General features: G+C 72.0%; 58 protein-coding genes (1 of these 58 running past the window's edge). 31 read left to right on the top strand and 27 right to left on the bottom strand.

The features are described 5' to 3' along the window. Both FB454_RS18825 and FB454_RS18820 read right to left on the bottom strand, forming a co-directional pair. Positions 1-346: the 5' portion of a MarR family winged helix-turn-helix transcriptional regulator gene (locus tag FB454_RS18825; RefSeq protein ID WP_030270693.1), read on the bottom strand. Its footprint begins 176 nt before the window's first position; only the first 346 of its 522 coding nucleotides appear in the window; the start codon lies at positions 344-346; its stop codon lies beyond the left edge, outside the window. A 61-nt stretch (positions 347-407) separates the two neighbouring features. Then, entirely contained in the window at positions 408-923 is a 516-nt protein-coding gene (locus tag FB454_RS18820; RefSeq protein WP_013284028.1) for a MarR family winged helix-turn-helix transcriptional regulator, read from the bottom strand. A gap of 54 nt (positions 924-977) precedes the next feature. On the opposite strand from FB454_RS18820, the gene FB454_RS18815 reads away from it, so the two are divergent. Beyond that, complete coding sequence (locus FB454_RS18815; RefSeq protein WP_145823251.1) at positions 978-2,600, top strand: DHA2 family efflux MFS transporter permease subunit; 1,623 nt, start codon at positions 978-980, stop codon at positions 2,598-2,600. Between the two features lie 44 nt (positions 2,601-2,644). On the opposite strand, the gene FB454_RS18810 is transcribed toward FB454_RS18815, so the two are convergent. Further along, positions 2,645-3,088 (bottom strand): DoxX family membrane protein, encoded by a 444-nt coding sequence (locus FB454_RS18810; RefSeq protein WP_145823250.1) that lies wholly within the window; start codon positions 3,086-3,088, stop codon positions 2,645-2,647. A gap of 85 nt (positions 3,089-3,173) precedes the next feature. Between FB454_RS18810 and FB454_RS18805 the strand changes: the two genes are divergently transcribed. Then, a complete protein-coding gene (locus FB454_RS18805; RefSeq protein ID WP_013284031.1) occupies positions 3,174-3,713 on the top strand; it encodes a TetR/AcrR family transcriptional regulator in 540 nt (179 codons plus the stop codon). Positions 3,714-3,734: 21 nt separating this feature from the next. On the opposite strand, the gene FB454_RS18800 is transcribed toward FB454_RS18805, so the two are convergent. Both FB454_RS18800 and FB454_RS18795 read right to left on the bottom strand, forming a co-directional pair. Beyond that, positions 3,735-5,174: a GuaB1 family IMP dehydrogenase-related protein gene (locus tag FB454_RS18800; protein ID WP_013284032.1), complete on the bottom strand. Its 1,440-nt coding sequence runs from the start codon at positions 5,172-5,174 to the stop codon at positions 3,735-3,737. 125 nt (positions 5,175-5,299) lie between these two features. Continuing rightward, positions 5,300-7,051: an acetyl/propionyl/methylcrotonyl-CoA carboxylase subunit alpha gene (locus FB454_RS18795; RefSeq protein WP_013473998.1), complete on the bottom strand. Its 1,752-nt coding sequence runs from the start codon at positions 7,049-7,051 to the stop codon at positions 5,300-5,302. Between the two features lie 132 nt (positions 7,052-7,183). On the opposite strand from FB454_RS18795, the gene FB454_RS18790 reads away from it, so the two are divergent. The 4 genes from FB454_RS18790 (at position 7,184) to FB454_RS18775 (ending at position 11,173) form a co-directional block, all read left to right on the top strand. Beyond that, positions 7,184-7,774, top strand: coding sequence for a PadR family transcriptional regulator (locus FB454_RS18790; protein ID WP_145823282.1), 591 nt, complete (start codon positions 7,184-7,186; stop codon positions 7,772-7,774). Positions 7,775-7,901: 127 nt separating this feature from the next. After that, positions 7,902-8,861, top strand: a complete 960-nt coding sequence (locus tag FB454_RS18785; protein WP_145823249.1) for an ATP-binding cassette domain-containing protein — start codon at positions 7,902-7,904, stop codon at positions 8,859-8,861. Positions 8,862-8,878: 17 nt separating this feature from the next. Then, positions 8,879-9,634: an ABC transporter permease gene (locus FB454_RS18780; RefSeq protein ID WP_013284036.1), complete on the top strand. Its 756-nt coding sequence runs from the start codon at positions 8,879-8,881 to the stop codon at positions 9,632-9,634. Between the two features lie 63 nt (positions 9,635-9,697). Continuing rightward, positions 9,698-11,173: an MFS transporter gene (locus FB454_RS18775; protein ID WP_145823248.1), complete on the top strand. Its 1,476-nt coding sequence runs from the start codon at positions 9,698-9,700 to the stop codon at positions 11,171-11,173. Positions 11,174-11,250: 77 nt separating this feature from the next. Here the strand turns inward: FB454_RS18775 and FB454_RS35440 are convergent, their stop codons facing one another. The 5 genes from FB454_RS35440 to FB454_RS18760 are packed head-to-tail and all read right to left on the bottom strand — an operon-like array spanning position 11,251 to position 14,010. Beyond that, complete coding sequence (locus FB454_RS35440; protein ID WP_486481553.1) at positions 11,251-11,385, bottom strand: hypothetical protein; 135 nt, start codon at positions 11,383-11,385, stop codon at positions 11,251-11,253. A gap of 25 nt (positions 11,386-11,410) precedes the next feature. Then, positions 11,411-11,545, bottom strand: a complete 135-nt coding sequence (locus tag FB454_RS35435; protein WP_486481552.1) for a hypothetical protein — start codon at positions 11,543-11,545, stop codon at positions 11,411-11,413. 25 nt (positions 11,546-11,570) lie between these two features. Beyond that, positions 11,571-12,224, bottom strand: a complete 654-nt coding sequence (locus FB454_RS18770; RefSeq protein ID WP_013474001.1) for an O-methyltransferase — start codon at positions 12,222-12,224, stop codon at positions 11,571-11,573. Between the two features lie 9 nt (positions 12,225-12,233). After that, positions 12,234-12,890 (bottom strand): Maf family protein, encoded by a 657-nt coding sequence (locus tag FB454_RS18765; protein WP_013284039.1) that lies wholly within the window; start codon positions 12,888-12,890, stop codon positions 12,234-12,236. A gap of 10 nt (positions 12,891-12,900) precedes the next feature. Beyond that, positions 12,901-14,010: a S8 family serine peptidase gene (locus FB454_RS18760; RefSeq protein ID WP_145754372.1), complete on the bottom strand. Its 1,110-nt coding sequence runs from the start codon at positions 14,008-14,010 to the stop codon at positions 12,901-12,903. Positions 14,011-14,805: 795 nt separating this feature from the next. Between FB454_RS18760 and FB454_RS18755 the strand changes: the two genes are divergently transcribed. Then, positions 14,806-15,060, top strand: coding sequence for a hypothetical protein (locus FB454_RS18755; RefSeq protein WP_145754369.1), 255 nt, complete (start codon positions 14,806-14,808; stop codon positions 15,058-15,060). A 292-nt stretch (positions 15,061-15,352) separates the two neighbouring features. On the opposite strand, the gene FB454_RS18750 is transcribed toward FB454_RS18755, so the two are convergent. Beyond that, on the bottom strand, positions 15,353-15,805 hold the full coding sequence (locus FB454_RS18750; RefSeq protein WP_013284042.1) for a hypothetical protein: 453 nt from the start codon (positions 15,803-15,805) through the stop codon (positions 15,353-15,355). 102 nt (positions 15,806-15,907) lie between these two features. Continuing rightward, on the bottom strand, positions 15,908-16,120 hold the full coding sequence (locus tag FB454_RS18745) for an acyl-CoA carboxylase subunit epsilon (RefSeq protein WP_145823247.1): 213 nt from the start codon (positions 16,118-16,120) through the stop codon (positions 15,908-15,910). Between the two features lie 91 nt (positions 16,121-16,211). On the opposite strand from FB454_RS18745, the gene FB454_RS18740 reads away from it, so the two are divergent. Together FB454_RS18740 and FB454_RS18735 are read left to right on the top strand one after the other, a co-directional pair. Next, positions 16,212-18,197: a serine/threonine-protein kinase gene (locus FB454_RS18740; protein WP_145823246.1), complete on the top strand. Its 1,986-nt coding sequence runs from the start codon at positions 16,212-16,214 to the stop codon at positions 18,195-18,197. An 87-nt stretch (positions 18,198-18,284) separates the two neighbouring features. Further along, a complete protein-coding gene (locus FB454_RS18735; RefSeq protein WP_013284045.1) occupies positions 18,285-18,497 on the top strand; it encodes a hypothetical protein in 213 nt (70 codons plus the stop codon). Between the two features lie 64 nt (positions 18,498-18,561). On the opposite strand, the gene FB454_RS18730 is transcribed toward FB454_RS18735, so the two are convergent. Together FB454_RS18730 and FB454_RS18725 are read right to left on the bottom strand one after the other, a co-directional pair. After that, on the bottom strand, positions 18,562-19,314 hold the full coding sequence (locus FB454_RS18730) for a GH25 family lysozyme (protein ID WP_013284046.1): 753 nt from the start codon (positions 19,312-19,314) through the stop codon (positions 18,562-18,564). 128 nt (positions 19,315-19,442) lie between these two features. Beyond that, positions 19,443-19,991 (bottom strand): Uma2 family endonuclease, encoded by a 549-nt coding sequence (locus FB454_RS18725; protein ID WP_013474008.1) that lies wholly within the window; start codon positions 19,989-19,991, stop codon positions 19,443-19,445. Positions 19,992-20,091: 100 nt separating this feature from the next. On the opposite strand from FB454_RS18725, the gene FB454_RS18720 reads away from it, so the two are divergent. Genes FB454_RS18720 through FB454_RS18705 form a run of 4 tightly spaced genes read left to right on the top strand, consistent with a single transcriptional unit; the run spans position 20,092 to position 23,319 of the window. Then, positions 20,092-20,835 carry a M50 family metallopeptidase gene (locus FB454_RS18720; RefSeq protein ID WP_145754366.1) on the top strand — a complete coding sequence of 248 codons (744 nt, stop codon included), beginning with the start codon at positions 20,092-20,094 and terminating at the stop codon, positions 20,833-20,835. Between the two features lie 60 nt (positions 20,836-20,895). Next, entirely contained in the window at positions 20,896-21,879 is a 984-nt protein-coding gene (locus tag FB454_RS18715; RefSeq protein ID WP_145823245.1) for a 2-dehydropantoate 2-reductase N-terminal domain-containing protein, read from the top strand. A 59-nt stretch (positions 21,880-21,938) separates the two neighbouring features. Further along, positions 21,939-22,442 (top strand): SigE family RNA polymerase sigma factor, encoded by a 504-nt coding sequence (locus FB454_RS18710; protein WP_013284050.1) that lies wholly within the window; start codon positions 21,939-21,941, stop codon positions 22,440-22,442. After that, positions 22,435-23,319: a hypothetical protein gene (locus tag FB454_RS18705; RefSeq protein WP_114919454.1), complete on the top strand. Its 885-nt coding sequence runs from the start codon at positions 22,435-22,437 to the stop codon at positions 23,317-23,319. Before FB454_RS18710 ends, FB454_RS18705 begins: the two co-directional genes overlap by 8 nt. Before the next feature lie 41 nt (positions 23,320-23,360). Here FB454_RS18705 and FB454_RS18700 read toward each other — a convergent pair whose 3' ends face one another. Beyond that, positions 23,361-24,944, bottom strand: coding sequence for an acyl-CoA carboxylase subunit beta (locus FB454_RS18700; protein WP_013284052.1), 1,584 nt, complete (start codon positions 24,942-24,944; stop codon positions 23,361-23,363). Between the two features lie 96 nt (positions 24,945-25,040). Between FB454_RS18700 and FB454_RS18695 the strand changes: the two genes are divergently transcribed. Together FB454_RS18695 and FB454_RS18690 are read left to right on the top strand one after the other, a co-directional pair. Beyond that, a complete protein-coding gene (locus FB454_RS18695) occupies positions 25,041-25,913 on the top strand; it encodes a biotin--[acetyl-CoA-carboxylase] ligase (protein ID WP_145823244.1) in 873 nt (290 codons plus the stop codon). Between the two features lie 142 nt (positions 25,914-26,055). Next, positions 26,056-26,625, top strand: coding sequence for a PH domain-containing protein (locus tag FB454_RS18690; protein WP_013284054.1), 570 nt, complete (start codon positions 26,056-26,058; stop codon positions 26,623-26,625). Positions 26,626-26,681: 56 nt separating this feature from the next. On the opposite strand, the gene FB454_RS18685 is transcribed toward FB454_RS18690, so the two are convergent. Beyond that, positions 26,682-27,377 (bottom strand): GtrA family protein, encoded by a 696-nt coding sequence (locus tag FB454_RS18685; protein WP_145823243.1) that lies wholly within the window; start codon positions 27,375-27,377, stop codon positions 26,682-26,684. 62 nt (positions 27,378-27,439) lie between these two features. Continuing rightward, positions 27,440-27,976 (bottom strand): GtrA family protein, encoded by a 537-nt coding sequence (locus FB454_RS18680; protein WP_013284056.1) that lies wholly within the window; start codon positions 27,974-27,976, stop codon positions 27,440-27,442. A gap of 490 nt (positions 27,977-28,466) precedes the next feature. Here FB454_RS18680 and FB454_RS18670 point away from each other — a divergent pair, with 490 nt between their 5' ends. From FB454_RS18670 to FB454_RS18655, 4 genes are all read left to right on the top strand, one after another. Further along, positions 28,467-30,308: a phosphoenolpyruvate carboxykinase (GTP) gene (locus tag FB454_RS18670; protein WP_145823242.1), complete on the top strand. Its 1,842-nt coding sequence runs from the start codon at positions 28,467-28,469 to the stop codon at positions 30,306-30,308. Positions 30,309-30,348: 40 nt separating this feature from the next. Next, the gene (locus FB454_RS18665; protein WP_013284058.1) at positions 30,349-31,206 is read left to right on the top strand and encodes a hypothetical protein; all 858 of its coding nucleotides are present in this window, start codon (positions 30,349-30,351) and stop codon (positions 31,204-31,206) included. Between the two features lie 91 nt (positions 31,207-31,297). Continuing rightward, the gene (locus FB454_RS18660; protein ID WP_013284059.1) at positions 31,298-32,458 is read left to right on the top strand and encodes a geranylgeranyl reductase family protein; all 1,161 of its coding nucleotides are present in this window, start codon (positions 31,298-31,300) and stop codon (positions 32,456-32,458) included. Positions 32,459-32,489: 31 nt separating this feature from the next. Beyond that, entirely contained in the window at positions 32,490-33,260 is a 771-nt protein-coding gene (locus FB454_RS18655) for an isoprenyl transferase (RefSeq protein ID WP_013284060.1), read from the top strand. A gap of 151 nt (positions 33,261-33,411) precedes the next feature. Here FB454_RS18655 and otsB read toward each other — a convergent pair whose 3' ends face one another. The 3 genes from otsB to FB454_RS18640 all read right to left on the bottom strand — a co-directional run bounded on the left by otsB (position 33,412) and on the right by FB454_RS18640 (position 35,263). Then, entirely contained in the window at positions 33,412-34,236 is an 825-nt protein-coding gene (gene otsB / locus FB454_RS18650; protein ID WP_013284061.1) for a trehalose-phosphatase, read from the bottom strand. Between the two features lie 69 nt (positions 34,237-34,305). Next, entirely contained in the window at positions 34,306-34,659 is a 354-nt protein-coding gene (locus tag FB454_RS18645; protein ID WP_013284062.1) for a hypothetical protein, read from the bottom strand. A 163-nt stretch (positions 34,660-34,822) separates the two neighbouring features. Then, a complete protein-coding gene (locus FB454_RS18640; protein WP_013284063.1) occupies positions 34,823-35,263 on the bottom strand; it encodes an XRE family transcriptional regulator in 441 nt (146 codons plus the stop codon). A 264-nt stretch (positions 35,264-35,527) separates the two neighbouring features. Here FB454_RS18640 and FB454_RS18635 point away from each other — a divergent pair, with 264 nt between their 5' ends. From FB454_RS18635 to FB454_RS18610, 6 genes are all read left to right on the top strand, one after another. After that, entirely contained in the window at positions 35,528-35,869 is a 342-nt protein-coding gene (locus FB454_RS18635; RefSeq protein ID WP_013284064.1) for a hypothetical protein, read from the top strand. Then, entirely contained in the window at positions 35,866-36,291 is a 426-nt protein-coding gene (locus tag FB454_RS18630) for a hypothetical protein (protein WP_145823241.1), read from the top strand. Before FB454_RS18635 ends, FB454_RS18630 begins: the two co-directional genes overlap by 4 nt. 317 nt (positions 36,292-36,608) lie before the next feature. Then, positions 36,609-38,018 carry an RNA 5'-3' helicase PhoH2 gene (phoH2, locus tag FB454_RS18625; RefSeq protein ID WP_013284066.1) on the top strand — a complete coding sequence of 470 codons (1,410 nt, stop codon included), beginning with the start codon at positions 36,609-36,611 and terminating at the stop codon, positions 38,016-38,018. Between the two features lie 233 nt (positions 38,019-38,251). Next, entirely contained in the window at positions 38,252-38,941 is a 690-nt protein-coding gene (locus FB454_RS18620) for an aggregation-promoting factor C-terminal-like domain-containing protein (RefSeq protein ID WP_186461618.1), read from the top strand. A gap of 103 nt (positions 38,942-39,044) precedes the next feature. Next, positions 39,045-39,701 carry a rhomboid family intramembrane serine protease gene (locus tag FB454_RS18615; protein ID WP_013284068.1) on the top strand — a complete coding sequence of 219 codons (657 nt, stop codon included), beginning with the start codon at positions 39,045-39,047 and terminating at the stop codon, positions 39,699-39,701. 106 nt (positions 39,702-39,807) lie between these two features. Then, a complete protein-coding gene (locus tag FB454_RS18610; protein WP_013284069.1) occupies positions 39,808-40,776 on the top strand; it encodes an NAD(P)/FAD-dependent oxidoreductase in 969 nt (322 codons plus the stop codon). Positions 40,777-40,788: 12 nt separating this feature from the next. On the opposite strand, the gene FB454_RS18605 is transcribed toward FB454_RS18610, so the two are convergent. Continuing rightward, entirely contained in the window at positions 40,789-41,475 is a 687-nt protein-coding gene (locus tag FB454_RS18605) for a WHG domain-containing protein (RefSeq protein WP_145823239.1), read from the bottom strand. 139 nt (positions 41,476-41,614) lie between these two features. Between FB454_RS18605 and FB454_RS18600 the strand changes: the two genes are divergently transcribed. After that, positions 41,615-42,553, top strand: coding sequence for an NAD-dependent epimerase/dehydratase family protein (locus tag FB454_RS18600; protein ID WP_145823238.1), 939 nt, complete (start codon positions 41,615-41,617; stop codon positions 42,551-42,553). On the opposite strand, the gene FB454_RS18595 is transcribed toward FB454_RS18600, so the two are convergent. Then, entirely contained in the window at positions 42,550-43,530 is a 981-nt protein-coding gene (locus FB454_RS18595; RefSeq protein ID WP_091330198.1) for a DMT family transporter, read from the bottom strand. The two genes, FB454_RS18600 and FB454_RS18595, sit on opposite strands and share 4 nt — an antisense overlap. Further along, on the bottom strand, positions 43,527-44,558 hold the full coding sequence (gene glpX / locus FB454_RS18590) for a class II fructose-bisphosphatase (protein ID WP_013284073.1): 1,032 nt from the start codon (positions 44,556-44,558) through the stop codon (positions 43,527-43,529). The genes FB454_RS18595 and glpX overlap by 4 nt, the downstream gene beginning before the upstream one ends. A 147-nt stretch (positions 44,559-44,705) precedes the next feature. Here glpX and FB454_RS18585 point away from each other — a divergent pair, with 147 nt between their 5' ends. Both FB454_RS18585 and FB454_RS18580 read left to right on the top strand, forming a co-directional pair. Then, on the top strand, positions 44,706-45,395 hold the full coding sequence (locus FB454_RS18585) for a DUF4245 domain-containing protein (protein WP_030270737.1): 690 nt from the start codon (positions 44,706-44,708) through the stop codon (positions 45,393-45,395). A 92-nt stretch (positions 45,396-45,487) separates the two neighbouring features. After that, positions 45,488-46,327, top strand: a complete 840-nt coding sequence (locus tag FB454_RS18580; RefSeq protein ID WP_145823237.1) for a hypothetical protein — start codon at positions 45,488-45,490, stop codon at positions 46,325-46,327. A gap of 40 nt (positions 46,328-46,367) precedes the next feature. Here FB454_RS18580 and FB454_RS18575 read toward each other — a convergent pair whose 3' ends face one another. Next, positions 46,368-46,580: an exodeoxyribonuclease VII small subunit gene (locus tag FB454_RS18575; protein WP_013284076.1), complete on the bottom strand. Its 213-nt coding sequence runs from the start codon at positions 46,578-46,580 to the stop codon at positions 46,368-46,370. Positions 46,581-46,593: 13 nt separating this feature from the next. Further along, positions 46,594-47,760 (bottom strand): exodeoxyribonuclease VII large subunit, encoded by a 1,167-nt coding sequence (gene xseA, locus FB454_RS18570; RefSeq protein WP_030270740.1) that lies wholly within the window; start codon positions 47,758-47,760, stop codon positions 46,594-46,596. 195 nt (positions 47,761-47,955) lie between these two features. Between xseA and FB454_RS18565 the strand changes: the two genes are divergently transcribed. Together FB454_RS18565 and FB454_RS18560 are read left to right on the top strand one after the other, a co-directional pair. Beyond that, positions 47,956-48,945 (top strand): 4-hydroxy-3-methylbut-2-enyl diphosphate reductase, encoded by a 990-nt coding sequence (locus tag FB454_RS18565; protein ID WP_030270742.1) that lies wholly within the window; start codon positions 47,956-47,958, stop codon positions 48,943-48,945. Positions 48,946-48,983: 38 nt separating this feature from the next. Next, on the top strand, positions 48,984-49,394 hold the full coding sequence (locus FB454_RS18560; RefSeq protein ID WP_145823235.1) for a hypothetical protein: 411 nt from the start codon (positions 48,984-48,986) through the stop codon (positions 49,392-49,394). A gap of 58 nt (positions 49,395-49,452) precedes the next feature. On the opposite strand, the gene FB454_RS18555 is transcribed toward FB454_RS18560, so the two are convergent. After that, entirely contained in the window at positions 49,453-52,743 is a 3,291-nt protein-coding gene (locus FB454_RS18555) for a S8 family serine peptidase (RefSeq protein ID WP_145823234.1), read from the bottom strand. 148 nt (positions 52,744-52,891) lie between these two features. After that, a complete protein-coding gene (locus FB454_RS18550; RefSeq protein ID WP_145823233.1) occupies positions 52,892-54,070 on the bottom strand; it encodes a DNA recombination protein RmuC in 1,179 nt (392 codons plus the stop codon). 54 nt (positions 54,071-54,124) lie between these two features. Here FB454_RS18550 and FB454_RS18545 point away from each other — a divergent pair, with 54 nt between their 5' ends. Further along, positions 54,125-54,922, top strand: a complete 798-nt coding sequence (locus tag FB454_RS18545; RefSeq protein ID WP_145823232.1) for a hypothetical protein — start codon at positions 54,125-54,127, stop codon at positions 54,920-54,922. The last annotated feature ends 271 nt before the right edge of the window (positions 54,923-55,193 follow it).

Genomic DNA, 55,193 nt, shown 5'->3' with positions numbered 1-55,193 from the left:
CGATGATGGCGCGGGCGTGCTCGCCGCCCTTGTCGGTCAGCGTGAGCCGGACCGTGCGGCGGTCCTCCGGGTCGCGACGGCGGCTGACGAAGCCGTCGCGTTCGAGGGTGTCCACGATGCCGGTGAGCGTGGCGGGCCGGACGAAGCACAGCTCGGCCATTTCCCGGTGGCTCACGTCGCCGGAACGGAGGAGGATCATCAGGACCCGCATGCCGGCGGACGTGAGCCCGTGGTGTTCGGCCAGGTAACGCCCCCAGTGCTGCTCGACGACGTGACCGGCGATCGAGATCAGCCGGCCGAGTGGCGCGTGGTGCAACGCGTCGGGGAAGCGGACGAGCGGGCCCATGTTCACGAGCGTCAGATTAGCTCCCGAACCATCAGGCCCCAAACTATTTCTGAGAATCTCCTCAGCCGCGGTCGGCGCGTGCCCGGGACGGCTCGTCGGGGGCGGTGGCGACGTACTCCCGCATCACCTCGGTGACCTCGCGCAGGAACGCGGTGGTGGCCTCGGCCTGCTCGGGCGTGAGCCGGGCGACCGCCCGGTCGACGCCGACGAGCATCGGGCGCAGCGCCTCCAGCACCTCGCTCACAGCGCTCTCGGTCACCTGGAGGCTGAGTCGCCGCCTGTCGTGCGGGTGGGGGGTCCGGGCGACGTGACCGGCCTGCACGAGCCGGTCGACGAGCGTGGTCGCCGAGGCGGACCGGATGCCGAGCCGGTTGCCCAGTTCCACCGGGCCCAGTGGCTCCGGGCTGGAGACCAGGTGGTCGATCGCCGCCGCGTCGGTGGCGTTGAGGCCCAGGCGGCGGGCCAGCGCGGCCCGGGTGTCACCCGCGATCCGCAGCACGTCGCGCAGCGCGCGGGAGGCCTCGCTGCTCGGCGGCGGACCCGGCGCGGGCTCTCCGGTTGACGGCACCCCTTCCATGGGATAAAGCTAGCATCTCGGGTAGCTAGAGAATCTAGCTAAAAGGAGGGCGAGATGCGCGGCGACGGGCGCGGACGCTGGTTCGGGCTGCTGGCCATCAGCCTCGGCGTAGCGATGATCATCGTGGACGCCACGATCGTGAACGTCGCGGTGCCGCAGATCATCCGGGACCTCGACATCACCTCCACCGACGCGCAGTGGGTGCAGGAGGCGTACACCCTGGTCTTCGCGGCGCTGCTGCTGGTCGCCGGTCGCTTCGCCGACCGGTCCGGGCGGCGGCGGATGTTCCTCGTCGGCGTCACCGTGTTCGTGGTCGCGAGCGTGCTCGCGGCGCTCGCCGGCTCCGGCGAGACACTCATCGCCTCCCGGGTGCTCCAGGGCGTCGGCGGGGCGATGATGCTGCCCACCTCGCTCTCCCTGCTCAACGCCAACTTCACCGGCCGGGAGAAGGGCATCGCGTTCGCCGTCTGGGGCTCCACGATCGGTGGCGCGGCGGCGCTCGGGCCGCTGCTCGGCGGCTGGCTCACCACCACGTACTCCTGGCGGTGGGCCTTCGGCATCAACGTGCCGGTCGGCCTGGCCGTGATCGTCGCGACGCTCGTGCTCGTGGCCGAGTCCCGCGACGAGCGGGCCGAGCGCGGGGTGGACCTGCTCGGCGCGCTGCTCTCGGTGGTCGGCATGACCGGCGTGGTCTTCGCGCTGATCGAGGGCCGCACCTACGGCTGGTGGGAGCGGGAGCGGCCGTTGCGCCTGTTCGGGCTGGACTGGACCGCGTCGATCTCGCCGGTGCCGGTGGCCGCGCTGGTGGGTCTCGTTGCGCTCGGCATCTTCCTGGCCCAGCAGGTACGCCGCAACCGGGCCGGCCGCCCGGCGCTGCTCGACCTGTCGTTGTTCGGCATCGGTTCGTTCCGCAACGGCATCCTGGCCGCCGCGATCGTCAGCCTGGGCGAGTTCGGCCTGCTGTTCGCGCTGCCGCTGTGGTTCCAGAACGTGCTCGGCTACAGCGCCTTCCGGACCGGCCTGGCGCTGCTGCCGCTCGCCGTCGGCAGCTTCCTGGCCAGCGGCATCGGCGCGCCGCTGACCCAGCGCTGGGGCGCGGCCCGGGTGGTCCAGCTCGGCGTGGCCGCCGAACTGGTCGGCGTGGCCGGGCTCGGGTTCGTGGTCGCGCCGGACACCAGTTGGTGGGCGCCGCTGGGCTTCCTGTTCGTGTACGGCGTCGGCGTCGGCCTGGCCACCGCCCAGCTCACCGGCGTCTCGCTGTCGCAGGTGCCGGTACGCCTCAGCGGCCAGGGCTCGGGCCTGCAGAGCACCGCCCGGCAGGTCGGCTCCGCGCTCGGCATCGCGGTGCTCGGCACCGTGCTCTTCGCCGGTCTCGGCGGGATCCTCGGCGACCGCCTGGCCGACCAGCCCGGACTCACCCCGGTCCAGCGGGACCAGGTGGTGAGCGCGGTCAAGGAGAGCGCCGGTGCGGCGATCACCGGGTTGGAGGCGGACCCGCGTACCGCCCCGATCGCGGAGGAGGCGAAGCGGGCGTTCTCCGACGCCACCAGGTACGCGGCCTTCGCGGGCGCCGGGTTCCTGCTGATCGGCCTGGTCGCCTGCATGCGCCTGCCGACGGTGCGCCATGAGGAGACCGGGGAGTCCCCGCCCGCCGAGGCGGAGCCGGCCCGGGCCTGAGCCGCGTCCCCGCCGGGGCCGTCCCGGCCGGGCATGCCGTCGGCTCATCCGCCGAGGGCGACCGTCAGCGCCGCGGCCACGAAGACGACCTGGAGCACCGTACGGACGCCGAGCGGCGTCACCGGGCGGCCGGCGAGCGTGAGGCGACGCCGCGCTGCCGACACGTTCGCCGGGAACATGGCGAGCATCAGCAGCACCAGCCCGGCCGCAGCCGGGCGCGCGGTGGCCGGGAACAGCAGGGCGAGCGCGCCGGCGAGTTCCAGCACGCCGGTGACTGTGACCAGCAGGCCGGGCCGGGGCAGCGACGGCGGGACCATCGCGATCAGGTCGGCCCGGCGGGACGCGAAGTGGGCCACGCCGGTCAGCACGAACATCAGCGCCAGCCCGACCCGCAGCGCGGGGTGCCACCCGTCCAGGGCGTCCATGCCGAGCAGGCCGGCGATCCGGGCCAGCGCGGTGCCGGCGAGGAGTGCGATCAGGGGTGCCATTGTCGATCCCTCCGACGAATATCTTGTCGCTGACAAGATTGCGTCGACGGGTGCCATCTTGTCAATGACAAGTTAGGGTGACGGCATGGCCTCGTACCACCACGGCGACCTCCGCCGCGTCCTGCTGAGCACCGCCGCCGAGGCGATCGCCGAGTCCGGGCCGGCCGCGCTGAGCCTGCGTGAACTGGCCCGGCGCGCCGGCGTCTCGCACGCCGCGCCCGCGCACCACTTCGGCGACAAGGCCGGGCTGCTCACCGCGCTCGCCACGCAGGGCTTCGACCTGCTCGCCGACGCGTTGCGGCAGGCCGGGGACGACCTGCTCGACACCGGCGTGGCCTACGTCGGGTTCGCGGTGCGGCACCGCGCGCACTTCGACGTCATGTTCCGGCCCGAGCTGTACCGGGCCGACGCCCCGGAGCTGGTCGCCGCCCGCGCCCGGTCGGGGGATGTGCTGCGCGAGGGGGTGGCCCGGCACACCGGTCGGGAGCCGGACGCGGACGCGCTCGCCGCCTGGTCGATCGTGCACGGCTTCGCCACGCTCTGGCTCTCCGGCGCGCTGCCACCACGGGTGGGCGACGACCCGGAGGCCGCCGCCCGTACCGTGATCAGGCGGTTGTTCGACTGAGCCGGCGGGCCGGTCGGGGCGTCACCAGCTCGTGGGCAGCGGCATCCCCTCGGTGTACCCGGCGGCGCTCTGCACGCCGACGAGCGCCCGCTCGTGGAACTCCTCCAGGCTGCGCGCCCCCGCGTACGTGAACGCGCTGCGTACGCCGGAGATGATCTCGTCGATCAGGTCCTCGACGCCGGGCCGGTTCGGGTCCAGATACATCCGGGCCGAGGAGATGCCCTCCTCGAAGATCGCCTTGCGGGCCCTGTCGAACGCGCTGTCCTCGGCCGTACGGGCGCTCACCGCACGCGACGACGCCATGCCGAAGCTCTCCTTGTAGCGCCGCCCGTCGGCGTCGGTGTAGAGGTCGCCGGGGGACTCGTAGGTGCCGGCGAACCAGGAGCCGATCATCACGTTCGAGGCGCCCGCCGCGAGCGCCAGCGCCACGTCCCGCGGGTGGCGTACGCCGCCGTCGGCCCAGACGTGCCGCCCCAGCGAGCGGGCCGCCGCCGCGCAGTCGAGCACGGCGGAGAACTGCGGGCGGCCCACGCCGGTCATCATCCGGGTGGTGCACATCGCACCCGGTCCGACGCCGACCTTCACGATGTCCGCGCCCGCGTCGACCAGGTCGCGTACGCCGTCGGCGGTCACCACGTTCCCGGCCGCCACCGGCACCGGCGGGTCCAGCCGGCGGACCGCCCGCAGCGCCTGGAGCATCCGCTCCTGGTGCCCGTGCGCGGTGTCCACGACGAGCGTGTCCACCCCGGCCTCCAGCAGCGCGGCGGCCTTGCCGGTGACGTCGCCGTTGATGCCCACTGCGGCGGCGATCCGCAGCCGCCCCCGGTCGTCCACTGCGGGCTTGTAGAGCGTGGCGCGCAGAGCGCCCTGCCGGGTCAGCACCCCGATCAGGCGTCCGTCGCCGTCCACCACCGGCGCGAGCCGCCGCCGGCCCGCCGACAGCCGGTCGAATCCGGTACGCGGGTCCGCGTCCGCCGGAACGGTGTGCAGCTCGGTCGACATCACGTGCCGGAGCTGGGCGAAGCGGTCCACCCCGACGGTGTCCGCCTCGGTCACCACACCCATCGGCCGGCCGTCCGCGTCGACCACGACCACCGCGCCGTGCGAACGCTTGGGCAGCAGGTGAATGGCGTCGCCGACGGTGTCGGTCGGGCCGAGCGTGATCGCCGTGTCGTGCACCAGGTGCCGCTGCTTGACCCAGCCGACCACGTTGGCGACGACCTCGATCGGGATGTCCTGCGGGATCACCGCCACCGCGCCGCGCCGGGCCACGGTCTCGGCCATCCGCCGGCCCGCGACGGCTGTCATGTTCGCCACCACGAGCGGGATCGTGGTGCCGGTCCCGTCGGTGGTGGCCAGGTCGACGTCGAGCCGGGAGCCCACCTCGGAACGGTTGGGCGCCATGAAGACGTCGTTGTAGGTCAGGTCGTGCGCGGGGACCGCGCCGTGAAGGAACCGCACCCGGCCATCATTCCCGCCCGAGCGCGGTCCCGCCCCCGGTGGTGGCTCAGACCACCCGGCCCCGCGCTGTTAAGAAGGGGCCCCTTCTCTACCTCAGGCGTTAAGAAGGGGCCCTTCCTTACACCTCAGGCGATGGTGCAGATCGCCGCGCCGGCGGTGATCACCGCGCCGACCTCGGCGGCGAGCCCGCTGACAGTGCCGGCCTTGTGCGCGTGCAGCGGCTGCTCCATCTTCATCGCCTCCAGCACCACGACCAGCTCGCCCTCGGCCACCTCGTCGCCGTCGGCGACGGCGATCTTCACGATCGTGCCCTGCATCGGGGAGGTGAGCGTGTCACCGCTGACCGCGGCACCCGCCTTGCCTCCGCCACCCCGGCGGGCCGGCTTCTTCGCGGCGGGCGCGGCTGCCGCCGTACCCGCGCCGAGCCCGGCGGGGAGGACGACCTCCAGCCGCTTGCCGCCCACCTCGACCACGACGGTCTCGCGCTCGGCCGGCTCGTCGGCGGCGCCGGCGGTGGCGGTGAAGGCCGGTACGGTGTTGTCCCACTCGGTCTCGATCCACCGGGTGTGCACGGTGAACGGCTCGGCGGTGAACGCCTCGTCGCGGATCACCAGGCGGTGGAAGGGCAGCGCCGTGGCCATGCCGTCGACCACCATCTCGTCGAGCGCCCGGCGGGCCCGCTCCAGCGCCTCGGTACGCGTCTCGCCGACGATGATCACCTTGGCCAGCAGCGAGTCGAAGTTGCCGCCGATCACGTCGCCGGCCGAGATGCCGGTGTCCACCCGCACGCCCGGCCCGGAGGGCAGGCGCAGGGCGGTGACGGTGCCCGGTGCGGGCAGGAAGTTGCGGCCCGGGTCCTCGCCGTTGATGCGGAACTCGATGGCGTGCCCGCGCGGCGTCGGGTCCTCGGTGAAGCGCAGCTTCTCCCCGTCGGCGATGCGGAACTGCTCGCGGACCAGGTCGATGCCGGCGGTCTCCTCGGTCACCGGGTGCTCGACCTGGAGCCGCGTGTTGACCTCCAGGAACGAGATCGTGCCGTCCACGCCGACCAGGTATTCCACGGTGCCGGCACCGTGGTAGCCGGCCTCCCGGCAGATGGCCTTGGCGCTGTCGTGGATCTGGGCCCGCTGGGCGTCGGTGAGGAACGGCGCGGGCGCCTCCTCGACCAGCTTCTGGTGCCGGCGCTGAAGCGAGCAGTCCCGGGTGCCCACCACGATCACGTTGCCGTGCTGGTCGGCCAGCACCTGCGCCTCGACGTGGCGCGGCTTGTCCAGGTAGCGCTCGACGAAGCACTCGCCGCGGCCGAACGCGGCGACCGCCTCGCGGGTGGCCGACTCGAACAGGTGCGGGATCTCCTCCATGGTGCGGGCGACCTTGAGGCCGCGCCCGCCACCGCCGAAGGCGGCCTTGATGGCGACCGGCAGGCCGTGGTCGACGGCGAACGCCATCACCTCGTCGGCGTTGCCCACCGGGTCCGGGGTGCCGGGCACCAGCGGCGCGCCGGCGCGCTGCGCGATGTGCCGGGCGGTCACCTTGTCGCCCAGGTCGCGGATCGCCTGCGGGGTGGGGCCGATCCAGGTCAGCCCGGCGTCGATGACGGCCTGGGCGAAGTCGGCGTTCTCGGAGAGGAAGCCGTAGCCGGGGTGCACCGCGTCCGCGCCGGAGCGGGCCGCCACGTCGATCAGCTTGTCGATGCGCAGGTAGCTGTCCGCGGCGGTGTCGCCGCCGAGGGCGTACGCCTCGTCGGCGAGCGTGGCGTGCAGGGCGTCCCGGTCGGAGTCCGCGTAGACGGCGACGCTGGCCAGCCCGGCGTCGCGGCAGGCGCGGATGACGCGGACGGCGATCTCGCCGCGGTTGGCGATGAGAACCTTGCGCACCTTGTGGCTCCTCCCGGGAGGTCGTTGCCGGGAGTTTAGCGGCCGAGCTGAGGAGCCTAACGATCGCTCAGTGTGGGATGCGGCACTGTAGTCAAACTTGGTTATTACGCTTGTCCCGTGTCGGCGACGCGGATGATGATTCTCGGCCTGGTCAGGTGGATGCAGCCGGTGCACGGCTACGACGTGCGCCGCGAACTGCTCAGTTGGAGCGCGGACAAGTGGGCGAACGTGCAGCCCGGCTCGATCTACCACGCGCTGCGCAAGCTCACCGACGAGGGCCTGCTGCGGACCGTCTCGGTCGAGCAGGTGGGCGCCCGTCCGGCGCGTACCACGTACGAGGTGACGGCGAAGGGGGAGGGCGAGTTCGAGACGCTGCTGCGGGCGCAGTGGTGGCAGGTCCAGGAGCCGCCCGATCCGTTCGTCGCGGCGTTCTCCTTCCTGCCGGCGATGCCCCGCGACGAGGCCGCGGCGGCGCTGCGCAACCGGGCGAACCTGCTGCGGGCCGGGGTGGAATCGATGCGGGCCTCGCTCGACTCGGACTGGGTGCGCACCCGCAAGCCGGTGCACGTCGGGTGGATGTTCGAGCTGTGGCTGGCCCGCGCCGAGGCGGAGACGGCCTGGTGCGAGCGGATCGCGGAGCGGATCGAGTCGGGAGTGTCGTACCTGCCCGATGGGATGGAGCAGGCCGAGGGCTGGTCGGGCTGGTCCGACGGATCACGGTGACACGACATAATCAACGTTGACCAAAAGAGCTATATCGCGTTAGCCTCAGCGGGAATCGCGGGGGATTCGTGCGTCCTCGCGGACGATCGGCGGCCGCTCAGGTCCGCCCGGACGACCAGGAGCAGAAATGATCGAGACCAGGGGGTTGCGGAAGTCGTACCGCTCCCGCGCGGGTCGCGAGACGAAGACCGTGGACGCTGTCCGCGGCGTCAACCTCGACGTGGCGGCGGGGGAGATCTTCGGCTTCCTCGGGCCCAACGGCGCCGGCAAGACCACCACGCTGCGGATGCTCGCCACCCTCATCGAGCCGGACGGTGGCGAGGCCACTGTGGCCGGCGCCGACCTGCGCAAGGACCCGGCCGAGGTGCGCCGCCGGATCGGTTACGTCGCACAGGGCGGCAGCACCTGGGACGAGTCGAGCGCCCGTGAGGAGCTGGTCCTCCAGGCCCGCCTCTACGGCATCGGCAAGGCCGAGGCGCACCGCCGCGCCGAGCGCGCGCTCGAAGCGTTCCAGCTCACCGAGTACGCCGACCGCAAGTGCAAGACCTACTCCGGCGGTCAGCGCCGGCGCGTCGAGATCGCGCTCGGCATCATCCACGAGCCGAAGATCGTCTTCCTGGACGAGCCGACCACCGGCCTCGACCCGCAGAGCCGCGCGCACATGTGGGACGAGATCCGCCGGCTGCGCACCGAGGGGATGACCGTCTTCATCACCACGCACTACCTGGACGAGGCGGACGCGCTCTGCGACCGCATCGCGATCATGGACCACGGCGAGGTGGTCGCCGAGGGCACACCGGCCGAGCTGAAGCGGGAGATCTCCGGCGAGGTGGTGATCGTCGGCCTGGACGCGCCGAGCACCCCGCGCGCCGCCGAACTGCTCGACACCGAGGCGTACGTGAGCAAGCTGGAGACCGTCGACGAGGGCGGCCTGCGCCTCTACGTCGACGAGGGCGCCACCGCCATCCCGCAGGTGCTGCGCCGCCTCGACCACGCCGGGCTGGACCTGCGCTCGATCGAGCTGCACCGCCCCAGCCTGGACGACGTCTTCCTCACCAAGACCGGCCGCTCGCTGCGCGAGTCCTGACCTCCGGAGAAGCTGTCATGAAACTCGCCCGCGACACCTGGCTGATCTTCCAGCGCCAGACGCAACTGCTGCTGCGCAACCCGGTATGGATCTTCGTCGGCGTCTTCCAGCCGGTGATGTACCTGCTTCTGTTCGCCCCGCTGCTCAAGCCGGCGCTGAACGCGCCCACCCAGGCCGCCGCGTACAAGATCTTCGTGCCCGGCCTGCTCGTGCTGCTGGCCATCTTCGGCGGCCTGTTCCAGGGGTTCGGCCTGATCGCCGAGCTGCGCGCCGGCGTGATCGAGCGCTCCCGGGTCACCCCGGTCAGCCGGCTCGCCCTGCTGCTCGGCCGCTCGCTGCGCGACGTCGTCTCGCTGATCGCTCAGGCGATCATCATCACGCTGCTGGCGCTCGCGTTCGACCTGCGCGTGTTCATCGGCAACCTGCTCCTGGCGTACCTGATGCTCGCCCTCATCGCGCTGATGACCTCGGCCGTCTCCTACGGCATCGCGCTCAAGGTCAAGAGCGAGGACGCGCTCGCCCCGCTGATGAACACAGTCGCGCAGCCGGTGCTGCTGCTCTCCGGCATCCTGCTGCCGCTCACCTTCGCCCCCGGCTGGCTCCAGGGCGTGGCCAAGTGGAACCCGTTCTCCTGGGCGGTCGAGGGCACCCGTGCGCTGTTCAACGGCGACCTCGGCAACGACCGCGTCTGGCAGGGCCTCGGCATCATCGCGGTGCTCGCCGCCGCAGGCGTGTTCTGGGCCGCCCGCCAGTTCGCCCGCAGCGTCCGCTGAGCAGGGGAGACCTACCTCTCAGCAGGGGCGGGGCACCGGCCGGGCGCGCGTAGCGTAAGGCCGGTGCCCCGCCTCACCCGTGACCGGATCACCTGGCTGACCTACGCCCAGCTCGGTCTGTGGGGCTTCTTCCTCTACGGGTTCGGCCCGGTCGTACCCCTGCTCCGCGACGAACAGGGCACCAGCGCCGCCGTCGCCGGCCTGCACAGCACCGGCATCGCCGTAGGCGCGCTCGCCGGCGGCGCGCTGTTCGCCCCGGTCGCCCGCCGCCTCGGCCGCGGCCCGGCCATCTGGCTCGGCCTCGCCGGTGTCGCCGCCGGAGTCACCGCGCTCGGCCTGCTCCGTCCGCTGCCGGCCACGCTCGCCTCCGTCGCGGTCATCGCCACCTTCGGCATGATGGTCGTCAGCGGCGTCAGCGTGATGCTCACCGCCCGGCACGGACCCGCCGCCCCCGCCGCGCTCACCGAGGCCAACGCGGCCTGCGCCGGCATGGGCATCCTGGCGCCGCTGACCATCGGCGCCACCGTCGACGCCGGTCTCGGCTGGCGACCGCTGATGGCCGTCGAGGTCGGGCTGATCACGCTCGTCGCGCTCGCCGCCCTGACTTTCCGGGTACGCGGGCCGAAAACCGCCCCCGCTGACGCGGCTGCCGGCATGCCCGTCCCCGTGGCCGTCTCCACCCGGGTGTCCGCTGTCCCCGCCCTCGGGGTTTCCGAGGCCGTCGTGCCTGCTCCCGTCGTCCCCGGTCCCGTGGTGCCTGCTCCCGTCGTCACCGCTCCCGTGGTGCCTGCTTCGGTCGTCCCCGCTCCTGCCGTCCCGGCTTCGGTCGTTCCCGCTCCTGCCGTGCCCGCTTCGGTTGTTCCCGCCTCCGGTGCCGTCGAGGCCGTCGCCACCGATTCCTCCGTCCGGGCCTCGGCCGTTCCCGCCTCCGGGGAGCCCGTTTCCTCCTTCGGCTCCGGTGCGGCGGGGCGGCTGCCGCGGGCGTACTGGATCGCCTGGGTTCTGATGTCCGTCACCGGGTCGATCGAGGTCTGCCTGTCGTTGTGGACCGCCGACGTGCTGCGGACCCATGCCGGGCTGAGCGCGGGCGGGGCGTCGGCGGCGGTCGCTGCGATCGTCTGCGGCATGTTCGCCGGCCGGCTCGCCGGTGGCCGGGCCGCGTTGCGCTGGGCGCCGGTGCCGCTGCTGCTCGGCGCGCTCACCGTCTCGATGGCCGGGTTCGCGCTGTTCTGGGGCAGCACCGTCGGCTGGCTCGCGGTCACCGGGCTGGTCGTGCTCGGGCTCGGCAACGCGCTGCACTACCCGTTGGCGATCTCGATCGCGCTGGCCGTCGCCGGTCCGGCCGCGGACAAGGCGGCGGGCTGGTCCGCGTACTCGATGGGTGTGGGTTTCGGGATCGCACCGGTGGCGCTCGGATGGGTGGCCGACGGCGTCGGCCCACACCCGGCGTTCCTGCTGCTGCCCGCGTTCATCGCAGTGGCGGTGCTGCTGACCGTACGGCTGGGCCGTGCCCTGCCCGCGCCGGTCCGCGCGGCTTGATCGACTCCACCTCGGCGAGGTGGCGGTATCCGGTGCTCAGGGATGCCGCCACTTCGGGGAGGTTGTGTTCGGTCGGCTCAGAGCGTCCGGGCGAGTGTGAGGTCGTCGGCGGTGGGTGTCATGGCCGCCGTGCGCTGCCTGTTTGGTGCGGGTGGCTTGATCGACTCCATGTCGGCGAGGTGGCGGTATCCGGTGCTCAGGGATGCCGCCACTTCGGGGAGGTTGTGTTCGGCTGGCTCAGCGCGCCCGGGCGAGTGTGAGGTCGTCGGCGGTGGGTGTCATGGCCGCCGTGCGTTGCCTGTTTGGTGCGGGTGGCTTGATCGACTCCATGTCGGCGAGGTGGCGGTATCCGGTGCTCAGGGATGCCGCCACCACGGCGAGGTTGTGTTCAGTCGGCTCAGAGCACCCGGGCGAGCGTGACCCCGTCGGCGATCGGCAGCATGACCGCCTCGACCCGGACGTCCGCGATGACCGCGTCGTTGAACGCGGCGATCGCCCGGTCGTCGGCGTTGCGCGGGGCGAGCACCCGGCCGTCGCGCAGCGTGTTGTCGACGGCGATCACCGCGCCGGGACGCATGCGGGGCACCAGCTCGTCCCAGTAGATCGGGTAGCCGACCTTGTCCGCGTCGATGAAAGCGAAGTCCAGGTAACGCTCGCGGGGCAGTTCGCGCAGCGTCTCCGCGGCCGGGCCGATGCGCAGCTCGATGCGGTCCTGCACACCGGCGCGCTGCCAGTAGCGCCGGGCCACGCCCGTGTACTCCTCGGAGATGTCGAAGCAGGTCAACCGGCCGTCCTCGGCCAGCCCTCGGGCGATGGCCAGCGAGGAGAGGCCGGTGAACGTGCCGACCTCGACCGCCTGCCGTACGCCGAGCAGCCGGGTCAGGAACGTCAGGAACGCGGCCTGTTCGGGCGCGACCTGCATGACCGCCTCGGCGGGCAGGGCCGCCCGGGTCTCCTCGGCCAGCTCCTGGACGATCTCGTCCGGGGCGGACCCGTGGGCCACCAGGTAAGCGTGCAGTTCCGGGGTGAGCGGCAGCGGCTTCGTGGTCATGTCCGGACGTTAGCCGAGATGTTCGATCTCCTGGCCCCCGGGCGCGATCTTCGTCCACAGGTCGACGATGCTCAGCTCCACCTCGGCGAGCAGCCGGCGCAGCAACGGCAGGGACAACCCCACCACCGTGCCCGGGTCACCCTCGATCCCGGTCAGGAACGCCCCGCCCAGCCCGTCGATGGTGAACGCGCCCGCCACGGCCAGCGGCTCGCCCGTCGCCACGTACGCGGCGATCTCGTCGTCGCTGACATCCGCGAAGTGCACGGTGGTCGAGGCGACGGCCTCGGCGCGGGACTCGTGGGTCACGTCGATCAGGCAGTGCCCGGTGTGCAGGACACCGCTGTGCCCGCGCATCCGCTGCCACCGCCGGGTGGCGTCCGCCGCGTCATCGGGCTTGCCGAGGATCTCGCCGTCGAAGGCGAGTACCGAGTCACAGCCGAGCACCAGCGTGCGCTCGTCCGGCGAGGGCCGCAGCCGATCACGTACCGCCTGCGCCTTCAGCCGGGCCAGCTCCAGGCACAGATCCTCGGCCCGATCGCTCACCACCTGCGACTCGTCCACGCCGCTGACCAGCACGTCCGGCTCGATCCCGGCGGCCTGGAGCAACTTGCGGCGGGCGGGAGACTGCGAGGCGAGCACGAGGCGCACCGGTACGGAGGTCGACACCCCGCCGACGCTACCGGCTGACCCTCGGCGGCGGGTCGTCGGCACGTCGGCGGCGCCGCCAGAACAGGTACCCGCCGCCCGCCGCCACCAGCACACCGAGCGTGGCGAGCCCGCGTACGGTCGCGCTGCCGTCGTCGCCCTTGTCGGGTGCTGCCTCCGCTGACGCCGGTGGCGTGACGTTGGAGGACTCGAAGCCGAGCGGGGGAACGTCGGCGGTGAGCGCGGCGACCAGGTCGATCACGCCGTAGCCGTACTGGTCGTCGCGGCCGGGTGGCCCCTTGTCGACGGCGGTGGCGGTCAGCCGGTGGGCGACTTCCTGGGCAGGGAGGTTGGGGTACTTGGAGCGGATGAGAGCAGCAGCCCCGGCAACGATCGCAGTCGCATCCGACGTGCCGGTGCCGACTCGATAGCCCTTGTTGAGTCCGGTGCTATAGATGTCAACAGCCGGCGCTACGACATCAATTTCTGGCCCGGTGACTGAGATGTCAGCATGGTTTCCCTGTCGATCAATTCCGCCGACAGCGATCACGCCTGGCTCGCGAGCGGGGTAGCCAACGAGCGGGGATTTGGAAGTGTTGCCGGCTGCCGCGACGACAACGATGTCGGCGCTAAGTGCAGCCCTGACTGCTTGTTGTAGCTCAATATCAGCCCCGGCTGTCAGCGATACGCTGATTACCTGAGCGTGGTTTTCGATCGCGTAGCGAATGGCCATTGCGAGGGCGGCGGATGTGCCGTCCTCGTGAGCTGGAGACGTGTAGATCGGCAATATCTTCGCCTGCGGGGCTATGCCAAGGGCGCTGTGGGTGTTTTGTCCATTGGCCGCTATTAACCCGGCCATGCCAGTTCCGTGTCCGTCCTTATCTTGTTGCCCGTTTCCGGAGCCGCCCGGAATAACGTCGGTGCCTGGCATCAAGTTGTTCGCAAGGTCTGGATGCGTGGTCACTCCGCTGTCAGGAACAGCAACAACAACACGCTCGCCGCGGCTGATGGTGTGTGCTTTGGATGCTTGCAGGTATTGCAGGTGCCACTGGTTTGACTGCCCTCCAAGAGGGCTGCCGCCTATATGGAAAGAGCTGGCCATTAGCAGGACGGCAGATGCAACAGCTTGGAGTCGCGGCATGTTCAACGAGGAAGGCCGATTGCCGGACCCGGGTCTATCGGCCCCTCATCTTCGGGTGCCTGTACAACGGGATCGACCCCCTCGCTAGTCCTCCACGGATTATCGGAGTCCCAGGTGCCTTCCTCGTCCGGCTTCTTGGATGCCCTCTTTAGAGGCCCGAAGCTGCCGGATCCTGCTGTAGTGGGACTGCCGCCGAGAGGATGCAGGTTCGTAGCGTTAATGTGCTGCGCATTCCGCCCCGCTCCTGGTCGGGATCCCGCCCCTCCAGTGGGAGCTGTCCCGGCTGCTCCGCCACCAATGACGCCGCCCACGGGATTTACCCTACGAGGACCGCCGCTGGTCGGTTGAGCCAAGCCCGGAGGAATGTTGCCGCCTATCAGCCCTCCTATTGGTGCTGAGCGTGTAGGGCTGGCAGGTGGGACGGATCCAGATATCGGACTTCCTTGCATCTGATTCGGGCGCGGAGGTCCTGGCCTTACCGAAGGAGGCAGCACAGGGTTGATGCCTGTGGCCGATGGAGTGCTTGGCAGAGCGGTCGGAGGGCTTGGCAAGGCCGGAGATGGAGGCGGTGGATTCACTACGCTGCCCACGCCGCCCAATATCGGACCAGTGCTGGGCGCTGGAAGCATGGGCGTGGTCTGGGTGGTAGTGCGCGGCGGGTTCGTCCTAGCAGGAGGGGTTGCCGGTAGTGGTACCGCAATAATCGGCGGGATCACGGGTGCGACAACCTCCGTCCCAGGCCGCGCGGAAATGTCATCTACCTTTGGTACCGGCTTCGGTGGTGGCTGGCGAAGCATGACCTGGGCGTGCTGGAGTTCGCCGCTCAGTCCCGTCATCAGTCCGCGCGCCCGGACGTTCAACTGCTCCAAGTCGTCGTCCGTCACCGGGGGACGTTCCGGCAACCGGCTGCCCGCCACCGCCTTCGGGTCGGCGATCGTCGCCTCGTACGCCTGCTTCTGCCGCAGCTTCTTCGCGTACTCCTCGTGCAGCGGCTGCAGTTCGGCCCGCGCGCTGCCGATGGCGCGGGCGGCGGCCGCCAACGCGTCGTAGTTCGCGGCGGCGGCGTCGTGGGTGCGCTGCACGCGGTCGATGAGCTGGTCGAGTTCGGCGATGTACGCCCGCGCGGCGGTGTTGGTCTCCGGCGGCCAGGCCTCGGCCAGGCCGCGCCGGTATTCCCGAAGGCGGCTCAGGTGGGCCAGGGCGAGGTCGCAGACCTTGCGCCAGCCGGCTACCTGCTTCCACTGGCCGGCGGTGTCCTGGTCCTGCACGCACGCCCACATGCTGAGGACGTCCATCAGCCGCCAGTCGGTCAGCCCGGAGGTGCGTCCGCTGCCCCGTTCGATCACGGCAGGATCACCCGGCTCTGTTCGGGGGCGGTGGGGTCGGCCAGTGGCGGCATCGGGCGGGCGACGGTGCTCGACGGCCCGGCGAGCGCTCGTTCGACGTCGGCCACTCGGGCGGAGGAGAACGCGTCGGCGTCGCCGTAGTGGGCGGCGATCCGCCCGGCGGCGTCGGCGAGGCGGCCGGTCGCCGGTGCGAGATCCCACACGGCGCTCACCGCGGCGGTCTGGGTGTCGTGGTGGGCCTGGAGGAACTGGACCAGCTCGATGAAGGCGTCGGCCGGGTTGGGCACCGGCGCCTTCATGTCGTCGGCGATGTAGGACAGGTGCGGCGAGTAGTTGCGCGTCACCTCGTCCTGGAGGCGGTCGGCGAACTCCCGCATCTGCCGGATGTCGGCCTCGATGCCGCCGTAGCCGCGCAGCCAGCCGGCTGGCTGGTTGTCCTCCGGGATCATCGGAGCCTCCTGCCCGTCACCACACGGTTTCCCTGAGTGAGGTTAATGGCTCGACGCTGATCCCGGCAGCCCCGCCCCCGTCGCCGCGGGCGGGAGGTGAGCTCAGCGGGGGAGGCCGGAGGCCCGCCACGCGCCGGGCCCCGCGACGGGCCCGGCCAGGGTGGGGCGTGCGCTGCGCGCCCACTGCGACACGGGGGCCGGCGCGGCGGCCTGGGCCGGGCGGGTGCGGACCACGATCGCGCCGACCAGAGCGGCCAGCTCCTCGGCGGTGGGCACGCCACGGACGATCCGGAACAGCGGCTCCTCGGCAGACATGACCCAAGGGTACGCGTCGCGAATTCGACCTTCGCCGTACAGTGGCGTGCCGACGGTGTGGGCGTCGCAGCGGCCGGGTACGGTTTCTGCGATGTCGAACGCGCTCCCCCAACTCGTCGCCGACCGATACCGGCTTCTCACGCCGCTCGGTCAAGGCGGCATGGGCCGCGTCTGGAAGGCGCGGGACGAGGTGCTGCACCGGGACGTGGCCATCAAGGAACTGGTCCCGCCCCCCGGCCTCACCCCGGAGGAGCGCCGCGAGATGCGTGAGCGCTCGCTGCGTGAGGCGCGGGCGATCGCCCGGCTCAACAACGTCAACGTGGTCCGCATCTTCGACGTGCTGCGCACCGACGGCGATCCGTGGATCGTCATGGAGTACGTGGCGTCGAAGTCGTTGCAGGACACCATCGCCGAGGACGGCCCGGTCTCGGTGGCGAAGGCGGTCGAGATCGGCCTCGGCGTGCTGAACGCGCTGAAGGCCGCGCACAAGGCCGGGATCATGCACCGCGACGTCAAGCCGGGCAACGTGCTGCTCGGCGAGGACGGCCGCGTGGTGCTCACCGACTTCGGGCTGGCCACCATCCCCGGCGACCCGAACGTGACACGCACCGGCATGGTGCTGGGCTCGCCCGCGTACATCTCGCCGGAGCGCGCCCGCGACGGCACTGCCGGCCCGGAGGCCGACCTCTGGTCGCTCGGCGCCACGCTCTACGCGGCGGTCGAGGGCAAGTCGCCGTACGCGCGCCCGTCGGCGATCGCCACGCTCGCCGCGCTCGCCACCGAGCCGATGCCGCCGCCGCGCAACGCCGGGCCGCTCAAGCCGGTGCTCCAGGGCCTGCTGCGCAAGGACCCGGACGAGCGGATCACCGCCGAGGTGGCCGAGCGCATGCTGCGCAAGGCCGCCGGCCGGCGGGCCAAGAGCATCTCGCTGCTGGACGGCGTACGCCGGCCCGGGCCGAACGGTCCGCGCGTGCCGCGCCCGCCGCTGGTGCCCGCGCCGCGCCCGGCCGACCAGGCCGAACGCGCCGCGTCCGGGGTCGCCGCAACCGGGGGTACGGCGGCAGCCGCCGACCCGACGGCGAAGGTGCCGGCGACCACCTCGGACGCCGGTCCCACCGCGAAGGTGACCCCGCCGCCCGCCGACCCGACGGCGAAGCTCGACCTGGCGCCCTCGACCGACGAGACGCTTGTGGACGACGAGGCCCGGGTGGACGGCGTCGACCCGGCGCTGGACGAGACGCGGCTCGACGGCGAGCCGGTCACCGACACCCCGGCGCCGGTGAGCCCGGCCGCGTCCGGCTCCGCGCCGGTCAGCCCGGCTCCGGCTTCAGCCGATCCCGCGCCGTCGACCGGCCGGGCGGCGGTGCTGCCGGTCGAGAAGTCCGCGCCCAACCGGCGCAACCTGCTGATCGGCGCACTGGTCCTGCTGCTGCTCGTCGGCCTGGTGGTGGCCGTGCCGCTGCTGAACAGCGGTGACGACGGCGACGGCGGTGAGCCGACGGCCGGCACCTCGGCGTCGGCGGCGCCGCCGCCCGCGCCGAGCGAGAGCGCGTCGCCGAGCGCTCCGGCGGCCAGTGCGTCGGCCAGCCCCACGCCGTCGGCCAGCCCGTCGGCGTCCGGGGCCGCGTTGCCGGCCGGCTGGCGCCTCTACACCGGCCCGAACGGCTTCAAGGTGCCGATCCCGGAGAACTTCCAGGCGCGGGTCGGCGGGGACAACGTCGTGCTCTACGAGGTCGGCGGCAGCCGGCGGGTGCTGTTCATCCAGTGGACGTCCGATCCGAAGCCCGACGCGTACACCGACTGGCAGAAACAGGAGCCGTACCGCGCGTCGCGTGTGCGGGGCTACAAGCTGGTCGGCATCACCAAGTGCGACGGCTACTACCGCACCTGCGCCGACTGGGACTGGCTGGAGACGCGCAACGGCGACACCCGCTTCCACGTCCGCAACCGGGGTGTGGCGACCGCCAGCAACCGGGGCTTCGCGTTGCGCTGGGAGGTGCCCGCAAAGGACTGGGACGCCAACCTGGCCAACTGGGAGATCATCACCAAGGGCTTCGTGCCGGACCGCAAGAACTGACCGGGAATCCCGCGGTTACGAAACTCGCTCGCATGGCTTTCCGTCGTCGGGGGTATGAATCCCTCCGACGACGGAAGGAAGCGCGACATGGGTTACCGACGGAGGTACACCGGCCCGCGGCTGGCACTGTGGATGCTCGTGGCGCTCGGCGACGTCGTACTGCTCCTGATCAGCGCCGGCCTGTCCGCGCCGGTCGCGGTCCTCGGCGTGCTGACGCTCACTGTCGCCGGTGTGGCGGCGTGGCGCCTGATGCGCCGGACGCCGGTGCCCGTCCCGGCCACCGCGCGCCGCAGAGCCTGACCTCGGGTAGGACGACAGCGGGACCGCCTCGTGACGAGGCGGTCCCATTGCTTTCGCGCGCCGGTCAGGTGTTGTTGGCCAGCGCGATCAGCCGGCTGCGGTCACCGTTCCAGTAGTTGCGGTCGACGTTGCCGCTGATCCCGGAGACGGAGCCGGTGCTGGTGTACTGCCAGAAGCTCCAGAACGGGGCGCCGGCCGGCAGCGTGCCCGGCGCGCTGGCCCACCGGGCGAGCCACAGCGGGTGGTTGGCCCACGGGCCGGTCCAGCTGCCGGTGCACTGGTTCCACCAGCTCGTGGTGGTGTAGATGACCGCGTACCGGCCGGTGCGGGAGCGGTAGGTGTTCAGGAAGTCCTGGATCCAGTTGCGCATGCCGGTGGTGCTCAGGCCGTAGCAGTAGCCGCCGCTGTACGGGTTGCCCTCGATGTCCAGCGCGGCGGGAAGCGTACGGCTGTCGGCCGACCAGGCGCCACCGTTGCTGGCCAGGTAGTTGGCCTGGGTGGAACCGGCGGAGATGTTCGGCCGGGCGAAGTGGTACGCCCCGCGGATCACCCCGGCGTTGTACGCGTTGACGTAGTTCGCGTTGAAGTTCGGGTCCTTGTAGCTCGTACCCTCGGTGGCCTTGATGAAGGCGAATTGGATGCCCGAGTTGCGCACGCTGGTCCAGTTGATGCTGCCCTGGTACCGGGAGACGTCGATCCCGGGCGTGGTCGCGGCGGCGGCCGGTCCGGCGGTCGCCACGAGGGCCGCGGCCGCGGTGGCGGCGGCGGCCAGGCCGGCGGCGAGAAGCCGGCGTACGGAGAGTCTGGTACGGGCCATGGTTGCCTCCAGAGGGACGTCCGTTGATTGATGCCCATCTTTGGAGGTTAGTGCCCTAGATCGCAATAGGAAGAAAGGAAATCTTCATCGACGGCCGTCGTTCGCCCAGGTGGCGCGACAGTTGCGGATCAGCGCAGGTCGCTCGGGTCCATCGCCCAGCGGAACGGCTCGGTGACACTGAGCGTCTCACCTGCCTTGGCGACGGCATCCTCGACGTAGTGCGCGCCGTCGAGCCGGTGCAGCCGCAGCGAGTGGCTGTCGCCGTCCTGCTCGACGAGCAGGTACCACGGAATCCGGGCGATCGCGTAGAGCTGCATCTTCAACACCCGGTCGACTCCGGAGTTCCGGGGCGAGACGACCTCGCCGACCAGCGCCACACGTTCCGCGTCCAGGATCGCGCCCTCGTCGTCGGCATCTGTGACGACGAGGTCGGGGATCATGATCCGGTCGACGCCGAGCCGAACGTTGACGCCGTGATGGACGCAGAACCCGACCGGCGCGGCCACCGACTCGACGGCGTTCGCCAACCGGCGCACCACCCGCTGATGCCGCAGGTCCGGGGCGGGGCTGACGACCAGTCCTCGGTCGAACAGTTCGACGCGGTGGTGACCGTCGCCCATCGCGAGATAATCGGCCTCGGTCAGCGGGGTCACGGACGCACCAGTTACCGAATCCACCCGACATCATCTCCGTTCCAGTAACTGCCCGGCCAAGTCTGACCGGCTGCGGGAGCACGCCGGTCGAACGACACGGCTCGGGGCGGTAGGCTCCCCGCCCATGCCCCTGATCGACGGTCTCACCACGCTCTGGGACACGCTGACCAGCGCCCAGCCGGACCCGCCGCCGCTGCTCGTGGTTCTCACCGCCGTGGTCGCGCTCGCGGTGGTCGTGGCCCGGCTGCCCTGGCGGATCGCCCGTAACGCGGTGACCATCGCGCACGAGGGCGGCCACGCGCTCGTCGCGTTGCTCACCGGCCGGCGGCTGCACGGCATCCGGCTGCACTCGGACACCTCCGGGCTCACGCTCTCCGCCGGCCGTCCCACCGGGCCCGGCATGATCCTCACGCTGCTCGCCGGATACGTCGCGCCGTCGCTGCTCGGCCTCGGCGGCGCGTGGCTGCTGGCCGGGAACCGGATCACGCTGCTGCTCTGGCTCGCGGTGGCGCTGCTGCTGGCCATGCTGGTGATGATCCGCAACCTGTTCGGCGTGCTGTCGCTGCTTGTCACCGGTGGGGTGGTGCTCGCCGTCTCCTGGTACACCTCGCCCGAGGTGCAGGCCGCGTTCGCCTGGACGTCGGTCTGGTTCCTGCTGATCGGCGGCGTACGGCCGGTGTTCGAGCTGCACAGGCAACGCGCCCGGGGCCGGATGCCGCAGTCCGACGCCGACCAGCTCGCCCGGATCACGCCGTTCCCGGCGCTGTTCTGGGTGGGCGTGTTCCTGCTGGTGAGCGTGGGCGCACTCGCCGCCGGAGCGCTGCTGCTGGCCGGCCCGATCCTCGCCGAATCGGGCCTCACCGCCTGACCGAGCCGAACCGCATCTCGTCCCGGAGCGGGTCGCCTCGCGGCAGGGCAGAATCGGACCGTGCGATACGTGATCATCGGAGCGGGCGCGGTCGGCGGCACCATCGGCGTACTCCTGGCCGACGCCGGCCACGACGTGACGCTCGTGGCCCGCGGCGCGCACCTGGGCGCGCTCCGGGAGCGGGGTCTGACGCTGCGCACGCCGGACCGTGACGTGACCGGCCGGCTCCCGGCGGTGGCCGGGCCGGACGGGCCGCCGCTGCCGGCGGACACAGTGCTGGTCCTCACCGTGAAGTCGCAGGACACCGTGTCGGCGCTCGACGTCTGGGCGGACGCCCCGGTCGAGGGTGGCGGGACGGCGGGCGAACGGCTGCCGGTCGTGCTGGCCCAGAACGGCGTCGCGAACGAGCCGGCCGCGCTGCGGCGCTTCGCCCGCGTACACCCGGTGTGCGTGTGGCTGCCCGCCACCCACCTGGAGCCGGGCGTGGTGGTCGCCAACGGCCATCCGCATCCGGGCATGCTGCACATCGGCCGCTACCCGAGCGGCGCCGACGACACCAGCCGCGCGGTCGCCGCCGACCTGACCGCCGCCGGGTTCGTCGCGCCGGTGCGCGACGACGTGATGCGCTGGAAGTACGGCAAGCTGCTCGCCAACCTCGGCAACGGCCTCCAGGCGCTGCTCGGCCGGGACGTGCCCGAAGCCCTGTCGAAACGGGTACGCGCCGAGGGCGAGGCGGCGCTCGCGGCCGCCGGCATCGCCCACACCTCGGTCGAGGAGGAGGCCGCCGAACGCGGTGACCTGGTGTCGCACCGGCCGGTCGGCGGCGCGGAGCGCTCCGGCGGCTCCACCTGGCAGAGCCTGGCCCGTGGTGCGGGCTCGGTCGAGACCGACCACCTCAACGGCGAGATCGTGCTGCTCGGGCGACTGCACGGCGTACCGACCCCGGCCAACGCGGCGGTGCAGACCGCGGTACGCCGGGCGGTCCAGGACCGGATCCCGGCCGGCGGCTTCCCGCTCGGCGAGTTGGAGAAATTGCTCGGCTGAGCGGGCAACCCGCGCCGCGCCGCCAGGCGTGTCCCCTCACGAACACGGGGAGGTGGCAGGTGCCCGACAGCGACGGCTTCGACGAGTTCTACCGGGGCAGCCGGCAGCGGCTGCTCGGCTTCGTCTACGTGCTCACCGGCGACCTCGCCGAGGCGCAGGACGCCGTGCAGGAGGCGTACATCCGGGCCTGGCAGCGGTGGTCCACAGTGCGTGCGTACGACGACCCGGAGGCATGGGTACGGGTGGTGGCGAGCCGGATCGCGGTGAGCCGCTGGCGCAGCCTGCGCAGCCGGGCCCGTGCCTACCTGCGCCATGGCGCGGTGGCGGACGTGCCGGCGCCGAGCACCGAGACGCTGGACGTGGTCGCCGCGCTGCGCCGGCTGCCCGAGGCCCAGCGCACCGCGATCGCCATGCACTACCTGCTCGGCATGCCGGTCGCCGAGGTGGCGCGGGAGACCGAGGCCCCGATCGGCACCGTCAAGGCCCGGCTGTCCCGGGGGCGGACCGCGCTCGCCGGGCTGCTCGCCGTGGTGGACCTGGAAGAGGAGGCGGCAGATGCCTGACGACGTCGCGCTCGTGGAGTTGCTGCACCGGGACCTGCGCAACGTCACCTGGCCGGAGCCGGAGGCGATCCGGGCCACGGCCCGGCGGCGCAGCCGGCGCTCCGCCGCGCTCGCCGCGGTCTCGGTGGTGGTCGTCGCGGCGCTCACCGCGACCCTCGTGGATCGGGGCGGTGCGCCGCTACCGCCCGCCGGCGCCGTCGACGGGCCGGGGGAGATCGTGGCCGAGGCGATGCTGGAACCGGCCGACATCCCCGTTCCCACAGGCGAGCGGCTCAGCGAGACCGGCCTCGACGAGCCGGTCCGGGTCGACGACCTCCTCCAGGTCTGCGCCCGGGAACAGGGGCGGCCGGCCGAGGAACCGCGCTCGCGCTACTCGCGGTCGCAGACCCTGATGGAACCGCCGACCGAGCCCGCGACCACCGTCGGATCGGTCCTCACCCAAGAGGTCTACCGGATGGAACCCGGGGCGGCGGGCCGGTTCGTCACCGACCTGGAGGGCACTGTCGCGGCCTGCGGCGCGTGGCGGACGACGGGCCAGGCCTACACCGAGCGGGGGATGGTCAGCGCCGAGGTCGTGCACCGCTGGTACGTCGCGGCGAGCGGCTTCGCCGGAGATCAGGCGCTGCTGCTGCGCCACGAGGCGAGCGTGCCGCCGGACCAGGCGACCGGCCGGCCGCCCGGCTATACGCCGTTGTACGAGGACCGGCTGGTCGTAAGGGTGGGTGACCTGGTGACGGTGCTGATCCCGTCCGGCCGGCTGCGGACCGACCTGCCCCAGGGCCAGGTGCCCGAGGCCAGGGTGACCGAGGAACAGGTACGGCAGATGGCGCGGGTCGCGGCCGAGCGGATGTGCGTGGCCGCGAACCCGGGCTGCTGACGCCGGTGCCCCGCCGACTCGGTGGCGGGGCACCAGGTCGGCTACAGCGGGATGTTGCCGTGCTTCTTCGGCGGCAGCGTCTCGCGCTTGGTGCGCAGCACCCGCAGCGCCCGCACGATCTGGGTACGCGTCTCGTGCGGCGGGATCACCCCGTCGACGTAGCCGCGCTCGGCGGCGATGTACGGGTTGGCGAGCGTGTCCTCGTACTCGGCGATCTTCTCGGCGCGGACGGCGGCCGGGTCCTCGGCGTTCGCCAGCTCCGAGCGGTAGAGGATGTTCACCGCGCCCTGCGCGCCCATCACCGCGATCTGCGCGGTCGGCCAGGCGAAGTTCAGGTCCGCGCCGAGGTGCTTGGAGCCCATCACGTCGTACGCGCCGCCGTAGGCCTTGCGGGTGATGACTGTGACCTTCGGGACGGTGGCCTCGGCGTACGCGTAGATGAGCTTCGCGCCGCGGCGGATGATGCCGTCCCACTCCTGGCCGGTGCCGGGCAGGAAACCGGGCACGTCGACGAAGGTGAGCACCGGGACGTTGAACGCGTCGCAGGTGCGCACGAACCGGGCCGCCTTCTCCGACGCGGCGATGTCGAGCGTGCCGGCGAACTGCATCGGCTGGTTCGCCACCACGCCCACCGGGCGCCCCTCGACGCGGCCGAAACCGACCACCATGTTCTGCGCGTACAGCGGCTGCACCTCGAGGAACTCGCCGTCGTCGAGCACGTGCTCGATGACCCGGTGCATGTCGTACGGCTGGTTCGCCGAGTCCGGGATCAGCGTGTCCAGCTCCCGGTCCTCATCGGTGACGTCGAGGATCGCGGGCGCGTCGAAGACCGGCGGCTCGTCCAGGTTGTTCGACGGCAGGTACGACAGCAGCGCCTTGACGTACTCGATCGCGTCCTCCTCGTCGGTGCCGAGGTAGTGCGCGTTGCCGCTGCGGGTGTTGTGGGTGCGGGCGCCGCCCAGTTCCTCCATGCCGACGTCCTCGCCGGTGACCGTCTTGATCACGTCGGGGCCGGTGATGAACATGTGCGAGGTCTGGTCGACCATGACGGTGAAGTCGGTGACCGCCGGGGAGTAGACGGCGCCGCCCGCGCACGGGCCCATGATCAGCGAGATCTGCGGGATGACGCCGCTGGCCCGGACGTTGCGGAAGAAGATCTCGCCGTAGAGGCCGAGGGAGGTGACGCCCTCCTGGATCCGCGCGCCGCCGGAGTCGTTGATGCCGACGACCGGGCAGCCGATCTTCATGGCGAGGTCCATCAGCTTGACGATCTTCTCGCCGAAGACCTCGCCGAGGGAGCCGCCGAAGACGGTGAAGTCCTGCGAGAAGACGCAGACCTGCCGGCCGTCCACGGTGCCGTAGCCGGTCACCACGCCGTCCCCGTACGGGCGGGTCTTCTCCAGCCCGAAGTTGGTCGAGCGGTGCCGGGCGAACTCGTCCAGCTCGACGAACGAGCCCTCGTCGAGGAGCATCTCGATCCGCTCGCGGGCGGTCTTCTTGCCCCGCGCGTGCTGCTTCTCGACCGCGCGTGCCGACCCGGCGTGCACCGCCTCGTCGAGCCGTCGCTCCAGGTCCGCCAGCTTGCCGGCGGTCGTGTGGATGTTGAACCCGGTCTCGGTAGTCACCCGTGGAATATAACGATGGTTCAGGTGTCTGAGGCTGTGCAGTGCGCCTCACCGCTTCGCGGCGACCGGCGGACCCGGTGGCCGTAGGCTGGCGGGATGCCCGGTTCGCCGTACACCGATCTGGACCGACCGCCGCTGTCGGCGGCCCGGCTGCGGCGCGCGCTCGTCGCGCCGCACGGGCCCTGGCGCCGGTTGGAGTTGCTGGCCGAGACCGGCTCGACGAACGCGGACGTGGTGGCCGCGGCGCGGGCCGGCGAGCCGGAGGGCCTGGTGGTGGTCGCCGAGCGGCAGACCGCCGGCCGCGGCCGCCGGGGCCGCGTCTGGCAGTCGCCGCCGCGCGCCGGTCTCGCGACGAGCGTGCTGCTGCGGCCCGGCGAGGCGGTCGCGGAGCGCGGCTGGTCGCCCGTGCCCACCACCGGGTACGGCTGGCTGCCGCTGCTGGCCGGTGTCGCGCTGGCCGAGGCGGTACGGCTGCTGGCCGAGCTGGACGCGCGGCTGAAGTGGCCCAACGACCTGCTGGTGGACGGTGCGAAGTGCGCCGGGGTGCTGGCCGAGGCGGTGCCGGGGGAGAACGACATGCCCCCCGCGATCGTGGTCGGTGTCGGGCTGAACGTGACGCTGCGCGCCGACGAGCTGCCCGAGAACCCGACCGGGCTGCCCGCCACCTCGCTCCAGCTCGCCGGCGCCACCGCCACCGACCGCGATCCGCTGCTGCGGGCGCTGCTGCGCTCGCTCGCCGACTGGTACGAGCGCTGGCGTGACGCCGGAGGCGACGCGGAGGCCAGCGGGCTGCGTGAGGCGTACCTGGCGGGGTGCGCCACCGTCGGGCGCCAGGTGCGGGTGCTGCTGCCCGACGGCCGCGAGGCGCACGGCACCGCCACCGGCGTGGACGCCGACGGGCAGCTCCTGGTCGAGACGGGCGCCGAGACGCTGCGGCTGGCCGCAGGCGACGTGCTGCACCTGCGGTGAAAGGAAGGGCACCCTCTTAACGCCTCCGGTAGAGGAAGGGCCCCCTGTTAACAACCACGGGTAGCCGTCCGCGCGGCCGATGCCGGCCGGATGCGCCGACCGGTTACGGTCAGCGCGTCCGGTTCTGCGAGGAGGTTCAGCCGTGGCGTTCCCCGAAGACGTGCTCACCGAGGACGAGCACGTCGTGTTGCACCTGCACCCGCACTGGAAGGCCCTGATCCGGCCGGTCCTGGTGCTCGTGCTCGCCGTCGCGGCGGTCGTCGCCGGGTGGCTCCTGCTGCCCGACGGCAGCGGCGGCACGATCGCGCTCTACGCGATCGCGGTGGTCGGCCTGGCACTGGTGCTGTGGCTGGGTCTGTGGCCGTTCCTGGTCTGGCGCACCACGCACTACCTGTTCACCAACGAGCGGGTGCTGCTCCAGCAGGGGGTGCTGTCGCGTAACCGGCGGGACCTGCCGCTGACCCGGATCAACGACCACGCCATGCACCAGCGTTTCGTGGAGCGGCTGCTCGGCTGCGGCACGCTGACCATCGAGTCGGCGGGTGAGCGCGGCCAGTCGGTGCTGCACGACGTGCCGGGCGTGGACAAGGTTCAGACGAAGCTCTACGAGCTGGTCGAGGCGCACCACGACAAGCACAGCCTGGGTGACGGCGAGATGCGCGAGATCCTGGCCGACATGACCGAGGGCAAGGCCCTGCGCGACCAGCCCTGACGTTGACCGACGGAAAAGGCCGGCACCCCGTGTCAGGGGTGCCGGCCTTTCGTCGTTCAGCGGCGGGCGCGGCGGGGCTCGAGTTCCGCGGCGAGTTCGGCGTCCAGGTCGGCGCCGAGCGCGCCACCCAGTCCGGCGTCCGCCGGTGCGGGGCGGCCACGCGGTGGCGGGAAGTCGGCCACCCGGCCGGCGCCCGGAGCTGGTTCCTCCTCCTCCAGCTCGCTGACCGACTCGGCCAGCTCGGCCACCGGGTCCATCTCGGCGACGTTGTCCCACTCGTCACGCGGCACCGAGTGCCAGGTCTCCTCGGCGTGCTTGGGTACCGGCTGGAAGACGAACGTGCGGTACGACCAGAAGCGGAACAGCGTGGCCAGCAGGACACCGATGGTCTTGGCGACGTTCAGCGCGAGCAGGCCGTGTACGCCGAGGCCGTACTTGGCCAGGGCCAGGACGCCGAGTTCGATGAGCAGACCCGCGCCGTTGAAGAGGAAGAACAGGACGTATTCGCGCCGGAGTGCCGATTTCGGTCGATCACGGTACGTCCAGTGACGATTCATCAGATACGACGTGATCGTGGCGACAATCGTCGCGATCACTGTCGCCTTCAGCTGACCGTCACGGAAAACCGTGAGTGCCAGCGCATTGAACACCGCGTAATTGATGACGGTGTTGATGCCGCCGACGATGCCGAATTTGAGCGCCTCGTGGATGAACTTCTGCCAGCGCTCGGGCAGCAGACGGACTCCAGGCATGCGGAACACCTTAGGCAGTTGGCTGGGCCGGCTGGGCCCGGCGGGTCGGGATGGGCGGTTCGTCACGCCCCGGACTCTCGGTCGTGGCTCGTTGCCGGAACGGGAGGTGTTCCCGCCTCGACGAAGACGAACCGTCGGTACGACCAGAACCGGAAGAGCGTCCCCAGGCCGGTGCCGACGACGAAGCTGGCGATGTTGTCGGCCAGGGGCGTCTGGAACACCGCGGGCCAGATCGCACCCAGCCCGTAGTGGCTGATCGCCAGGCAGGCCACCGCGATGCCGAGGCCGACCGCGTTGAAGAAGAAGAACAGCGCGTACTCGCGGGCCGGGTTCGACCGCTGCCGGTGCCGCCACGTCCAGAACCGGTTGCCGAGGAAGGCGACGGTCGCGGCGATCACCGTGGAGATGGTCTTCGCGGCCAGCGGCGCCATGTCCCGGCCGCTGGACAGGTAGTTGAAGAGGATGAAGTCCACGACGAAGGCCAGGCCGCCGACGGTGGCGAACTTGCTCAGCTCGTGGATGAGGTGACCGAAACGGTCGAGCAGTGCTCCGATCGGACCCCGGCGGGTCTGCGGAGCCCCCGGTTGGTCTCCGGTCATCGTCGCGGCCACCCGCCGAGAGTACCGGTTGCGCGGTAACCGGGCGGACTGCAACGGCGAGTCGGCCACGACGGCTTCGCCGCGGCCGTCGCGCTCGGGCTGCCTGGGTCGGAGAGGCGTCGCCCGTTCTCGATGTCCGTGAGCAGAGCGTAACGCGCTGTGCGAATCTGTGGAGCGCATCACGGAATCGTCTTTCGCGACATGTTCGTACGCTTCAACGCGATCGGGCGTCGCGGTCACTCGGTGCCGGACCCGGCCGTCGAAGGTTCACCGCAGGATTTGCGTGAAACTGCGCGCGAAAGCGGGTATCAGATCGTGATGCCGCAGCGTGGCCGTACCTTGTGCAGTTCTTCACAACCAGTCCCACTGACTGACGAGGCAGTCCGGTTTACGCTGAGCCCAATCCCAGGTTTCCACGAGGCGGCGTACCAGCCCGCCGGAACTCGTGCACCCCATAGATCGGTCAGCGTCGACCACAAGGAGAAGTGACATGGTTGCTCCGGCTGCTGTTCGGGGTATCGATCAGGCCCCGACGTCCAACCCCAAGCTGCTCGCCTGGGTACGTGAGGTCGCGGAACTGACCACCCCGGACCGTGTGGTCTGGGTGGACGGGTCTGATGAGGAGTGGCGCCGCCTCACCGACGAACTCGTCGAGAACGGCACCCTGATCCGCCTCAATCCCGAGAAGAAGCCCAACTCGTTCTACGCGCGTACCGACCCCACGGACGTCGCCCGGGTGGAGGAGCGCACCTTCATCTGCTCCGTCGACGAGGCGGACGCCGGCCCCACCAACAACTGGATGGCGCCGGCCGAGATGAAGCGGACGATGACGGAGCTGTACCGCGGCAGCATGCGCGGGCGCACCATGTACGTCATCCCGTTCTGCATGGGCCCGGTCGAGGCCGAGAACCCCATGTTCGGCGTGGAGATCACCGACAGCCCGTACGTCGTCGCCTCGATGCGGATCATGACCCGGATGGGGTCGTCGATCCTGGAGGCGATGGGCGACGACGCCGACTTCGTGCACGCGCTGCACTCCATCGGCGCCCCGCTCGCGCCGGGTGCGCAGGACGTGGCGTGGCCGTGCAACGAGACCAAGTACATCTCGCACTTCCCGGAGACCCGGGAGATCTGGTCGTACGGCTCCGGCTACGGCGGCAACTCGCTGCTCGGCAAGAAGTGCTACTCGCTGCGTATCGCCAGCGTGATGGGGCGCGACGAGGGCTGGCTCGCCGAGCACATGCTGATCCTCAAGATCACCTCGCCGGAGGGCAAGGTCTACCACATCGCCGGCGCCTTCCCGTCGGCCTGCGGCAAGACCAACCTCGCCATGCTGGAGCCGACCATCCCGGGCTGGAAGGTCGAGACCATCGGCGACGACATCGCCTGGATGCGGTTCGGCGCGGACGGCCGCCTCTACGCGATCAACCCCGAGTACGGCCTGTTCGGCGTCGCACCCGGCACCGACTGGAAGACCAACGCCAACGCCATGCGGACGCTGGACCGGGGCAACTCCATCTTCACCAACGTGGCGCTCACCGACGACGGCGACATCTGGTGGGAGGGCATGGGTGAGCCGCCGGCGCACCTGATCGACTGGAAGGGCAACGACTGGACGCCGGAGAGCGAGAGCCTCTCCTCGCACGCGAACAGCCGTTTCTGCACGCCGATCACGCAGTGCCCGATCCTGGCCGACGACTACTACGACCCGAACGGCGTGCCGATCGACGCGATCCTGTTCGGTGGCCGCCGCCGGGACACCATCCCGCTGGTCACCGAGGCCCGCGACTGGGTGCACGGCGTCTACATGGGCGCCACGCTCTCCTCGGAGACGACCGCTGCCGCCTCCGGCGCGGTCGGCGTGGTCCGCCGCGACCCGATGGCCATGCTGCCGTTCATCGGTTACAACGCCGGCGACTACTTCCGGCACTGGATCGAGATGGGCAAGGGCGCGGACGGCGACGAGGCCAAGCTGCCCAAGATCTACTACGTGAACTGGTTCCGCAAGGACGCCGAGGGCAACTTCCTCTGGCCGGGCTTCGGCGAGAACTCCCGCGTGCTCAAGTGGGTCATCGAGCGGCTGGAGGGCCGGGCCGAGGCCGTGGAGACGCCGATCGGCATGGTCCCGGCGCAGGACGCGCTCGACGTCGAGGGTCTGGACATGACCCCGGAGGACGTCCGGATCGCGCTGAAGGTCGACCCGGACGAGTGGCGCAACGAGCTGCCGCTGGTCACCGAGTGGTTCGAGAAGTTCGGGGACAAGCTCCCCGGCGTGCTCTGGGCCGAGCTGGACGCGCTGCGCGCCCGGCTGGACGCGGAGCCGCAGAAGTAACAGGTGTGCCTGTTGCCCCCGCCGGGCAACATCGGATGCCATGAGGACGGCCGCTGAACCTGTCGAGGTCCGGCGGCCGTCCGCCGTCCGGGCGCTCACCACGCTGCTCGCCGTGACCGCGGCGGCCACCGTCGTGGTCGAGCTGCTCAACTACTGGTACGCCCCGGAGCAGGAGTTCGGTCTGGCCGTACGCACCGGCTGGGCGATGCTCCGGTCGCTCGGCTTCCTGCTGCTGATCGGGCAGGTGAACAAGGGCCGGGTGGGTGCGCGGCCGTTCGGGCTGATCCTGGCCGTGACCACGATCTTCGCGGTCGGGCGGCTGATCGTGCCCCGGCAGGGGGTGCCCGCGCTGCCGGGCCTGGTCGGGTTCGCCGTGCTCACCGCGCTCTGCGTCGCCGTGGTGGTGCTGCTCTACCGCTCCGAGGCGATCCGCGCGCACCTGGTCCGGCACCGCAAGGGCCTGGTCGTCGAGGGCGGGACGATCGCCTGGCGGGAGATGGCGCCGAAGCGCCCGCAGGCGAACGGCTGGCTGCTCACCGCCCGGGTCGCGGCGTTCACCTACAGCCCGCTGATGCTGGTGCCGGCGCTCGTCGCGACCGGCGCCGTACTGGACGGGCGGCTGGCCGCCGTACCGGCATTGATCTTCTGGTTCGGCGCCGGGATCGCGGTCAGCTACGCCGTGCTGTTCTGCACCGCCTTCCTGCTGCGCGACCGGGCATGGGCGCGCCGGGCGCTGGTAGTGGTCACACTCGGCGTCCTGGCGATCGACCTGCCGCTGTGCTGGTGGCTGCTCGGCACCGACGGCCTGATCCGCGACGGCGCCCCCCTGGTCACGGCGGCGGCCCTCACCTTCTACTCCCTGCACCGCGCCACCCGCAACCCACCCTCACTCGGTTGACCATGAAGTTGGCGGCTTATTCGATCTCCTTCGCTGCCGTCAACCTCATGATCGTCGCCCGGGGCGGGGTGCGGCGGGGCAGGATGAGGGGGTGTGGGACGTCGTGGTGGTGGGGGCCGGGCCGGCCGGAGCGGCCGCAGCGCTCGGCGCGCGGCGGGCCGGGGCGGCGCGGGTGCTGCTGCTCGACCGGTCCAACTTCCCCCGCGACAAGGCGTGCGGAGACGGCATCGCCGCGCACGCGCTGGACGTCCTCGCCGAGCTGGGCGTGACCGGGGCGGTCGACGGCTACGCACCGCTGCCCGCGCTGCGCCTGGTCGGCCCCGGTGGCGGCACCGTCGCCCGGACGCTGCCCCGGCCCGCGTACACGGTGCCCCGCCAGGTGTTCGACGCGCGCCTGGTGGCAGCGGCGGTGGCGGCCGGCGCGGAGTTGCGGCGGCACACCGTACGCCGGGTGGACATCGCCGCCGACCGGGTGGTGCTCGACGGAGAGCTGTCCGCACGGGCGGTGGTCGGCGCTGACGGCGCCGGATCGGTGGTACGGCGCGCGCTCGGCCACCCGGTCAACCCGGACCGGCACCTGGCGCTCGCCATCCGGGGCTACGCGCCCACACCGGCCGGGCCGCCCGAACAGCTCATCGTCACCTCGGCGGCGCGCTGGCCCGCGTACGCCTGGGCCTTTCCGATCGGCGACGGTCGCGCGAACGTCGGGTACGGGGAGGTGTTGCGCGGCGAACCGCTGACCCGCGCGCACCTGCTGGACCGGATGGCCGCGCTGCTCCCGGACGTCGACCCGGCCACGGTGACCGGCCTGCGGGCCCACCACCTGCCGCTGTCCACCCACCGGCCCGCGCCCGGCCGCGGACGGGTGGTGCTGGCCGGGGACGCGCTGTCGCTGATCAACCCGTTCACCGGCGAGGGCATCTTCTACGCGCTGCGCTCCGGAGCGCTCGCCGGCGCGGCGGCGGCCGGCTCCCCGGCCGAGGCCGCCCGGGCGTACGCCGCCGCGCTGCGCGCCCGGCTCGGCACCCACCTGCGGCACAGCTCGGTGGCGGCGTGGCTGGCCCGGCGGCGCCGGGTGGTCGACGCGGTGGTCGGCGCGGCCCGGCGGGACGAACGCGTCTACCGCACCGTGGTGGAGCTGGGACTCGGTGACGGCCGGCTGGACGCGCGCACCCTGATGGCGATCGGGGCGGACCTGCCGCGACCACGCCGGACCGGCGCACAGTCAGGTGATATGCCACCGAGACACTGATCTCTCCCGCGGGTCGCTACCCTGCAAGGTGATGACTCTGCGGAAACTCCTCTACTCCGTGTACGAGCGCCGGCTGACGGCGAAGCTCGCGGGCAAGCCCGTACCCGCACACGTCGGCGTGATGTGCGACGGCAACCGCAGATGGGCCCGGGAGATGGGCTTCGTCGACCCGAACGACGGCCACCGGATGGGCGCCGAGCGGATCAAGGAGCTGCTCCGCTGGTGCGACGCGGCAGGCGTCGGGCACGTCACACTCTGGCTGCTCTCCACCGACAACCTGTCCCGCCCGGCCGCCGAGCTGGACCCGCTGCTCCAGATCATCGAGGACCTCACCACCGAGCTGGCGGAGGAGGGCAACCCCTGGCGGCTGCGGATGGTCGGCGCGCTCGACGTGCTGCCGGCGCAGCACGCCGCCGCGCTCAAGGCCGCCGAGGAACGCACCCGCGACCGCGACGGCGGGGCTCAGGTCAACATCGCAGTCGGGTACGGCGGGCGGCGCGAGATCGCCGACGCGGTCCGCTCGCTGCTGGTGGAGCACGCGGCGAACGGCGGCACGATCGAGGAGCTGGCCACCTCGATCAACGTCGACCACATCTCCGAGCACCTCTACACGAAGGGGCTGCCGGACCCGGATCTGATCATCCGGACCAGTGGCGAGCAGCGGCTCTCCGGCTTCATGCTCTGGCAGAGCGCGCACTCGGAGTTCTACTTCTGCGAGCTGAACTGGCCCGACTTCCGCAAGGTCGACTTCCTGCGGGCCCTGCGCTCCTACGCCACCCGCCAGCGCCGCTTCGGCACCTGACCCCCGGGCGCCCCCACCCGCCGCCCTCTCGCCCCGCCCCGCCCTCGCCCCGGCGATCTTGCACTTTCGGCCCCGAGGGCGGGGCTTTTGCCCTGCTTTGCCGGGGCGGCAAGTGCAAGATCGCGGGGGAGAAACCGCGGGGGCGGGGGTGTCAGCGGAGGTGGGGCAGGGCGGCGGTGAGGAAGTCGGCCAGGGCGGCCGGGGAGTCCAGAGTCAGGTCGGCGGCGTCGGCCACCTCGTGACCGGTCTCCGGGTTGGCGACGGCGACGCAGACACCGAGGAAGTCGGGATCGGCGGCGGCGCGGGCGCGCAGCGCGGCGAACGCCTTGATGTCGGAGACGTCGTCGCCGAAGTACCAGGCGCCACCGGCGTCCCGGACCGTCTCGCCGATCACCATGCCCTTGTCCCGGTCGACAGGGGGCTTCAGTTCCAGCACCATCCGGCCCGGCTGGGCGCGCAGGCCCAGCCGCTCGGCCTGGGCCCGGCCCCACTCCTGCACCAGGTCGCCGAGCTGCGGGGCGGTACGCCAGTGCAGCGCCACGGAGAGCCGCTTGAACTCGACGAGCGCGCCGGGCGGCAGTTCGGCGCGGGCCTGCTCGGCCAGCTCCGACATGGTCGGCACCCACGGCAGGGCGGCCGGCTCGGTGACCGTCTCGCCGCCGGAGTGGCTGTGCTCCAGGCCGTAGAGCCCGTACAGGTCGATGCCGGCGAGGCCGCCGAGGTGGTCACGCAGGAAGTCCACCGGGCGGGCGGAGACGATGGCGATCCGGCGGACGTGCGGGGCGAGCGCCTCCAGCGCGGTGAGCACGTTGGGCGCGGGCCGTACGGCCGTGGGGTCGTCGTCGACGGGCGCCAGTGTGCCGTCGAAGTCGAAGAAGAGGACGACGTCACCCGCGCGGTCAGCGGTCGCACGCCATGCGTGCTCCGCGTTCAACGGGGTCTTCGGCTGCTGGTTGCCCAGATTCAACGGCGGCACGCGCGTCAGCGTACCCCGCGCCGGGCGGCGTATTCGTGGCCGAGATGTGACGTCGGAACGACGTGGGGATCAGCGTTCGGCGGCTCCTCGTCCCCGGCGACCGAACGGCACCACGGCCGCCTCCTGCCCGTGGCTGAGCAGGTAGCCCTCCACGAAGCCGGTGTTGCGGTCGCCGGTGTGCGCCTCGATCTCGTTGAGCCGCGCCACCAGGAACTCGGTGAGCGCGCTGACCCGGTCGTTGAGCCGATCGTGCAGCTCGGCGACGACGGCGAGGATCACCGCGGTGCCGGCCGTGGTGAGCGCGAAGAGGTTGACGACCAGGGGAAGCTGCCCGCCGTCCAGTACGCCGACCACCACGTTGCCGGTCACGCACGATGTCAGCGACACCACCGCGACCACGACTGCCAACCATTTCAGGGTCATGGACAGACCCCTCCTTCTGTCCCGCAGGGCTGGGTTCGGCTGTGTCCCGTCCCCCCGCCGATGACGAGCCCCTAGCAGTACAAACGTGGACGCTAGCGGGTCCGATCCGTCCCCGAGGCGAAACGATCGGGTCCGACCTTCCGTTCTTTCGCCATCTGAGGAACTACCCGGCTTGTTTACCCCTATTTCGGACACCGCCCGGCAGAGTCGGGCGATATGCGAGGTAACGAATGGTTTCTCGAATGTGGAACTTCTCCGCGTCGGACACGTTCGGATCGACCAGCCGGCGCAGCAGCGCCTCCACGTCCGGGTCCATCGGGGGCGGGGTCGGCGCGGTACGCGGTCCGGCGGCCCGGTCCCAGCCGAGCGCGATGAACGCGGCGGCGGGGTCGAGCCCCAGCCCTTCGCAGAAGGCGACGACGCGTTCCGCCTCCGGGTCGCTGGCCCAGTCGCCGCGTACCCATCGGTTGATGGTCTGGCGGGAGACGCCGGTGCGCCGGGAGACCTCGGTGCCGCTCCAGGCCCGCAGTGCGCGGGCGTCGTCGAGCGCGCGCCGGACGAAGGTGGCGAACGCGATCTTCCGTGCGTTGGTCGTCTCGGTCACCCCGTGACGGTACGGCCAGTCGGTCCCTAGAGGACGGCTCGGCGCGCTGCTGTCACGCCGACGTGACGATGATCCGGGATTTCCGGTAAACGATTCAGTGCTGCTCCTGAGGGGTGTCACCCGGGCAGAATAGATGGACACGAGTACGGCGGCAAAGGCCTGAAAAGCTGATACTGTCACGCTCATGAGACAACTTACGGTGTGTCACGTGCTTGAGACGACGAGTGCTCACATGCGTCACTCCGCGGGTGCCGAGGGGGTTTCGTGACCGAGCTCGCGACACGTGCCCAGGCTTTCGGGCTGATCGCGGACGGAGTGTCCGCCGGGCTGAGCGCCCCCTGGCGTCTCTATCTCGCCCGCGGGTGCCGGTATCTGTCACTCAGCGTCGGCGACCGGGGGGAGTGGGACGCCTGGCGGACCCACCTCGGCTGCCCGGAGCTGAGCGTGCGGGTCTACGACTCCGGCGGGGAGATCCGCCGGGCGTCGGTGGCCGAGGTGATCCTCGACGGCTGCCGGATCAGCGTGGAGCTGGTCGAGGAGGTCAGCACCGACGATCTGGAGCGCCTGCTGGTGGTCGACCCGCTGCCCGGGGCGGACGAGCGATGACCCCCTTTCTCGCCGTGGTGCTCGTTCTCCTGCTCGGCTCCACCTGCTACGCGGCCGGGCGCCTGCACGGTCAGCTCAGCTACCGCATCGGCTACCGGTTCGGTTACCGCCAGGGCTACTTCGACGGTGACCGGGGCGCCTGGAACCGCCGTCGGCGAGATGCCCAGGCGGCGATCGCCTCGGCGCTGTCCGGTCCCGGCCCGACCGTGGTGACCTCGGCCGGGCGCTCGGCCGTGCCGTTCGCCGGCACCGCCGTACCCGCAGCGGTCGCCGCCCGGCCCGGCTCGGCCCCGGCCGTCCGCGTCACCGCCACGGCCCAGCTCGGCGCCGTCGGCCGGGTGGGCACCACGTACACCGGATCGTCGTTCGGCGCGGCCGGCGCCGGACCGCGGGCCGGCACGCTGGTGCGCCGCCAGGGCTGAGGCCCGCGCCGCGTCGCGGCGCCGCAGTGGACGACCGGCCGGGGTGCGCGCAGGGGGCATGCATCCCGGCCGGTTCCGGTCCGCCGGTCACTCGAACGGGTGTACGTCCGGCGAAGACCGAACGATGATCCACGCGCACCTCTAGCCCCGCGGCCCCGGTGCGATTAGCGTCTAGGCATGGCACGGGGTTTTCCCGGGCCAGCCGGACAGCCCGGACCTGCGTCCTCGCGCACGGGGCCCGCATCCGACCCCGTGTCCTCCGGGCACCGGAAGAGGCGGAACTCGGGTGGCCGGGTGCCCATCCGCGGAGCAGGCCTGTGACCACTCGCCGTACCCCCGCCGGAGCCGAGCAGACCCCGGCCTCGACCGCCCCGACCCGCCGGACCACCCGCAGCCGCCGCGGCGCCGCCGCCGCGGAGGCCGAGGAGCCCCGACCAGCCGGCCCGGCCTTCGTCCTGGACACCTCGGTCCTGCTGTCCGACCCGGCGGCCTTCCACCGCTTCGCCGAGCACGAGGTGGTGCTGCCGCTGGTGGTGATCTCCGAGCTGGAGGGCAAGCGACACCACCCCGAGCTGGGCTGGTTCGCCCGCCAGTCGCTGCGCATGCTGGACGAGCTGCGCGTGCGGCACGGCCGGCTGGACCGCCCGGTGCCCGCCAACGACCAGGGCGGCACGCTGCGGGTGGAGCTGAACCACACCGACGACGGGGTGCTGCCGCCCGGCTTCCGCAACGAGTCGAACGACGCGCGCATCCTGTCCGTGGCGCTCAACCTGGCCGCCGAGGGGCGTGAGGTCACGCTCGTCAGCAAGGACATGCCGCTGCGGGTGAAGGCGGCCTCGGTGGGCCTGCGCGCCGACGAGTACCGGCACGGTCAGGCCAGCGACCCGACCTGGACCGGGATGGCCGAGCTGGACCTGGCCGAGGAGGAGATCGGCCGGCTGTACGCGGGCGAGACGCTCGACGTCGACGCCGCGGCGGGCCTGCCCTGCCACACCGGCCTGGTGCTGCACTCCGGGCGGGGCTCGGCGCTGGGCCGGGTGCTGCCCGACAAGACCATCCGGCTGGTCCGGGGCGACCGGGAGGCGTTCGGTGTGCACGGGCGCTCGGCGGAGCAGCGGGTCGCGCTCGACCTGCTGCTGGACGAGTCCATCGGCATCGTGTCGCTCGGTGGGCGGGCCGGCACCGGCAAGTCCGCGCTGGCGCTCTGCGCCGGCCTGGAGGCGGTGATGGAGCGGCGCCGGCACAAGAAGGTGATCGTGTTCCGCCCCCTGTACGCGGTCGGCGGCCAGGAACTCGGTTACCTGCCCGGGTCGGAGTCGGAGAAGATGTCGCCCTGGGCGCAGGCCGTCTTCGACACGCTCGGCTCGGTGGTGCACGAGAACGTGCTGGAGGAGGTCACCTCGCGCGGGCTGCTGGAGGTGCTGCCGCTGACCCACATCCGCGGCCGGAGCCTGCACGACGCGTTCGTCATCGTGGACGAGGCGCAGTCGCTGGAGCGGGGCGTACTGCTCACCGTGCTGTCGCGCATCGGCCAGGGGTCGCGGGTGGTGCTCACCCACGACGTGGCCCAGCGGGACAATCTGCGGGTCGGCCGGCACGACGGGGTGACGGCGGTGATCGAGGCGCTGAAGGGGCATCCCCTCTTCGCGCACGTCACGCTCAGCCGATCGGAGCGTTCTCCGATCGCCGCCATGGTCACCGACCTGCTGGAGGACATCCCCGGCTGAGCGCCGCTTTTGCCCTACTTTGTCCGCATTTTTAGGGTGACGCAGATCACTTTTGAGCCCGGCCATTTCCCACCGGCCTCACTGTGCGCAATGGTGTCCATCGAGCGTCACCTACCACTCGGGAGCCGGACACGGCCCGGAGTCACACCGGTACCGGTGCGCTCACGGCACCCGGCGTGACCCGACCCGGCCATGCGCGTGCCGTGTCCCTGCCCCCGACGAAGGGAAACTTCGTGAGTCGGCTGTGGAGCCGGTTCGGCGCCCGTACGGCCGCTGTCGCGCTGCTCTCCGTGGGCGTCGCCAGCGGCTTCTATCTGGGCGAGGATCGACAGACCCAGCAGCAGGGCCTGACCGCGCAGGTCGGCCTGAAGGTCGACCAGACGGAGTACGCGTACCAGCGCGACCGGCTGTCCGACCACCGCGTGGACTCGTCCCGGCAGCGTGCCGCCGAGTACCAGGCGAAGCTGCGTGCCGCCGCGGCGGCGAAGGAGGCCGCCGAGCGGGCCAGGAAGGCCGAGGCGGCCGCCGCCACCCGCAAGAAGGAGCGGGCCGCGGCCGAGGAGGAGGCGGAGGCGAAGGCCAAGCCGTACGACGGCCCGATCCCGTCCTCGTGCGCTGAGTACAGCGGCAACCGGAAGATCGGTTGCGCCATCATGCTCGACAAGGGCTTCGGCATCGACCAGTTCCCCTGTCTGGACAAGCTCTGGACCAAGGAGAGCGGCTGGAACCCGAAGGCCTCCAACAGCTCCTCCGGGGCGTACGGGATCCCGCAGGCGGTGCCGGGCAGCAAGATGGCCTCGGTCGCCGACGACTGGAAGACCAACCCGGCGACCCAGATCACCTGGGGTCTCGGCTACATCAAGGGCCGGTACGACACTCCCTGCGGCGCCTGGCAGAAGTCGCAGAGTTCGGGCTGGTACTGACATCACCACGACGGCGGGACACGCGGACAGACCCGGGTGTCCCGCCGTCGTCGTACCGCCGTCCGACTGGCGGCCTGCCGCATTTGCTGATAGCTCTTGGTAGGTGACCTGGCACGGCGGCCCCAGTGGCGACCCCTACCGGTTCGGCACCGACGCGTTCTATGCGGCGCTCGGCCGGGCCTTCGTCGCCATGTGCGCGGTCGTCCCGGTGCTGTTCCTCATCGAGGCGCTCGACGTCGGCCTGCGACTCGGCCTGGACTACACCGCCGGCATCATCCCGCAGCGGCTCCAGGGCCTGGACGGCGTCTTCTTCTCGCCGTTCCTGCACGCCGGCTGGAACCACCTCTACAGCAACAGCATCCCGCTGATCCTGCTCGGCACGTTCGTGCTCGCCGCGGGCACCCGCCGGTTCCTCTGGTCCACCGCCGTCATCATCCTGGTCAGCGGTCTGGGCGTCTGGTTCACCGGCTCACCCAACTCGGTGGTGGTCGGTGCCAGCGGCGTGATCTTCGGCTACCTCGGCATCCTGCTCACCCGGGGCGTGGTGGAGCGGAGCTGGTGGAACTTCGCCGTCGGCCTGCTGGTCGGGTTGCTCTACGGCTGGCAACTGCTCGGCATCCTGCCGACCGACGAGCGCATCTCCTGGCAGGGCCACCTGTTCGGGCTGCTCGGCGGCGTGGTCGCGGCGATCCTGTTCCGCCGCCGCAACGACACCGGCGAGTCCGACCGCCTCGGCTCACCGAGGATGACGCTGCCCTGACGGCGCGTTGATCGAACCGCGGGACGTCCTTGCCCGCGGCCACCTGCCCGCCTACCGTTTCCGCATCAGCACGGGGTGATCCCGAAGCGGAAAGTGACGGTACGCCATGCGCGAGGTCGATGTCGCCGTGATCGGGGCCGGTCCCGCCGGGCTCTTCGCCGCCTACTACGCCGGTTTCCGTGGACTCTCCGTGTCGGTGATCGACGCGCTGCCCGAGCCGGGCGGTCAGGTCACCGCGATGTACCCGGAGAAGCTGATCCTCGACGTCGCCGGCTTCCCCGCGATCAAGGGCCGCGAGCTGGTCACGAACCTGGTCGCCCAGGCCGCGCCGTTCCGTCCCGACTACCGGCTCGGCGTACGCGCGGAGAAGCTGTCCTACCTCGACGGCCGGCCGGTGCTCGGTCTCGCCGGCGGTGAGCAGCTCAGCTGCGGCGCGGTGCTGGTCACCGGCGGGCTCGGCAGCTTCACGCCCCGGCCGCTGCCGGTCGCGGAGAGCTTCACCGGCGGCGGCATCGTCTACTTCGTGCCGCAGCCCACCGAGTTGACCGACCGGCACGTGCTCATCGTCGGCGGCGGTGACTCGGCGTTCGACTGGGCGGCCACGCTCGCCCCGCTGGCCCGGTCGGTGACGCTTGTGCACCGGCGGGACCGCTTCCGGGCGCACGCGGCCACCATCGAGCGTGTCCGCGCGCTGCCGGTGCGGATCGTGGTGAACGCCGAGGTGAGCCGGCTCTACGGCGAGGAGACGGTCACCGGCGCCGAGCTGACCGTACGCGGCGGCGAGGTGGAGACGCTGCCGGTGGACACCGTGGTGGCCGCGCTCGGCTTCACGGCCGACCTCGGCCCGCTCGCCGAGTGGGGGCTGAACCTCGACCGCCGGCACATCGTGGTGGACAGCGCGATGGCCACCAACCTGCCCCGGGTGTTCGCGGCCGGGGACATCACCGAGTACCCGGGCAAGGTCCGCCTGATCGCCACCGGCTTCGGTGAGGCCGCCACCGCCGTCAACAACGCGGCTGTCGTCATCGACCCGACCGCGCACCTGTTCCCGGGTCACTCCTCCGACGGCACCTGACGCCGACCGGCGTCAGGGCAGGCCGACCAGGTCGGCCATCAGGCCGATCTGGTGGTCGAAGTACTCGTCGCGGTGCGGCAGCGCCCGGTTGATCCGGCCGAACAGCTCGAAGCTGATCAGCCCGAACAACTGGGTCCAGCCGGCCATGCCGCGGGCCAGCAGCGCGGGCGGCACGTCCATCCCGATCAGCTCGACCAGTTCGGCCACGTCGCCGCGCAGCGGCTCGGGCAGTTCCTCGTCGGACGGGGCGAGCCGGCCGGAGGCCAGGCCGTCGCGCAGGATGCCGACCAGGGTCACCGGAGGGCGCTGGGCCGGCACGACGGTGTCGTCCGGGGCCGCGTACCCGGGCACCGGGCTGCCGTAGAGCAGCGCGTACTCGGCGGGGTGGTCGAGCGCCCACGCGCGGGCGGCCCGGCAGGCGGCGAGCCAGCGTCCGCGCAGGTCGGCCTGGTCGGCGGCGGCGTCGGCCGCCTCCACCGCGTCGCCGAGCGCGTCGTACGCCTCCAGGATCAGCGCGGTGAGCAGGTCGTCGCGGCTGGGGAAGTAGCGGTAGATCGCCGAGGAGACCATGCCGAGGTCGCGAGCGACCGCGCGCAGGGAGAGGTTCGCGCCGTCGGTGTCCAGGTGGCGGCGGGCGACCGTCTTGATCTCTTCGATCATCCCGGCGCGGACCCGGGCGCGGAGCGAGGGAGCGACCATGTCCCCACTCTGCCACGACGAGAGCAGCAATCAAAAGAGAGAGCACTGCTCTTGACTTGGGCCGCTTCCGTGAGTCATGCTCTGTTCCGAGAGCGGTGCTCTCGATTCGAATTACTGCTTCAGTGAAGGTGGACCTGTCATGGCACTGCACGTGATCGTCGGCGCCGGCCCCGTCGGCACCGCCACCGCCCGCCTCCTCGCCGAACGCGGCGAGCGGGTGCGGGTGGTCACCCGGCGCGGCACCGGCCCCGAGCACCCGGCGATCGAGCGGGTGGCCGCCGACGCCGCCGACGCGGACCGGCTCGCCGCGCTGACCGAGGGCGCGGACGCGCTCTACAACTGCGCCAACCCGCAGTACCACACGTGGCCGACGGACTGGCCGCCGCTGGCCGCCGCCCTGATCACCGCCGCCGAGCGCAGCGGCGCCGTGCTCGCCACAGTCGGCAACCTCTACGGGTACGGCCCGGTCGACGCCCCGATGACCGAGGCGACCCTGCTCGCCGCCACCGGCGTCAAGGGCCGCGTCCGCAACCGGATGTGGGCCGACGCGCTGGCCGCCCACCGCGCCGGCCGGGCCCGGGTCACCGAGGTACGCGGCTCCGACTACATCGGCCTCGGCGGCACCTCGCTGCCCATGATGGTGCTGCCCAAGGTGCTCGCCGGGCAGCGGGTGTTCCTGCCGGTCGCCTGGGACGCGCCGCACACCTGGACGTACGTGGGGGACGTGGCCCGTACCCTCGTCGCCGCCGCCACCGACCCGCGCGCCTGGGGACGGGCCTGGCACGTGCCCAGCGCGCCCCCGATGTCCATGCGGGCGCTCGCCGAGCGGGCGGCGAAGCGGGCCGGGGCGCCGGCGCCCCGGCTGACCCGGATGCCCTACCCGGTGCTCTGGCTCGGTGGTCTGGCCGACCCGTTCGCCCGGGAGATGCGGGAGACCGCGCACCAGTTCGCCGGGCCGTTCGTGATGGACTCCACCGCGGCCAGCGAGACGTTCGGGATCGAGGGGACGCCGCTGGACCGGGTCGTCGACGAGATGGTGACCGGCCTGCGCGCCGCCGCGCCCGCCGCCGCCCGCTAAGGGCGGCGGGTCGGGCCGAAGGCGGCGACGAGCACCGCGACCAGAGTCAGCGCCGCGCCGAGCAGCGTGTCCAGGCCGGGGTGCGAGGCGGCGGTGGGCAGCAGCAGGTCCAGCAGCACCGCGCCGACGATCTGCCCGGCGATCGTGGCCAGGCCGAGCAGCAGCACCCCGGTGAACCGGACGAGGGCGGCGGCCAGCGCGATGAACACGATCCCGAGCGGGCCGCCGAGATAGAGCCACGGCTCGTCCGGGAACGCGCCTGCCGGCCGTCCGCGTACCGCCAGGTCCACCGCGAAGGTGACGAGCAGCGCCGCCGTACCGACTGTGAAGTTCACGAGCGTGGCGGTCATGGCACTGCCCGCCGCCGCCCGGACCCGACCGTTGACCGCCTGCTGCCAGGCGATGCCCACCCCCGCCGCCAGCGGCAGCAGCGCCAGCGCAAGCGCGTGCGGGTCGCCGAGCCGGTCGCCCACCGCCAGCAGGACGGCGAGCACAGTGAGCACCGCGCCGATCAGCCGGTTCGGGGTGACCGGCTGCCGGCCGGCCGGGCCGATGCCGGCCCGGTCGACGAGCAGGCTGCTGCCGGACTGCCCGGCCACCACCGCGACGGTGAAGACCGCGACGCCGAGCGCGCCGATGGTCAGCCCCTGCGTCGCCACCAGGAACGCGCCGCAGACGCCGCCCAGGCATTGCCAGGGCCGCAGCGCGCCGGAGCGCAGCGCGCCGCGCAGGGCGGCCAGTCCCCGCCGGCCACCGGGGGTGGCGGGGACCAGCACCAGCAGGATCAGCAGGCCCACACCGAACGAGACCACCGCGGCGGCGATCCCGTCGGCCAGGCGTACGCCCAGCTCACCGTTGATCCGGGACTGCACGGCGACCATCACGCCCGAGGCGGTGGCCAACCCGACACCGGCGACACGTCGCCCGGTCGACAGCGTCTGCGGTGCCGGTGGTGCCGCCGTCCCGGTCCGGCTCACTCCTGCTCGGCCAGCGGGCGTCCGTCGAAGTCGACAGCCGAGTAGAGGGCGAGCTTCTCCAGGCGGTGGTACGAGTCGATCACCCGGATGGTGCCGCTCTTGGAGCGCATCACGATCGACTGGGTGTACGCGCCGCCGGAGCGGTAGCGCACGCCGCGCAGCAGGTCGCCGGAGGTGACACCGGTGGCCACGAAGAAGCAGTTGTCGCCGGTGACCAGGTCGTCGGTGAACAGCACCCGGTCCAGGTCGTGCCCGGCGTCCAGCGCCTTGCGACGCTCGTCGGAGTCCTTCGGCCAGAGCTTGGCCTGCATCATGCCGCCCATGCACTTGAGCGCGCACGCGGCGGTGATGCCCTCCGGGGTGCCGCCGATGCCCATCAGCACGTCCACGTCCGACTCGCCGCGGGCCGCCGCGATGGCGCCCGCGATGTCCCCGTCGGAGATGAGCCGGATCCCGGCACCGGTACGCCGGATCTGCTTGATCAGGTCGTCGTGGCGCGACCGGTCCAGCACGCACACGGTCACCTCGGCGGCGTCGGTGCCCTTGACCTTGGCGATCCGGTTGATGTTCTCGGCCACCCCGGCGTTGATGTCCACCACGTCGGCGTACATCGGGCCGACCGCCAGCTTCTCCATGTAGAAGACGGCGCTCGGGTCGAACATCGCGCCGCGCTCGGCGACCGCGAGCACCGCCAGCGCGTTCGGCATGCCCTTGCTCATCAGCGTGGTGCCGTCGATCGGGTCGACCGCCACGTCCACCTCGGGGCCGGTCCCGTCGCCGACCTCCTCGCCGTTGAACAGCATGGGGGCGTTGTCCTTCTCGCCCTCGCCGATCACCACGACGCCGCGCATCGGGATCGAGTTGATCAGCTTTCGCATGGCGTCGACTGCTGCGCCGTCGCCGCCTTCCTTGTCGCCCCGGCCGACCCAGCGGCCGGCGGCCATCGCCGCGGCCTCGGTGACCCGGACCAGATCGAGGGCGAGGTTGCGGTCGAGATCCTGGGGCGTCCGCGTCCTGGTGGTTGTCATGGCGGCCTCCTCGCGACGTTGCGGGGTGGGACCGGCGGCCACCGCCGCCGGTTTTGTCGCTGATCCTCACACGATCTCAGGTTCGCCGTCCCGGCGGGGCGGAGGAGGCCAGGATCACGTCACCCGGTGGGCTGCGACAATGGCCGGGTGGAAGCCGCACAGCCTGCCGACCGCACACCGACCGACGCCACCCCGCCGGAGGGCCAGCCGCCGGTCCGACCGGACGGCGCCCCGGCCCCGTCCGAGGGTCAGCCCGCGCTCGTCGCGGACCGGGGCGAGCCGGCCCCCGCGGTGGACACCCCCGCGCCGCCGGCGGGCAAGGAGAAGGCCCGCTCCGAGCGGTCGCCGAAGGACATGGCGCTGTCCCTGCTGATCCTGCTGGTCCCGATCGCGCTGCTGCTCGCCTTCTACCGGGGCTTCCTCGGCGGCGACTCGCCGGTCACAGTCGACCCGGCGCCCGCGCTGGAGCAGGCCCGCTCCGCGAACGCCTTCCCGGTCAGCGAGCCGACCGGGCTGGGCGACGACTGGCGTACGGTCAACGCCCGCTTCCGGACCGAGGCGGACGGCTCGACGCTGCGGATCGGGTACGTGACCCCGGAGGGCCGGGGCGCGCAACTCGTGGAGAGCAACGTTCCGGCGGAGAAGCTGCTGCCGGCCGAGCTGACCGAGGGGCAGCCGCAGGGCGCGGCCGACCTGCCCGGCGGGCTGAGCTGGCAGCGCTACACGGCACGCGGCAACGAGCAGGCGCTCGTCCTGCTGGAGCCGAACCGTACGGTGATCGTTGTCGGTGACGCGGGGGAGACGGAGCTGCGCAAGCTCGCCACGTCGCTGCGCTGACGTCCTCCCTCCGGGGGACGCGGGATTGCGGAACCCCGCTTCCGGGAACAGAAGGGACATCGAGCCCGGACGACCCACCTGGAGAGGTTGACGTGAAGATTCGACGCTTCAGCGCCACCGCGTTCGCCGCGGCGCTGCTCATTCCCGGCCTGGCGGCCTGCAACGGCAACGGGACGACGTCCGACGCCTCCGCGACCCCGAGCGCCTCCGGCAGCGTCGCACCGAGCGCCACGGCGTCCAGCAGCGCGGCCAAGCAGGCTCTGCTCGACTCCACGAACGCGATCCGTGAGGGGAACTTCAAGTTCTCCATGACCGGCGCGGGCTCCACCGCCGAAGGGCAGGTGCACGAGCCGAGCCAGAGCGCCGACATGCGGATGACCATCGGCGACCCGTCGTCGGACCTGATGATGAAGCTGGACCTGATCCACGCCAAGCCGGACAGCTGGGTCAAGCTGGAACTCGGCGGCACCGCTGCGGCGCAGATCCCCGGCGTGAAGAACCTCAACACCGGCAAGTACCACCACCTCGACCAGAACCGGGTCAAGGGCAACCGGGCGCTGGGCTTCGACTTCGAGAAGCTCGACCCGGCCGGCAGCGCCGTGCTCACCCAGGGCATCACCGAGGTACGGCAGACCGGCGAGGGCGCGTACGAGGGCACCGTCGACGTGTCGAAGGCCGCCGAGGCGGGCTCGCTCGACCCGGCCGTGATCACCGCGCTCGGGGCGCAGGCCCAGTCGGTGCCGTTCACCGCCAAGGTCGACACCCAGGGCCGGCTCAGCGAGATGGTGCTCAAGATTCCGGCCGCCGGGCAGATCGCCGCGCAGGACCTGAAGATCACCTACACCGACTACGGCAACGCGGCGCCGGCCCAGAAGCCCTCGGCCGACCAGGTCGTCGAGGCCCCCGCCGAGCTGTACAACCTGTTCAACTGAGGTCTGCGGTGGGGTTCGGCGATCGCGCCGAATCCCACCGTCACTCCTCGGCGCGCTGGCGAGCGGCGTCGATGCGGGCGCGGGCGCCGTCCAGCCAGCGCTGGCACACCCCGGCGAGCTGCTCGCCGCGCTCCCAGAGGGCGAGGGACTCCTCCAGCGAGGTGCCGCCCGCCTCCAGCTTCTCCACCACCGAGGCCAGCTCGGCGCGGGCCTGCTCGTAGCTGAGCTGTTCGTCCTGCTTCGTCCCGGTCATCGTCTCTCTTCCCTCAGCCGTCGACGGTGGCGGTCAGCTCGCCCTCGGCGAGGCGTACCCGCAGTGGATCGCCCTTGGCCACCTCGGAGGCCGCGCGGACGACGTGGCCGTCGACGCGCTGCACGATCGCGTAGCCGCGCTCCAGCGTGGCCGCCGGGGACAGCGCGCGCAGCCGGGCCAGCGTGTGCCGCAGGTCGTCGGTGGCGCCCCGCAGCCGATGCTCCAGGGACCGGCCGGCGCGGTCGCGCAGCGCGGACACGTCCACCGCCCGCTGCTCGACCATCACCTGCGGCCGGGCCAGCACCGGGCGGGAGCGCAGCAGGTCGATCCGGTGCTGCTCCCGGTCGACCAGGTGACGCACCGCCCGTTCGAGCCGGGACCGGGCCTGGCCGATCAGCCGGGTCTCCTCGGTCAGGTCCGGCACGACGCGCTTCGCCGCGTCGGTCGGGGTGGAGGCGCGCACGTCGGCCACGTAGTCGAGCAGCGGCGCGTCCGTCTCGTGGCCGATCGCGCTGACCACCGGCGTGCGGCAGGCGAAGACCGCCCGGCACAGCGCCTCGTCGGAGAAGGGAAGCAGATCCTCGATGCCCCCGCCGCCCCGGGCGATGACGATCACGTCGACGGCCGGGTCGGCGTCGAGCACCTTGAGCGCCCCGACGATGTCCGGCACCGCGCTCGGCCCCTGCACCGCCACGTTGATCGTGCGGAAGTCGACGGCGGGCCAGCGGCGGCGGGCGTTGGTCAGCACGTCCCGCTCGGCCGCCGAGGCTCGGCCGGTGATCAGGCCCACCCGGCCCGGCAGGAACGGCAGCCGCCGCTTGCGGGACCGGTCGAACAGGCCCTCGGCGGCGAGCAGCTTCTTGAGCTTCTCCAGCCGGGCCAGCAGCTCACCGAGGCCGACCTGGCGGATCTCGTCGGCCCGCAGGCTGAGCGTGCCCCGCGCGGCGTAGAACTCGGGTTTGGCGTGCAGCACCACCCGGGCGCCCTCGCGCAGCTCCGGCGCGCCCGCGTCCAGAACGTCGCGGTTGGTGGTGACGGTCAGGCTGAGATCGGCCGACGGGTCGCGCAACGTGAGGAAGACGGTGCTCGCGCCGGGGCGGCGGCTGATCTGCGCCACCTGGCCGTCGACCCAGACCCAGCCCAGGCGGGCGATCCAGGCGCCCACCTTCTGGCTGACCACCCGGACCGGCCACGGCTCCTCGGCCGTGCTGCGCCCGTCCGACCTGCTCTGCCCGTCCGACCTGCTCTGCCCGTCAGACGTGCTCCGCCCCTCCTCGCCCGCGCTCACCCGCCCACCCTACGGCCCGGGACCGACAGCACCCGCGTGCGCCTCGCGGCCGCTGCCGCGCGGGAGGGCGGCACGTACGATGGGCGGGTGACTGACGCTGAGACGACTCCCCGGACCGGCAAGCGCGTGCTCCTGGCCAACCCCCGCGGCTACTGCGCGGGTGTGGACCGGGCGGTGCAGACCGTCGAGGAGGCGCTGAAGCTCTACGGCGCGCCGATCTACGTGCGCAAGCAGATCGTGCACAACAAGCACGTGGTGCGCACGCTGGAGGCCCAGGGCGCGATCTTCGTGGAGGAGAACGAGGAGGTGCCGGAGGGCGCCACAGTCATCTTCTCCGCCCACGGCGTCGCCCCCGAGGTCTACGAGCAGGCCAAGCAGCGCTCGCTGCGGGCGATCGACGCCACCTGCCCGCTGGTCACGAAGGTCCACCACGAGGCCCGCCGGTTCGCCGCGCAGGACTACGACATCCTGCTCATCGGCCACGAGGGGCACGAGGAGGTCATCGGCACCGCCGGTGAGGCGCCCGCCCACATCCAGCTCGTCGACGGCCCGGACGGCGTCGACAAGGTCACCGTGCGCGACCCGGAGAAGGTGGTCTGGCTCTCCCAGACCACGCTGTCGGTGGACGAGACGCTGGAGACCGTGGCCCGGCTCAAGAAGCGGCTGCCGCTGCTCCAGTCGCCGCCCAGCGACGACATCTGCTACGCGACCTCCAACCGCCAGCACGTGGTCAAGGAGATCGCCCCCGAGTGCGACGTGGTGATCGTGGTCGGTTCGCGCAACTCCTCGAACTCGGTCCGGCTGGTCGAGGTGGCGCTCGACGCCGGGGCCCGCGCCGGCTACCTGGTCGACTTCGCGCACGAGATCGAGGACGCCTGGCTGACCGGCGCCCGGACCGTGGGTGTGACCTCCGGCGCGAGCGTGCCGGACGAACTGGTCCAGCAGGTGCTCGCGCACCTCGCCGAGCGCGGCTTCGGCGACGTCGAGGAGATCACCACCGCCGACGAGCGGCTGACGTTCTCGCTGCCGCAGGAGCTCAAGCGCGACATGAAGGCCGCCGCCGCGGCCCGCGGCTGACCGGGAACGGATCGGCCGTCGGCCGCGTCCAACAAACCATGAAGACTCCTCGTACGGTGCTCGTCGCACTGCTCGCCGGTCTCGCGCTGACCGCCTGCGCCGCACCCGGCGACGGGTCCGCCGATTCCAACCCGAGCCCGAGTACGACGGGAGCCGCCCCGGTGACCAGCCAGCCCGACCCCGGCACCAGCCCGAGCCGTCCGGACCCCTCCTGGAAGGGCGGGCCGTCGACCCCGCCGGGTGTCGGCGGCACCGTCATCAGCGGCACGGTGCAGGCCGGCGTCGAGCCGAACTGCCTGCTGCTCGACGGCCACCTGCTCGTCGGTGGCCCGCGCGACGTGCTCAAGGCCGGCGCCCGGGTCGAGGTCACCGGCCGCCCCGAGCCGGGCATGATGACCACCTGCCAGCAGGGCACCCCGTTCGTGGTCGAGTCCGCCCGCCCCGCCTGACGACACGAAGGAGCCCCACCCCCTACGAGAGGGGACGGGGCTCCGTCGTGTCAGCGGATCAGTCGACCGAGACGACCTCCACCGAACCGCGGCCGACGACCGCGCCCTCGGTGGTGGTGACGGCCATGTCGCCGTACAGCTCCCGGCCGGCGGCCGGGGTGGACAGGGCGGTCACCGCACCGGTGAGGGTGGCGGTGGCGCCGTTGGCCAGGGACAGCGGCGTGGACGGGGCGGAGAGCGTGCCCAGCGCCGGGGACGCGAACGAGTCCCGGTAGTCGTACGCGGTGCTCGGGTCGCTCATCGAGTAACCGTCGACCACGACCCGGTAGGTGCCGGGCGCCGGGTTGGTCAGCGTCACGGCCTCCTCCGAGTCACCGTCGGCTGCCTGCCCCACCTGGGTGGTGCCGCGGAACACCGTCAGGTCCAGGTCGGCGCTCAGGTCGGACGGGTTGCCGATCCGGGCGGTGAACGAGGTGGCGCCCGCGGGCACCTCCACCACGTACTCCTGGCTGGCGCCCTCGGTGATGCTCGGCCGCTCGGTCCGGACGCTGGCCAGCGGGCCGCCGACGCCGGTCACCTGGACCGGGCCGAAGGTGTTGGTCAGGCTCCAGCTCACCGGGGACGGGGTGCCGGCGGTGACCGACGGGAGCTGGACGACGGCCGGCTCCACCTTGACGCCCTGCACGCGGGCCTGGAGCCGGAACGGGTTGTCCAGCGCCGGCGAGGTGCGACGCGCCTCCACCTCGATCTCCCACACGCCCGGCAGCGGGTTCTGGTAGTCCCGCTCCTGCGGCTTGCAGACCGCGGCGTCGGAGAAGTTGGTGTAGCAGGCGGTGCTGGCGGTGCTCTCGACCGGCACGCCGTACGGGTTGATGGCGATGAACCGGGTCTGCGAGCCGGTCGCGATGCCGGACAGGTTGACCTGGAGCGCGCCCGCACCCGGCGGGACGGTCACGAAGTACGACCGGAAGCCGTTGCGCTCGACCGAGCCGTCGGCCGAGAACGAGAACGCCGGAGCGGCGACCGGGTTCGAGGCGATCACGACGGTGGCGACCTCGAAGTCGACGACGGAGGTGGCCGGGTCGTCGACGGTCATGATGGCGCCGTGCGCGCCGGCCGTCATCGGCTTGGCCTTCACCTTGACCGTGACGGTCTTGTTCAGCGGCAGCCAGACCACCTTGGGGGCGCTGTAGGTGCCGTCGTTGCCGCGGAAGGCGACCTCGTGCTTGACGCCCTTGTTCGGGCCGCTGGTACGGGTCAGCTTCACCTCGTAGTGGCGGCTCTCCTTGACCTTCTGGCCACCACGGTCGGCGGCGCAGCGGTTGTAGAGGCCGGTGCCGACGTTCGGGTTCGGCACGAACGTGCCGGAGGCCCGGTCGTAGCGGGTCAGGTTCGGCGACAGCTCGGTGCAGACCGGCGCCTCGGAGGTGTAGGTGGGGGTCTGCACGCCCTTGGCGAGCAGGCTCCACGCGCCCGGCACGTTGAACATGCCGTAGCCCTGCGCGTACGTCGGGACGCCGGTGATCGGCTGGCCCGAGGTGTAGACGGCCCGGCGCAGCGCGGCCGGGGTGACGCCCTTGCCGGTCGCCTTGGCGGCCGACAGCAGCAGCGCGGCGGCGCCGGTGGCCTGCGGGGCGGCCATCGAGGTGCCGTTGAGCATCTGGTAGCCCGGGGGCAGCGGGTAGCCCGCCTCCGGCACCGGGCTGCCCGCCTGCCAGGTCGGCGCGGTGGAGATGGCCGAGCCGGGGGCGGTGATGTTCGGCTTGAAGCCGCCGTCCTCACGCGGGCCGCGCGAGGAGAAGTTGAACAGCGCGTTGTCCTTGCGGACCACCGAACCGTAGTTGGCCAGCCAGGTGTCCTTGCTGACGCTCGCCGCGACGCTCACCACGTCGGTGGCGACCGACGGGTCACCGACCGTGTTCACGCCCGGACCGGAGTTGCCGGCCGAGATGAACAGCTGCACACCGTAGGTGTTGATCAGGTCGTTGTAGAGGACCGCGCGGGCGTTCGAGCCGTCGTTGAGCGCGGGCAGACCGCCGATCGACATGTTCACCACGTCGACCTTGCGGTTGATCACCAGGTCGGCCATGCCGGTGGTGAGTGCCGCCGCGGTGCAGCCGCCACCCCACGAGCAGGCGCGGGCGGAGACCAGCTTGGCGCCCGGGGCGGCGCCGTCGAAGGCGCTGTTACCCAGCATGTCGTTGGCGGCGGTGATGCCGGCGACGTGGGTGCCGTGGGTGCTCTCGATGATGCCGATGTTGACGTAGTCGACCAGACCGGGGCCGCCGACCGGGGCGGTGTTCACGTTGCGCCGGTACTCGACGACGAACGGGATCTGCTCGCGTACCGCGGTGGCGGGGTTGTCGGTGCCGAAGCGTCCGACCTGGAACCGCTCCTTGTACGGCCGCATCACCTCGTCGTCGGTGAAGTCGTTGTTCTGGTTCGCGTCGACGCGCACGTCACCGTTGGCGGGGTTGTAGAGCACGCCCCAGAAGTCGGTGGTGTCGCCGTCGCGGTTGAGGTCACCCCGCGCGTCGCTGTTCGCGGTGATGTTCTCGCGGAAGACGTTGAACCGGTAGTTGCCGGCCGGTGCGGTCCACGTGCCGAGCGAGGTGGTGAACGCCGGGCCGCTGACCTCGGTCAGCATCGGCCGCCAGGAGGCGTCCTCCAGCGGGTCGGTGGCGGTGACCCAGTCGACGATCTTGCGCTCGCCGGTGGTGGTCGTCTGGAGCGCCGGCTGGTCGAGGTCCACACCGGAGTCCATGATGCCGATGGTGACGCCGCGGCCGTCCCACTCCGGGTGCGCGGCCTTGAAGGCCTCCGCGCCGGTCTCGTTGGTCGGCATGTACGGGTTCACCGCACCGGTGTCACCGCCCGGCCCGGCCAGCGCCTGAGCCTGGGTGGCGGACTTGGCGCCCTTCGGTGCCGCCTCGGGCGCCGGGTCGGGGAGCTTGATGGTCTCGTCCAGGTCGACGGCGGCGACACCGGGCAGCGTGGCGGCCTTGAGCGCCTTCGCGGTGGGGACCTTCGCCAGCACGTAGCCGATCTGGTCGTACCGCTGGCTGACAGTGGCGCCGAGGCCGGTCAGGCCGTCGACGACCTTCTCGGCCGAGCCCTTCTTCGCCGCGATGATCATCGTGACGGTCGGCGCGTTCTTCGCCTCGGCCTCGTCGAGCAGCTTGGCGTCGTGTGCGCCCAGTGCCTTCGCGGCGGCCGGCAGCGAGGGGTCGGCGGCGGGGGCGGCGCTCGCGGTACCGGCGCCACCTCCCACGGTCAGGGCGCCGGCCGCGAGGACCGAGGCCAGAAGCGCGGCGGACGGTCGCCGGCTGCGCGTGCGGGGTCTACTCAACGTTCTCTTCCTCCAGAGAACAGGGCCCTCGTGGGGCAGGGCACGTGTGACGGTGATCCTGCGTGTCACGACGACATGTGTCACTACCCGGCCTCGGTTTGTGATCAGTCCGTGACACGGATCGGTCTACGTCACCGCGCGTGCCGTGTTAGGCGTCGACGTCCGTCGACCTTTCGGCCGATGTGGACGGCGTGCCCAGCAACTCGGGTGCCTGCGGCTGCCTCGGCGCCAGCTCGACCTGCGCCGGCGCGGCCAGCTCGTCGTCGGAGACGCCCAGCTCGGCCAGCTTGCGGGCGCTGACGAGCACCCGCGCCTCCAGCGACCCCACCGCCCGGTTGTACGCCGTCACCGCACCGCTCAGCGAACTGCCGAGCTTGCTCACGTGGTCGCCCAGTGTGGACAGCCGCCCGTACAGCTCGCGGGCCAGCGAGTGGACGGTGGCGGCGTTACGCGCCAGCGCCTCCTGCCGCCACGAGTAGGCGACGGTGCGCAGCAGCGCCACCAGCGTGGCCGGCGTGGCGAGCACCACGTTGCGGGCGAACGCGTGCTCCAGCAGGGACGGGTCGCGTTGCAGTGCCACGTCGAGGAACGGGTCCGCCGGCACGAACAGCACCACGAACTCGGGCGTCTGGTCGAACGCCGACCAGTAGGACTTGGCCGCCAGGCCGTCCACGTGCGCGCGCAGGTGCCGGGCGTGCGCGTCCAGGTGGGTGTCGCGCCCCCGCTCGTCGCGCGCCTCCATCGCGGTCAGGTACGCGTCGAACGGCGCCTTCGCGTCCACCACCACCGTCCGGCCGCCGTGCAGCCGCACCACCAGGTCGGGGCGTACCCCCTGGTGGTCGGTCGCGGCGGTGACCTGCTCGCTGAAGTCGCAGTGTTCGAGCATGCCGGCGGCCTCGACGATCCGGCGGAGCTGGTGCTCGCCCCAGCGGCCCCGCACCTGCGGCGCGCGCAGCGCGGCGACCAGCTGCTTGGTCTCGGTGCGCAGCTCGCCGGAGACGGCGCTCATGGACCGCACCTGCTCGCGCAGTTCGGCGTACGCGTCGACGCGGTCCCGCTCCAGCTCCGCCACCCGCTGCTCGTAGCGGCGCAGCGTGTCGTGCAGCGGCGCGACCGCGCGGGCCACCGCCTCCTGGGACTGCGCTGTCGCCTCGTAGCTGAGCGCCCGCATGGACTGCTCCAGCCGGCCCTCGCCGGCCTGGGTGGCGGCGAGTGTCGCCTCCAGGCGGGCGATGTCGGCCGCCGCGCGCGCCCGCGCGGCCAGCCAGCCCACCGCGCCGCCCGCGGCGAGGCAGAGCACCACCACGGCCAGCGTCGCAAAGCTCATGGCCAAGAGCTTGCCAAACGGGTACGACGAGCGCCCGGTGGGTACGTTCGAGTCATGGAGTTCGCGTTGTGGCTGGTCCTGATCCTGCTGCTCGGAGGTGCGTTCGTGTTCTGGCAGAGGGGGAGCAGATCGCGCCGGGCGAACGAGCTGGCCGACGCCCGCGCCGAGGCGCAGCGCTGGTACGAGCGGCTCGGCGGCCAGCTGATGAACCTGCACGGCGACGCCCCGGCGGTCCGGCAGGCGCTCGCCGACGCCGGTGAGCGGTACAACGCGGCCGGTTCGCAGCTGGAGCAGGCGACCACGCCGCGCCAGTTCGGGCTGGCCCGGGAGACCGCGCTGGAAGGGCTTGCGTACATCCGGGCGGCGCGGACCGCGATGGGCATCGACCCGGGCCCGGAGCTGCCGCCGCTCGCCGCTGCCCAGGGCGCCGGCGCGCTCACCAAGGAGCGCCAGGTCGACGTGCAGGGGCAGACGTTCCGGGCCGGCCCGCAGCCGGGGAACGCGACGCCCTACTACTACCCGGGTGGCCGGTTCCAGGGGCGGCCGGTGCCGGCCGGCTGGTACTCCACGCCGTGGTGGAAGACCGCGCTCGGCGCAGGCGTCGGTGTGGTCGGCGGTCTCCTGATCGCGGACGCGCTGTTCTCACCCGCGTTCGCCGACCCCGGGTACGACGCCGGCTACCAGGAGGGCTTCGGCGACGGCCAGGACTTCGGCGACCAGGGCGGCGACATGGGCGGCGGCGACACGGGCGGCGGTGGCGACTTCGGCGGCGGCGGCGACTACGGCGGCGGCGACTTCGGTGGCTTCGGCGGCGGGGACTTCGGTGGTGACTTCGGCGGCGGCGACTTCTAGGCGACGCCGCCGCGTCAGGCGCCGCGCGCCAGGCGCCCGCGCGTCGGGCACCGCTCGCGTCGGGCACCGCTCGCGTCGGGCACCGCTCGCGTCGGGCACCGCTCGCGTCGGGCACCGCTCGCGTCGGGCACCGCTCGCGTCGGGCGCCGCTCGCGGCGCGCCGGGCGCAGGCGTTAAGTGAGTGTTTGAGATTTGGGGTGTGGCGGCGTGTCGGGTTGAGGTGAGGGAAGGCCCTCGGTAGGTCCGGTGGTGTCGAGCCAACCGTTTCCAT

The organism is Micromonospora sp. CNZ297 (genome assembly GCF_007827625.1).
Note: the sequence above shows the minus strand (reverse complement) of the source record. Positions and strands in the feature narration are given on the sequence as shown.

What these genes read in the sequence shown, in the direction of transcription:
- FB454_RS18820 (WP_013284028.1), bottom strand. Translation starts at nt 923, where the DNA reads ATGGAAGGGGTGCCGTCAACCGGAGAGCCCGCGCCGGGTCCGCCGCCG.
- FB454_RS18815 (WP_145823251.1), top strand. Translation starts at nt 978, where the DNA reads ATGCGCGGCGACGGGCGCGGACGCTGGTTCGGGCTGCTGGCCATCAGC.
- FB454_RS18810 (WP_145823250.1), bottom strand. Translation starts at nt 3,088, where the DNA reads ATGGCACCCCTGATCGCACTCCTCGCCGGCACCGCGCTGGCCCGGATC.
- FB454_RS18805 (WP_013284031.1), top strand. Translation starts at nt 3,174, where the DNA reads ATGGCCTCGTACCACCACGGCGACCTCCGCCGCGTCCTGCTGAGCACC.
- FB454_RS18790 (WP_145823282.1), top strand. Translation starts at nt 7,184, where the DNA reads ATGATGATTCTCGGCCTGGTCAGGTGGATGCAGCCGGTGCACGGCTAC.
- FB454_RS18785 (WP_145823249.1), top strand. Translation starts at nt 7,902, where the DNA reads ATGATCGAGACCAGGGGGTTGCGGAAGTCGTACCGCTCCCGCGCGGGT.
- FB454_RS18780 (WP_013284036.1), top strand. Translation starts at nt 8,879, where the DNA reads ATGAAACTCGCCCGCGACACCTGGCTGATCTTCCAGCGCCAGACGCAA.
- FB454_RS18770 (WP_013474001.1), bottom strand. Translation starts at nt 12,224, where the DNA reads ATGACCACGAAGCCGCTGCCGCTCACCCCGGAACTGCACGCTTACCTG.
- FB454_RS18760 (WP_145754372.1), bottom strand. Translation starts at nt 14,010, where the DNA reads ATGCCGCGACTCCAAGCTGTTGCATCTGCCGTCCTGCTAATGGCCAGC.
- FB454_RS18755 (WP_145754369.1), top strand. Translation starts at nt 14,806, where the DNA reads ATGACCTGGGCGTGCTGGAGTTCGCCGCTCAGTCCCGTCATCAGTCCG.
- FB454_RS18750 (WP_013284042.1), bottom strand. Translation starts at nt 15,805, where the DNA reads ATGATCCCGGAGGACAACCAGCCAGCCGGCTGGCTGCGCGGCTACGGC.
- FB454_RS18745 (WP_145823247.1), bottom strand. Translation starts at nt 16,120, where the DNA reads ATGTCTGCCGAGGAGCCGCTGTTCCGGATCGTCCGTGGCGTGCCCACC.
- FB454_RS18740 (WP_145823246.1), top strand. Translation starts at nt 16,212, where the DNA reads ATGTCGAACGCGCTCCCCCAACTCGTCGCCGACCGATACCGGCTTCTC.
- FB454_RS18735 (WP_013284045.1), top strand. Translation starts at nt 18,285, where the DNA reads ATGGGTTACCGACGGAGGTACACCGGCCCGCGGCTGGCACTGTGGATG.
- FB454_RS18730 (WP_013284046.1), bottom strand. Translation starts at nt 19,314, where the DNA reads ATGGCCCGTACCAGACTCTCCGTACGCCGGCTTCTCGCCGCCGGCCTG.
- FB454_RS18720 (WP_145754366.1), top strand. Translation starts at nt 20,092, where the DNA reads ATGCCCCTGATCGACGGTCTCACCACGCTCTGGGACACGCTGACCAGC.
- FB454_RS18705 (WP_114919454.1), top strand. Translation starts at nt 22,435, where the DNA reads ATGCCTGACGACGTCGCGCTCGTGGAGTTGCTGCACCGGGACCTGCGC.
- FB454_RS18695 (WP_145823244.1), top strand. Translation starts at nt 25,041, where the DNA reads ATGCCCGGTTCGCCGTACACCGATCTGGACCGACCGCCGCTGTCGGCG.
- FB454_RS18685 (WP_145823243.1), bottom strand. Translation starts at nt 27,377, where the DNA reads ATGCCTGGAGTCCGTCTGCTGCCCGAGCGCTGGCAGAAGTTCATCCAC.
- FB454_RS18680 (WP_013284056.1), bottom strand. Translation starts at nt 27,976, where the DNA reads ATGACCGGAGACCAACCGGGGGCTCCGCAGACCCGCCGGGGTCCGATC.
- FB454_RS18670 (WP_145823242.1), top strand. Translation starts at nt 28,467, where the DNA reads ATGGTTGCTCCGGCTGCTGTTCGGGGTATCGATCAGGCCCCGACGTCC.
- FB454_RS18665 (WP_013284058.1), top strand. Translation starts at nt 30,349, where the DNA reads ATGAGGACGGCCGCTGAACCTGTCGAGGTCCGGCGGCCGTCCGCCGTC.
- FB454_RS18655 (WP_013284060.1), top strand. Translation starts at nt 32,490, where the DNA reads ATGACTCTGCGGAAACTCCTCTACTCCGTGTACGAGCGCCGGCTGACG.
- FB454_RS18645 (WP_013284062.1), bottom strand. Translation starts at nt 34,659, where the DNA reads ATGACCCTGAAATGGTTGGCAGTCGTGGTCGCGGTGGTGTCGCTGACA.
- FB454_RS18630 (WP_145823241.1), top strand. Translation starts at nt 35,866, where the DNA reads ATGACCCCCTTTCTCGCCGTGGTGCTCGTTCTCCTGCTCGGCTCCACC.
- FB454_RS18610 (WP_013284069.1), top strand. Translation starts at nt 39,808, where the DNA reads ATGCGCGAGGTCGATGTCGCCGTGATCGGGGCCGGTCCCGCCGGGCTC.
- FB454_RS18605 (WP_145823239.1), bottom strand. Translation starts at nt 41,475, where the DNA reads ATGGTCGCTCCCTCGCTCCGCGCCCGGGTCCGCGCCGGGATGATCGAA.
- FB454_RS18600 (WP_145823238.1), top strand. Translation starts at nt 41,615, where the DNA reads ATGGCACTGCACGTGATCGTCGGCGCCGGCCCCGTCGGCACCGCCACC.
- glpX (WP_013284073.1), bottom strand. Translation starts at nt 44,558, where the DNA reads ATGACAACCACCAGGACGCGGACGCCCCAGGATCTCGACCGCAACCTC.
- FB454_RS18575 (WP_013284076.1), bottom strand. Translation starts at nt 46,580, where the DNA reads ATGACCGGGACGAAGCAGGACGAACAGCTCAGCTACGAGCAGGCCCGC.
- FB454_RS18560 (WP_145823235.1), top strand. Translation starts at nt 48,984, where the DNA reads ATGAAGACTCCTCGTACGGTGCTCGTCGCACTGCTCGCCGGTCTCGCG.
- FB454_RS18550 (WP_145823233.1), bottom strand. Translation starts at nt 54,070, where the DNA reads ATGAGCTTTGCGACGCTGGCCGTGGTGGTGCTCTGCCTCGCCGCGGGC.
- FB454_RS18545 (WP_145823232.1), top strand. Translation starts at nt 54,125, where the DNA reads ATGGAGTTCGCGTTGTGGCTGGTCCTGATCCTGCTGCTCGGAGGTGCG.